Annotated in this window: 52 protein-coding genes (1 of these 52 cut by a window edge); 37 read left to right on the forward strand and 15 right to left on the reverse strand. The window is 64.7% G+C overall.

What is annotated here, in order from left to right; all coding sequences use genetic code 11:
* Window positions 1-122 carry the end of a hypothetical protein gene (locus tag ACODSU_RS11450; RefSeq protein WP_488842397.1) on the forward strand. Its footprint begins 1,114 nt before the window's first position, so 122 of the gene's 1,236 nt are visible here — the last part of the coding sequence; its start codon lies beyond the left edge, outside the window; its stop codon occupies window positions 120-122.
* On the forward strand, window positions 107-2,323 hold the full coding sequence (locus ACODSU_RS11455) for an ATP-binding protein (protein WP_488842398.1): 2,217 nt from the start codon (window positions 107-109) through the stop codon (window positions 2,321-2,323). The genes ACODSU_RS11450 and ACODSU_RS11455 overlap by 16 nt, the downstream gene beginning before the upstream one ends.
* Window positions 2,324-2,437: 114 nt before the next feature.
* Here ACODSU_RS11455 and ACODSU_RS11460 read toward each other — a convergent pair whose 3' ends face one another.
* The gene (locus ACODSU_RS11460) at window positions 2,438-3,331 is read right to left on the reverse strand and encodes a LysR family transcriptional regulator (RefSeq protein WP_488842399.1); all 894 of its coding nucleotides are present in this window, start codon (window positions 3,329-3,331) and stop codon (window positions 2,438-2,440) included.
* Between the two features lie 106 nt (window positions 3,332-3,437).
* On the opposite strand from ACODSU_RS11460, the gene ACODSU_RS11465 reads away from it, so the two are divergent.
* The 3 genes from ACODSU_RS11465 to ACODSU_RS11475 are packed head-to-tail and all read left to right on the forward strand — an operon-like array spanning window position 3,438 to window position 6,218.
* Window positions 3,438-4,802, forward strand: a complete 1,365-nt coding sequence (locus tag ACODSU_RS11465; protein ID WP_488842400.1) for an acyclic terpene utilization AtuA family protein — start codon at window positions 3,438-3,440, stop codon at window positions 4,800-4,802.
* A gap of 14 nt (window positions 4,803-4,816) precedes the next feature.
* On the forward strand, window positions 4,817-5,179 hold the full coding sequence (locus tag ACODSU_RS11470) for an AtuA-related protein (RefSeq protein WP_488842401.1): 363 nt from the start codon (window positions 4,817-4,819) through the stop codon (window positions 5,177-5,179).
* Window positions 5,180-5,225: 46 nt separating this feature from the next.
* A complete protein-coding gene (locus ACODSU_RS11475; RefSeq protein WP_488842402.1) occupies window positions 5,226-6,218 on the forward strand; it encodes a Bug family tripartite tricarboxylate transporter substrate binding protein in 993 nt (330 codons plus the stop codon).
* Between the two features lie 166 nt (window positions 6,219-6,384).
* Here ACODSU_RS11475 and ACODSU_RS11480 read toward each other — a convergent pair whose 3' ends face one another.
* The gene (locus ACODSU_RS11480; RefSeq protein ID WP_488842403.1) at window positions 6,385-7,278 is read right to left on the reverse strand and encodes a LysR family transcriptional regulator; all 894 of its coding nucleotides are present in this window, start codon (window positions 7,276-7,278) and stop codon (window positions 6,385-6,387) included.
* 136 nt (window positions 7,279-7,414) lie between these two features.
* On the opposite strand from ACODSU_RS11480, the gene ACODSU_RS11485 reads away from it, so the two are divergent.
* Genes ACODSU_RS11485 through ACODSU_RS11495 form a run of 3 tightly spaced genes read left to right on the forward strand, consistent with a single transcriptional unit; the run spans window position 7,415 to window position 9,320 of the window.
* On the forward strand, window positions 7,415-8,281 hold the full coding sequence (locus ACODSU_RS11485) for an MBL fold metallo-hydrolase (RefSeq protein ID WP_488842404.1): 867 nt from the start codon (window positions 7,415-7,417) through the stop codon (window positions 8,279-8,281).
* A gap of 46 nt (window positions 8,282-8,327) precedes the next feature.
* A complete protein-coding gene (locus tag ACODSU_RS11490) occupies window positions 8,328-8,660 on the forward strand; it encodes a hypothetical protein (RefSeq protein WP_488842443.1) in 333 nt (110 codons plus the stop codon).
* Window positions 8,661-8,663: 3 nt separating this feature from the next.
* Window positions 8,664-9,320: a DsbA family protein gene (locus ACODSU_RS11495; RefSeq protein ID WP_309824773.1), complete on the forward strand. Its 657-nt coding sequence runs from the start codon at window positions 8,664-8,666 to the stop codon at window positions 9,318-9,320.
* 78 nt (window positions 9,321-9,398) lie between these two features.
* On the opposite strand, the gene ACODSU_RS11500 is transcribed toward ACODSU_RS11495, so the two are convergent.
* The 5 genes from ACODSU_RS11500 to ACODSU_RS11520 all read right to left on the reverse strand — a co-directional run bounded on the left by ACODSU_RS11500 (window position 9,399) and on the right by ACODSU_RS11520 (window position 13,817).
* On the reverse strand, window positions 9,399-9,965 hold the full coding sequence (locus ACODSU_RS11500; RefSeq protein WP_488842405.1) for a P-loop nucleotide/nucleoside kinase family protein: 567 nt from the start codon (window positions 9,963-9,965) through the stop codon (window positions 9,399-9,401).
* A 211-nt stretch (window positions 9,966-10,176) separates the two neighbouring features.
* Complete coding sequence (locus ACODSU_RS11505; protein ID WP_488842406.1) at window positions 10,177-11,190, reverse strand: alpha/beta hydrolase family protein; 1,014 nt, start codon at window positions 11,188-11,190, stop codon at window positions 10,177-10,179.
* Between the two features lie 145 nt (window positions 11,191-11,335).
* A complete protein-coding gene (locus ACODSU_RS11510) occupies window positions 11,336-12,346 on the reverse strand; it encodes an endonuclease/exonuclease/phosphatase family protein (RefSeq protein ID WP_488842407.1) in 1,011 nt (336 codons plus the stop codon).
* A 60-nt stretch (window positions 12,347-12,406) separates the two neighbouring features.
* A complete protein-coding gene (locus tag ACODSU_RS11515) occupies window positions 12,407-13,366 on the reverse strand; it encodes an NAD(P)/FAD-dependent oxidoreductase (RefSeq protein WP_488842408.1) in 960 nt (319 codons plus the stop codon).
* Window positions 13,329-13,817: an Rrf2 family transcriptional regulator gene (locus tag ACODSU_RS11520; protein WP_488842409.1), complete on the reverse strand. Its 489-nt coding sequence runs from the start codon at window positions 13,815-13,817 to the stop codon at window positions 13,329-13,331. Before ACODSU_RS11520 ends, ACODSU_RS11515 begins: the two co-directional genes overlap by 38 nt.
* Window positions 13,818-14,077: 260 nt before the next feature.
* Here ACODSU_RS11520 and ACODSU_RS11525 point away from each other — a divergent pair, with 260 nt between their 5' ends.
* From ACODSU_RS11525 to ACODSU_RS11565, 9 genes are all read left to right on the forward strand, one after another.
* On the forward strand, window positions 14,078-14,800 hold the full coding sequence (locus tag ACODSU_RS11525) for a class I SAM-dependent methyltransferase (RefSeq protein ID WP_488842410.1): 723 nt from the start codon (window positions 14,078-14,080) through the stop codon (window positions 14,798-14,800).
* Between the two features lie 476 nt (window positions 14,801-15,276).
* Window positions 15,277-16,812 carry an AAA family ATPase gene (locus tag ACODSU_RS11530; protein ID WP_488842411.1) on the forward strand — a complete coding sequence of 512 codons (1,536 nt, stop codon included), beginning with the start codon at window positions 15,277-15,279 and terminating at the stop codon, window positions 16,810-16,812.
* On the forward strand, window positions 16,805-17,743 hold the full coding sequence (locus ACODSU_RS11535; protein ID WP_488842412.1) for a DUF4435 domain-containing protein: 939 nt from the start codon (window positions 16,805-16,807) through the stop codon (window positions 17,741-17,743). The genes ACODSU_RS11530 and ACODSU_RS11535 overlap by 8 nt, the downstream gene beginning before the upstream one ends.
* A 152-nt stretch (window positions 17,744-17,895) precedes the next feature.
* Window positions 17,896-19,140, forward strand: a complete 1,245-nt coding sequence (locus ACODSU_RS11540; RefSeq protein ID WP_488842413.1) for an ROK family transcriptional regulator — start codon at window positions 17,896-17,898, stop codon at window positions 19,138-19,140.
* Window positions 19,137-20,627 (forward strand): sugar ABC transporter ATP-binding protein, encoded by a 1,491-nt coding sequence (locus ACODSU_RS11545; protein WP_488842414.1) that lies wholly within the window; start codon window positions 19,137-19,139, stop codon window positions 20,625-20,627. The genes ACODSU_RS11540 and ACODSU_RS11545 overlap by 4 nt, the downstream gene beginning before the upstream one ends.
* The gene (locus ACODSU_RS11550) at window positions 20,608-21,624 is read left to right on the forward strand and encodes an ABC transporter permease (protein ID WP_488842415.1); all 1,017 of its coding nucleotides are present in this window, start codon (window positions 20,608-20,610) and stop codon (window positions 21,622-21,624) included. The genes ACODSU_RS11545 and ACODSU_RS11550 overlap by 20 nt, the downstream gene beginning before the upstream one ends.
* Window positions 21,625-21,835: 211 nt before the next feature.
* The gene (locus ACODSU_RS11555; protein WP_488842416.1) at window positions 21,836-22,819 is read left to right on the forward strand and encodes a substrate-binding domain-containing protein; all 984 of its coding nucleotides are present in this window, start codon (window positions 21,836-21,838) and stop codon (window positions 22,817-22,819) included.
* A 113-nt stretch (window positions 22,820-22,932) separates the two neighbouring features.
* Window positions 22,933-23,943, forward strand: a complete 1,011-nt coding sequence (locus tag ACODSU_RS11560) for a sugar phosphate isomerase/epimerase family protein (protein WP_488842417.1) — start codon at window positions 22,933-22,935, stop codon at window positions 23,941-23,943.
* A 57-nt stretch (window positions 23,944-24,000) separates the two neighbouring features.
* Window positions 24,001-25,164, forward strand: coding sequence for a Gfo/Idh/MocA family protein (locus ACODSU_RS11565; RefSeq protein ID WP_488842418.1), 1,164 nt, complete (start codon window positions 24,001-24,003; stop codon window positions 25,162-25,164).
* A 22-nt stretch (window positions 25,165-25,186) separates the two neighbouring features.
* Here ACODSU_RS11565 and ACODSU_RS11570 read toward each other — a convergent pair whose 3' ends face one another.
* Together ACODSU_RS11570 and ACODSU_RS11575 are read right to left on the reverse strand one after the other, a co-directional pair.
* Window positions 25,187-25,546 (reverse strand): hypothetical protein, encoded by a 360-nt coding sequence (locus ACODSU_RS11570; protein WP_488842419.1) that lies wholly within the window; start codon window positions 25,544-25,546, stop codon window positions 25,187-25,189.
* A gap of 307 nt (window positions 25,547-25,853) precedes the next feature.
* Complete coding sequence (locus tag ACODSU_RS11575; protein ID WP_488842420.1) at window positions 25,854-27,293, reverse strand: aminotransferase-like domain-containing protein; 1,440 nt, start codon at window positions 27,291-27,293, stop codon at window positions 25,854-25,856.
* 141 nt (window positions 27,294-27,434) lie between these two features.
* Between ACODSU_RS11575 and ACODSU_RS11580 the strand changes: the two genes are divergently transcribed.
* The 12 genes from ACODSU_RS11580 (at window position 27,435) to ACODSU_RS11635 (ending at window position 44,168) form a co-directional block, all read left to right on the forward strand.
* Window positions 27,435-28,247 (forward strand): c-type cytochrome, encoded by an 813-nt coding sequence (locus tag ACODSU_RS11580; protein WP_488842421.1) that lies wholly within the window; start codon window positions 27,435-27,437, stop codon window positions 28,245-28,247.
* 14 nt (window positions 28,248-28,261) lie between these two features.
* Window positions 28,262-29,542 (forward strand): c-type cytochrome, encoded by a 1,281-nt coding sequence (locus ACODSU_RS11585; RefSeq protein WP_488842422.1) that lies wholly within the window; start codon window positions 28,262-28,264, stop codon window positions 29,540-29,542.
* Window positions 29,543-29,601: 59 nt separating this feature from the next.
* Complete coding sequence (locus ACODSU_RS11590; protein ID WP_488842423.1) at window positions 29,602-30,003, forward strand: thioredoxin family protein; 402 nt, start codon at window positions 29,602-29,604, stop codon at window positions 30,001-30,003.
* 201 nt (window positions 30,004-30,204) lie between these two features.
* Window positions 30,205-33,555, forward strand: coding sequence for an SNF2-related protein (locus ACODSU_RS11595; protein ID WP_488842444.1), 3,351 nt, complete (start codon window positions 30,205-30,207; stop codon window positions 33,553-33,555).
* 276 nt (window positions 33,556-33,831) lie between these two features.
* A complete protein-coding gene (gene rimP, locus ACODSU_RS11600) occupies window positions 33,832-34,428 on the forward strand; it encodes a ribosome maturation factor RimP (protein ID WP_422847041.1) in 597 nt (198 codons plus the stop codon).
* 80 nt (window positions 34,429-34,508) lie between these two features.
* The gene (gene nusA, locus ACODSU_RS11605) at window positions 34,509-35,993 is read left to right on the forward strand and encodes a transcription termination factor NusA (RefSeq protein ID WP_015014652.1); all 1,485 of its coding nucleotides are present in this window, start codon (window positions 34,509-34,511) and stop codon (window positions 35,991-35,993) included.
* Window positions 35,994-36,017: 24 nt separating this feature from the next.
* Window positions 36,018-38,885 carry a translation initiation factor IF-2 gene (gene infB / locus ACODSU_RS11610; protein WP_488842424.1) on the forward strand — a complete coding sequence of 956 codons (2,868 nt, stop codon included), beginning with the start codon at window positions 36,018-36,020 and terminating at the stop codon, window positions 38,883-38,885.
* A 24-nt stretch (window positions 38,886-38,909) separates the two neighbouring features.
* Window positions 38,910-39,281: a 30S ribosome-binding factor RbfA gene (gene rbfA, locus ACODSU_RS11615; RefSeq protein WP_044400872.1), complete on the forward strand. Its 372-nt coding sequence runs from the start codon at window positions 38,910-38,912 to the stop codon at window positions 39,279-39,281.
* Between the two features lie 3 nt (window positions 39,282-39,284).
* Window positions 39,285-40,277: a tRNA pseudouridine(55) synthase TruB gene (gene truB / locus ACODSU_RS11620; RefSeq protein ID WP_488842425.1), complete on the forward strand. Its 993-nt coding sequence runs from the start codon at window positions 39,285-39,287 to the stop codon at window positions 40,275-40,277.
* Window positions 40,274-42,100, forward strand: coding sequence for a translational GTPase TypA (gene typA / locus ACODSU_RS11625; protein ID WP_015014649.1), 1,827 nt, complete (start codon window positions 40,274-40,276; stop codon window positions 42,098-42,100). Before truB ends, typA begins: the two co-directional genes overlap by 4 nt.
* A gap of 101 nt (window positions 42,101-42,201) precedes the next feature.
* Window positions 42,202-43,077 (forward strand): DMT family transporter, encoded by an 876-nt coding sequence (locus ACODSU_RS11630; RefSeq protein ID WP_291442423.1) that lies wholly within the window; start codon window positions 42,202-42,204, stop codon window positions 43,075-43,077.
* Window positions 43,074-44,168, forward strand: coding sequence for an enoyl-CoA hydratase/isomerase family protein (locus ACODSU_RS11635; RefSeq protein WP_488842426.1), 1,095 nt, complete (start codon window positions 43,074-43,076; stop codon window positions 44,166-44,168). Before ACODSU_RS11630 ends, ACODSU_RS11635 begins: the two co-directional genes overlap by 4 nt.
* Window positions 44,169-44,303: 135 nt before the next feature.
* On the opposite strand, the gene ACODSU_RS11640 is transcribed toward ACODSU_RS11635, so the two are convergent.
* From ACODSU_RS11640 to smpB, 4 genes are all read right to left on the reverse strand, one after another.
* Window positions 44,304-45,212, reverse strand: a complete 909-nt coding sequence (locus ACODSU_RS11640; RefSeq protein WP_488842427.1) for an anti-sigma factor family protein — start codon at window positions 45,210-45,212, stop codon at window positions 44,304-44,306.
* Window positions 45,213-45,234: 22 nt separating this feature from the next.
* On the reverse strand, window positions 45,235-45,786 hold the full coding sequence (locus ACODSU_RS11645) for an RNA polymerase sigma factor (protein ID WP_488842428.1): 552 nt from the start codon (window positions 45,784-45,786) through the stop codon (window positions 45,235-45,237).
* A gap of 34 nt (window positions 45,787-45,820) precedes the next feature.
* Window positions 45,821-46,192 carry a COG4315 family predicted lipoprotein gene (locus tag ACODSU_RS11650; protein ID WP_488842429.1) on the reverse strand — a complete coding sequence of 124 codons (372 nt, stop codon included), beginning with the start codon at window positions 46,190-46,192 and terminating at the stop codon, window positions 45,821-45,823.
* Between the two features lie 144 nt (window positions 46,193-46,336).
* Window positions 46,337-46,810, reverse strand: a complete 474-nt coding sequence (gene smpB / locus ACODSU_RS11655) for an SsrA-binding protein SmpB (RefSeq protein WP_488842430.1) — start codon at window positions 46,808-46,810, stop codon at window positions 46,337-46,339.
* Between the two features lie 129 nt (window positions 46,811-46,939).
* On the opposite strand from smpB, the gene ACODSU_RS11660 reads away from it, so the two are divergent.
* Together ACODSU_RS11660 and ACODSU_RS11665 are read left to right on the forward strand one after the other, a co-directional pair.
* The gene (locus ACODSU_RS11660) at window positions 46,940-47,380 is read left to right on the forward strand and encodes a type II toxin-antitoxin system RatA family toxin (protein ID WP_015014642.1); all 441 of its coding nucleotides are present in this window, start codon (window positions 46,940-46,942) and stop codon (window positions 47,378-47,380) included.
* Window positions 47,373-47,720 carry an RnfH family protein gene (locus ACODSU_RS11665; RefSeq protein ID WP_488842431.1) on the forward strand — a complete coding sequence of 116 codons (348 nt, stop codon included), beginning with the start codon at window positions 47,373-47,375 and terminating at the stop codon, window positions 47,718-47,720. The genes ACODSU_RS11660 and ACODSU_RS11665 overlap by 8 nt, the downstream gene beginning before the upstream one ends.
* Window positions 47,721-47,771: 51 nt before the next feature.
* Here ACODSU_RS11665 and ACODSU_RS11670 read toward each other — a convergent pair whose 3' ends face one another.
* The gene (locus tag ACODSU_RS11670; RefSeq protein WP_488842432.1) at window positions 47,772-48,296 is read right to left on the reverse strand and encodes a DUF4124 domain-containing protein; all 525 of its coding nucleotides are present in this window, start codon (window positions 48,294-48,296) and stop codon (window positions 47,772-47,774) included.
* Window positions 48,297-48,404: 108 nt separating this feature from the next.
* Here ACODSU_RS11670 and guaB point away from each other — a divergent pair, with 108 nt between their 5' ends.
* From guaB to ACODSU_RS11695, 5 genes are all read left to right on the forward strand, one after another.
* Entirely contained in the window at window positions 48,405-49,880 is a 1,476-nt protein-coding gene (gene guaB, locus ACODSU_RS11675; protein ID WP_015014639.1) for an IMP dehydrogenase, read from the forward strand.
* 92 nt (window positions 49,881-49,972) lie between these two features.
* Window positions 49,973-50,230 carry a type II toxin-antitoxin system Phd/YefM family antitoxin gene (locus ACODSU_RS11680; RefSeq protein ID WP_110961258.1) on the forward strand — a complete coding sequence of 86 codons (258 nt, stop codon included), beginning with the start codon at window positions 49,973-49,975 and terminating at the stop codon, window positions 50,228-50,230.
* Entirely contained in the window at window positions 50,227-50,661 is a 435-nt protein-coding gene (locus tag ACODSU_RS11685) for a type II toxin-antitoxin system VapC family toxin (RefSeq protein WP_056063857.1), read from the forward strand. Before ACODSU_RS11680 ends, ACODSU_RS11685 begins: the two co-directional genes overlap by 4 nt.
* Before the next feature lie 12 nt (window positions 50,662-50,673).
* On the forward strand, window positions 50,674-52,290 hold the full coding sequence (gene guaA, locus ACODSU_RS11690) for a glutamine-hydrolyzing GMP synthase (RefSeq protein ID WP_060983846.1): 1,617 nt from the start codon (window positions 50,674-50,676) through the stop codon (window positions 52,288-52,290).
* Between the two features lie 35 nt (window positions 52,291-52,325).
* Window positions 52,326-53,327: an acyltransferase gene (locus ACODSU_RS11695; protein WP_488842433.1), complete on the forward strand. Its 1,002-nt coding sequence runs from the start codon at window positions 52,326-52,328 to the stop codon at window positions 53,325-53,327.
* 54 nt (window positions 53,328-53,381) lie between these two features.
* Here the strand turns inward: ACODSU_RS11695 and ACODSU_RS11700 are convergent, their stop codons facing one another.
* Window positions 53,382-54,272 (reverse strand): hypothetical protein, encoded by an 891-nt coding sequence (locus ACODSU_RS11700; protein ID WP_488842434.1) that lies wholly within the window; start codon window positions 54,270-54,272, stop codon window positions 53,382-53,384.
* Window positions 54,273-54,682: 410 nt separating this feature from the next.
* Here ACODSU_RS11700 and ACODSU_RS11705 point away from each other — a divergent pair, with 410 nt between their 5' ends.
* Entirely contained in the window at window positions 54,683-55,747 is a 1,065-nt protein-coding gene (locus ACODSU_RS11705) for a DUF6352 family protein (protein ID WP_488842435.1), read from the forward strand.
* Window positions 55,748-55,862: the final 115 nt, after the last annotated feature.

Consider the following 55,862-nt stretch of genomic DNA (forward strand, 5'->3'; position numbering starts at 1 on the left):
GCCTCTTCTGGGGCAACCTCATCCTTGCGCGCGGCGTGGGGGACGCGGCGCGGCTGCACTGGCGCAGCCCCACGGTGCGCGAGGCCGGCTGGATGGTGCTGGATTCATGCTCGGCCGACTGACGCCCTGGCTGTCCCGGCCCGTGGTGCGCGCCGTGGTCATTGCGCTGGTCACGCTGTTTGTGGCCAGCGCCGTGTTCACGCCCCAGCACAACCCGGCCACACGGGGCAGGTTCATGGCGGCAATGAACGTCGGGCCGCTGTGGGGAGAGCTGGTGCAGTGGCGTGTGGCGATGGTCAACGCCCGCAACGAGCTGGATGCCTGGCCCACGGACATTCAGAAGTACGCGCCGCCCATTGCCAACCCGCAGCTGCGCGTTACCTCCCCGCGCCCCAATGTGCTGCAGGCCGACATTGCCCACAACCCTGAATTTGGCAAGCTGGCGGGCACGCAGGTGGTGGTGGAGCTGCAGCCCGGCACCCACACCTGGACCTGCCGCCCCGGCAACCCGCCCATCCCGCAGGGCTACCTGCCCATCAACTGCCAGCAAGGCAGCACCGACGATTTCGAGCCCGCCAAGCCCGCGCCAGACGCCGACCCCTTTGGCTGGATGCGCTCGCTCATCACGTGGTGCGGGGTCATTTTTGGCGTGGGTGCAGTGCTGTGGGTGGTGCGCCACCCGCTCATCGGTGCGGGCCAGCTGCGCCCTGCGCGCCTGCGCCGCACACCGCTGGCCCGCCTGCCGCACATCGACCGGCTGCTGCGCTGGCTGCGGCGGCTGGAGCCCACGCTGCAGGCCGCCGACATTCGCCTGGTGGACTGGCGCCGCGCCGTGGCCTGCGCCCAGGCCACGGGCAGCGAGCGCGCCCCGGCCCTGGCCCGCGCGCTGGCCGAACGCGTGTCCGCCCGCTGCCAGCCCAGCACCGACTGGGCGCTGCCCGGTGCGGTGTTTGAATGGTCGTTCCCGCCCGACCTGCCCGTGTCGCTGGACCGCTGCCTCGTCTTTGTGCCCACGCACGGCATCGACGAAGCCACCGTGCTGCGCCAGCTGCGCGCCGTGCAGACCGGCAGCGATGTGCTGCTGATCCTGAGCGAGCACAGCGTGGACACCCCCTGGCCGCTGCTGCACGCCCACGCACAAGACCGCGCCAACCTGCATGTGATGGCCGACAGCGCCAGCCAGACCGAATGGCTGATTGGCGGTGACGCCCTGCAAGTGCTGCTGCGCCTGCTGGCTGCGCAGCTGCGCATCACCCGCATCTCGCCCTACCAGACGCGCGGCGGTGTCACGCGCGAAGGCGCCTTCTTCGGCCGCGCGCAACTGCTGGCCCGCGTCATCAACCGCGAGCCCGCCAACTACCTGGTGGTGGGTGGGCGGCAGCTGGGCAAAAGCAGCTTGCTCAAGGCCGTGCAGCGCCGCATGGCGGGCCACCCCCACACCGTGTGCCACTACGTCTCGCTGCGCGACCACCGCCTGGCGCCACGCATGGCGTTGCAGTTTGGCCTGCCCGCCGACACACCGCTCGAAGCCATCGTGGACCACCTGCAGGCGCAGTACCAGGGCAAGCGCCTGGTGCTGCTCATCGACGAGGCCGACCTGTTCTTCCGTGACGAATCGGCCAATGGCTACGTGCAGCTGTCCACCCTGCGCGCACTCAGCGAAGAGGGCCGCTGCTGGTTCATGCTCGCGGGCTTCTGGGACCTGTACGCCACCGCCGTGCTGGACTACCAAAGCCCGCTGCGCAACTTTGGCGAGGTGCTGACCATCGGCGGCCTGGAGCGCGATGCCTGCCGCGAACTGGCCACCGAGCCACTGCGCAAGCTGCGGCTGGGTTTTGACAACGAGCACCTGGTGAACCGCCTGGTAGATGCCAGCGGCCAGCGCGCCAACCTGGTCGCCATCCTGTGCCAGGAATGCCTGGAGGCCCTGTTGCCCGGCGAACGCGTGATCGAAAAGCGCCATCTCGACCAGGCCCTGGCATCGCAGGCCGTGCAAGACGCCTTGGCCGGCTGGGGCCGCCTGAGCCATGACGAAGCCGCCTGCCGCCTCGACCGCATCGTTGTTTACCACACGGCCCAGGTGGGACAGTCCAGCCTGGTCACGCTGGCCCAGCTGCTGCAAAGCCATGGCATCGCAGGCGACGCACAGGCCCTGCGCTTATCGCTGGCGCGCCTGCAACTGGCCTATGTGCTGCGCAAACACGAGGCGGGCGAATACCGCTTTACCATCCCGCTGCTGCAGGACCAGTTTGAACCGGCGGAGGTGGAACTGCTGTTGCACCAGGAGCTGGCCGTGCTGGCGCGTGACCGTGATCCGGGTTGAGCCACGCAGGGGCACTGCGGAGCCATTGCTGCAAAATTTTGATTCGGATAACCGCTAGGCGCTTATCCAATATGCCCTTCCAGCTATTGAATAGATAGCGAATGGCCGTCTGTCTCAAGGCCGCTGCGCCATCACCAGCGCATACAGCGCCTGCGCCGCCACCGACAAGCTCTCGTCCCGCCGCCGTACCAGATAGATCTGCCGCGTCAGCCCCGGCAGTGACAGCGGCCGCGTCACCAGCCCCGGCTGGTCAAAGTGGAACAGCGTGAGCGCTGGCACCACGCTGATGCCCAGGCCCGCGCGCACCATGCCCATCACGGTGGCGAGCTGCTCCACCTCCATCAGCGTGTGCATGGCCTGCGGGTGCAGGGCGGCCTCCAGGTACTGGCGCACGCTGCTGGTGCGCGCGAGGTGGATGAAGGGCCACGCGGCGAGGTCCTGCGCGGTGATGGCCTTGCGGCGGCGCGCCAGCGGGTGGTCGGCCGGGCACACCAGATAGAAGTTGTCGCTGCAAAACGGCTCGGCTTGCAGCGCGGGCGTGTCAGCGCGGATGGCGGCCAGTGCAAAGTCGGCATGGCTGCTGGCCACGCGGTCGATGCAGGGCTCGGACAGCACATCGGCAATGTCGATCTCGATACCCGGGTGCGCCGCGCTGTACTGCGACAGCACGCCGGGCAGCCAGCCCGCCGCCAGTGACGGCAGCAGCGCCACAGCCACGCGCCCGCGCTGCAGCGTGGCGGCGCTGCGCATGGCCGCCAGGGCGCTGGTGATTTCGGTGCGGATGCGGCGGGCCGACTCCAGAAAATTCTGCCCCTCGGGCGTTAAGTCCACATGCCGCGTGCTGCGGTCAAACAGGCGCAGGCCCAGGTCGTCCTCCAGCGCGCGGATCAGCGCGCTGAACGCGGGCTGCGACAGGTGGCACAACGTAGCGGCGCGTGTGAAGCTGCACTGCTCCGCCAGCGCGAGGAAGGCGTCGAGCTGGCGGCTGGAGAGGTGAGGGGCGCTCATGCGGGGTGGGTGTGATTCATCTGGTTTTCAGATGGATTCATCGTAACAATCGATTTCACAGAATACAGCCATATTCCTACATTCACGGTCAGGAGACAACGGATTCATGCCGAACGATCAAAAAACCAAACTGTTGGTGGGCTGCGCCGCCGGCTTCTCGGGCGACCGCACCGACGCGGCCCTGCCCGTGGTGCAGGCGCTCATCGCCAGCGGCCAGCCTGCGGTGCTCATCTTCGAGACCCTGGCTGAGCGCACGCTGGCCCTGGCCCAGTTGGCGCGCCGCACCGACCCCGATGCTGGGTATGAGCCGCTGCTGATGGACCTGCTGCGCTCCGTGCTGGCACAGTGCCTGGCGCACGGCGTGCGCATCGTCAGCAACTTTGGCGCGGCCAACCCGCACGGTGCCGCGCGCCGCATCCACGCGCTGGCGGCCGAGCTGGGCCTGGCCCGCCCGCGCATTGCCGTGCTGCAGGGCGACGACCTGAGCGGCCCCGAACACCGCGCGCTGCTGCAGGGCGCGCTGGGCAGCGCGATGCCCACCGAGCCCATCGTCAGCGCCAACGCCTACATCGGCGCGCAGGCCATTGCCGACGCGCTGCGCGCAGGCGCCGACATCGTGGTCTGCGGCCGTGTGGCCGACCCTTCGCTGGTGCTGGGCCCCGCGCTGGCGCACTACGGGTGGGCGCTGGACGACTGGGACCGGCTGGCGCGCGCCACCATGGCCGGGCACTTGCTGGAGTGCGGCGCGCAGGTCACAGGTGGCTACTTTGCTGACCCCGGCTACAAGGATGTGGCGGGCCTGGCGCACCTGGGCTACCCCATTGCCGAGATCGACGCCGACGGCCACTGCACCATCACCAAGCCCCCGGGCACGGGCGGCTGCATCACCGACCGCACGGTGAAGGAACAGCTGCTGTACGAGCTGCACGACCCGGCGGCGTACCTCACGCCCGATGTGGTGGCCGACATCACCACCGCCCGCGTGACCACGGTGGGCGCTGACGCGGTGCGGCTGGAGGGTGTGCAGGGCCACGCGCGGCCCGCCACGCTCAAGGTCAACGTGTGTTTTGAATCCGGCTGGTTTGCCGAGGGCGAAATCTCCTACGCCGGCCCGCGCGCCGAAGCCCGCGCGCGGCTGGCGGGCGAGGTGCTTCGCGAGCGCCTGCAGGGCCTGGGCCCGCTGCGCATCGACCTGATCGGCGTGACCAGCATCTTTGGCGACGACACCAGCCGCTGGCTGGATGCCCCCCACAACGATGGCAATGCCCCCCGCGATGTGCGCCTGCGCGTGGCCCTGCAGCACCGCGACCACGCCAGCGCCCAGCGCCTGCTGCGCGAGGTGACCGCGCTGTACACCTGTGGCCCCGCGGGCGGTGGTGGCGTGCGCACCGCCATGCGCCCACGCCTGGGCACGGTGTCGTGCCTGGTGCCGCGCGAGGCCGTGGCCGTGCGTTTTGAGATGGTGGATTGAGGAGTACACACACCATGACAACCACCATCACCGTTCCGCTTTATCGAGTTGCTCATAGCCGCACCGGCGACAAAGGCAACCGCTCCAACATCAGCGTCATCGCCTGGCACCCCGCGCTGTGGGATGTGCTGGTCGAACAGGTCACGGAGGCCGCCGTGGCACAGCAGTTTGCTCAGCGCCGCCCGCGTCAGGTCACGCGCTACCTGCTGCCCCAGCTGCAGGCCATGAACATCGTGCTGGACGACGTGCTCGACGGCGGCGTGAACGATTCGCTCAACCTCGACAGCCACGGCAAGGCACTCAGCTACCTGCTGCTCGATATGTCCGTCACGGTGCCCGCTCACCTGGCTGCGCACTTTGGCGGCCCCACGGCCTAGACCTTTGATTTCGCTTTTTTTATCCATACCAACACCAGGAGACAACATGACCCCTTCATCCCCCCGCCGCGCTCTGCTCGCCACTGCCGCCGTAATGGCGCTCGGCGCACTGCATGCCCCCGCTGCACTGGCCCAGGCGGCCGGTAGCTACCCCGCCAAGGCCATCACCTTCGTCGTGCCGTTTGCCGCAGGCAGCGCCACCGACCAGCTTGCGCGCGCGCTGGGCCAGTCCATCACCAACGATACCAAGCAGCCCGTGGTCATCGACAACAAGGCGGGCGCCAGCGGCATGATCGCGGCGTCGGCCGTGGCCAAGTCAGCGGCCGATGGCTACAGCGTGCTCATCACCACCAACACCACCCACGCCGCCAACGAGCACCTGTACAAAAAGCTCTCGTACGACCCGGTGAAGGACTTTGCCCCCGTCACCGGCCTGGGCAAGGGAGGCCAGGTGCTGGTGGTCAACGCCAGCGCGCCGTACAAGAACGTGGGCGAGTTGCTGGCCTTTGCCAAGAAGAACCCCGGCAAGCTCAGCTTTGGCAGCGGCAGTTCGTCGAGCCGCATGGCGGGCGAAATGCTCAAGCAGCTGGCGGCCGTGGACATCCTGCACGTGCCCTACAAGAGCAACCCGCTGGCCATCACCGACCTGCTGGGTGGGCAGATCGACCTGATGATCACCGACACCTCCACGGGCGTGCCGCAGGTCAAGGCGGGCAAGCTGCGTGCGCTGGGCTACTCCACGCAAAAGCGCAGCGCGCAATTGCCCGATGTGCCCACGCTGGATGAAGCGGGCGTGAAGGGCTACGACATGGGCTACTGGTTTGCGGCCTACGTGCCCGCCAACACACCCGCGCCCGTGGTGGCGCGCCTCAACGAGCTGCTGACGGCCGCCACCAAGAGCGCCGCAGCCAAGAGCTTTTACGACAACGCAGGCTCCGAAGCCTGGACCACCACGCCCGATGAACTCGCCAAGTTCCAGGCCGCCGAGACCCAGAAGTGGGGCAAGGTGATCAAGGCCGCTGGTATCGAGGCGGAGTGAGCTGCGGGCCCAGCATCAGTGGGGCAACCCCTGTTGAACCGGGCCGTGTTCATCCTTTTGTCTGGGGTGGGGAAGATTTCTAGCCAAAGTGGCCGGATGCGCTAGAGGAACATGCCTGAGTAGCTATCAAAAGCGTAGTGGCTGTGTGTGGCCTGGCCAGCCACCCTCACCATGGCACCCCTGCAAACCGCGCCACCAAAAAATCCAGCAACGCCCGCACCGCAGGCGACAAGTGCCGGCGCGACGGGTACAGCGCATAGATCGTCATCACCGGCAAGTCCCAGCCCGGCAACACGGCCTGCAGCTCGCCAGTGTGCAGGTAGGGGTTGACCAGATACGTCGGCTGCATCGCAATGCCGCCGCCCGCCAGCGCGGCGCGCATCAGCGTGGTGGCCTCGTTGGCGCTGAAATGGCCGCTCACGCCTACACGCTCCACCACGTCGCCGCGCGTCAGCTGCCACACGCTCTTGCCAAAGTTGGCGTAGCTCAGGCACCGGTGCTGCGCCAGGTCGGCAGGTTGCTGCGGCACACCGTGGGCGGCCAGGTAGGCGGGCGATGCCACCAGCGCCGAATCACACCGCGCCAGCGGCCGGCCAATCAGCAGCGGGTCGGGCTCGGCGCTGATGCGGATGGCCAGGTCGATGCGCTTTTCCACCAGGTTCAGCGAGCCTTCGCTCGCGTCCAGGTCGATCTTGAGCTGCGGGTGCTGTGCCAGAAAGTCCGCAATCGCCGCGCCCATCTGCGCAAACGCAAACGACACGCTGCAGGTCAGCCGCAGCTGCCCGCGCAGCGCGCCCTCGGTGGTGGTGGCGGTTTCTTCCTCCAGGTCTTGCGACAGTGCCAGCATCTGCTGGCAGCGGCGCAGCGCGTGTTCGCCCGCGTCGGTCAGCGTCACGCTGCGGGTGGTGCGCTGCAGCAGGCGGGCCTGCAGCCACTGCTCCATCTCGCCCACGTAGCGCGTGACCATGGCACGTGACATATCCAGTTTGTCGGCGGTGGCGCTGAAGCTGCCGCTGGTGGCGACTTCGGCAAACACATGCATGGCGGTCAGGCGGTCCATAACGTGAAAGTTTTGGGGTTATTTGATCGATTGGTGAAACAAATATGCGCGAATTATCGGGTTTATTGGATCGATTGGCGCAAATAAACTTCATTTCGTCATCGAACCAACTGCTCAAAGCACCGGAGAAACCACCATGTTCCGCACCACCCTCATCGCCGCCACTCTTGCCGTTGCCTTCACAGGCGCCCAGGCCGCCCAGCCGCTGCAGGTCAAGGTCTACAACGCCGACGGCAACAGCTTCAACGTCAACTCCACGCTGGTCTATGGCGAGAAAGAAGCCATGGTGATCGACGCAGGCTTCACCCGTGCCGATGCGCTGCGCATTGCCGCCAACGTGCTCGACACCGGCAAAGAGTTGAAGACCATCTACGTGAGCCAGGCCGACCCCGACTATTACTTCGGCGTCGAGACGCTGAAAGAAATCTTCCCCCAAGCCGACGTGGTGACCACGCCCGCTGTGCTGGAGAAGATCAACGCCAAGCTGGCCGGCAAGATCGCCTTCTGGGGCCCCAAGATGGGCGCCAACGCACCGCGCACGCCCGTGCTGCCCAAGGCGATTGCTGGCAACACGCTGAGCGTGGACGGCCAGGCGGTCGAGATCCGTGGCACCACCGGCCTGCTGGCGCACCGCCCGTATGCGTGGATTCCGTCCATCAAGGCCGTGGTGGGCACCATCGGCGTGTTTGGCACCAACACCCATGTGTGGACGGCCGACACGCAAACGGTGGCCGAGCGCAGTGCCTGGGTGGCCCAGCTCGACGAAATGGCCGCCTTGCAGCCCACCGTGGTGGTGCCCGGCCACATGCCCGCCGGTGGCGCGCTGGATGCCGCCAACATCAGCTACACCAAGGGCTACCTGCAAGCGTTTGAGAAGAACGCCGCCGCCACCAAGACCAGCGCCGAACTCATCGACGCGATGAAAAAGGCCTACCCCGCAGCGCCCATGGGCCTGTCGCTGGACATCGGTGCCAAGGTCAACAAGGGCGAGATGAAGTGGTGAGATGACGTGCTGAAAGCTGTCAAAGCAGTTTGTTGAAAGGAACCAGATCGTGACCACGCACCCGCTCCAACAAGTCCTGCAGCACCTGCACGCCGGGCGCTGGAACGCGGCGCACGATCTGGTGCAGCACGACGGCTCCATGCTCGCAGCCTGGGCGCACGGCATCCTGCACCTGCAAGAGGGCGACCTGGAAGACGCCGAAAACTGGTACGACCGCGCCGCCCGCCACTTCCGCAGCCGGGGCACGCTGGCCGAAGAAATCGCAGCGTTTGAAGCCGCGCTGGCCGCACGCCTTACCCAGCTTGCCCAGGCTGCACCCGCAGCGGCACCGGCCACCGCCACACCGCCTGATCCTGAAGATTCTGAAGAGAGACCCTGATCCATGTCCTCCACGCCCACCGTCACCGTGACGTACCTGTTCGACCCCCTGTGCGGCTGGTGCTACGCCGCCGCACCCGTGCTGGCCCGCTTGCAAGCCACGCCCGGCGTGCAGGTGGTGCTGGCACCCACGGGCTTGTTTGCAGGCGCAGGCGCCCGGCCCATGGACGCGCAATTTGCCGCCTACGCATGGGCCAACGACCAGCGCATCGCGCAGCTCACCGGCCAGCCGTTCAGCCCGGCCTATCGCGAGCAGGTGCTGGGCCAGCCGGCTGGGCGTTTTGACTCGGGCCCTGCCACGCTGGCCCTCACCGCCGTGGCGCAGACCGAGCCCGCGCGTGAGCTGGAGGCACTGCACGCCTTCCAACGCGCACGGTATGTGGACGGGCGCGACACCACGGCGCCCACCGTGCTGGCCGATGTGCTGAGCGCCCTGGGCCTGCATGCAGCCGCAGAGTTGGTGCGCGAGCCCACCGATGCCCTGCGCGCCGCCATGCTGCAGCGCGTGGCCGCCGCCCGCGCCGACATGCAAGCCCTGGGAGCACAAGGCGTGCCACAACTGGCAGTCGGCGACGCCGCCACCGGCCGCCGCCGTGTGCTGGGCAGCCAGGCCCTGCACGGCAACTTCGACGCATTGCTGCAGCAGGTGGCCCAGGCCTGAGCGCCGCGGTTGGCACGGCGCGGCCCGGGCTGCACCGTTGCCCGCACTGCAAATTGCAGCCAGGCCTGCGCCATGTCTTCAAGCCCCGTGGTCCGCCACGGGCACCCACACCACGGTGTGGTTCGCGCACTCCACTTCGTCCGGCGGCTGCCACAGGTCGCTGGCCAGCTCAAAGATGTGCGGCGGCACCACCATCGAAAACGTGGCGCCCTGTTCGGCGTTGCGCCGCAACACACGCGCGCGCCGCACCTCGCGCGGGGCGTCCAGCACATACACCACCATGGCATCGGCCCATGGCCCCATGCGGGCGTAAAACGCATCGCGCTGGTGCTGCTGGATCAGGCCCACCTCCAGCACCACATCGCTACCCGCGTGCAGCACGGCCTCGGTCGTCTTCCAGATCTGCTCCAAGCAACGCAGCGTGCGTGGCACATACCAGGCCATGACGTCCGAAGTATCGGGTCGGTCGGCTGAAAACAGCGTGGCCATCCAGTCGTCCAGGTTCAGCGGCACTGCGCGGTGCTGCTGCACCAGCTGGCGGGCAAAGGTGGACTTGCCTGCGCCCACGGGGCCGATGACCAGATGGATGCGCGGGGAGGGGGCAGCTGCGCCTGCAGGGGCCGTGTGTGTGGAAGTGGCGTGCATCAAAAAGGGCTCCAGAAATGCAAAAAGCCCTCTCTGCAAGCAGGGAGAGCCTTCAATGCGATGGACAAAAAGAAAAGCCCTCAACGGTGGTGGAGGGCTTTGCGACTCGCTTCCGATCCGAAGATCAAGAAGCACGTGGCGCAGTGTAGGCGGCTGGTGGAGGTTGGGTCAACCCACGGGCCCGGGATGCCCGAAGAACGCCGAGCCGCGCTCAGGGCGCTTTGGCTGCAGCGATGTGCCGCTGAAAGAACGCCACTACCTGCGCATTGAAATCTTTGTGAAATGCAGCCCGGTCAAACCCCGGCGCATCGCGGCAGATATCGGGTGCCACTTCTGCCAGCGCGGGCGAGCAGGGCGCCAGAAAGGCATAGTGCCTTGCATGGGCGGCCACCTGCCAGTCGGGTGCGCGGGGCAAGCCCGTGCGCAACATTTCCACGCTCTGCGGCGTGACGCCATCCCCTCCCAGCGCTGAGGCCCACAGCTGCACGGGCGTGTTCACCTGCCCCAGCCCCTTGGCGTCGAACACGCTCAGCGGGTCCACGATGACCGCCGCCTTGATGCGCGCATCTGGTACTGGCGTGGCGGGAATCTCATTGCGCCGGATCTCGCCACACAGGGGGCGCATGGACAGCGGCGGGCACAGGTCTGGGCGCAGCGTCCAGTCTGGCTTGGCACCGATGGCCACCAGCCCCGTGTAGCCGCCGCGCGAATAGCCAAAAAAGCCCACCTTGTCCGCATCCAGCTGCGCGCGCTGGGGCCAGGCGCTCAGCATGTAGTCCGTCAGCCGCTTCATGTCCACTGGCCGCGTGGCAAAGGCCGACAGGTGGCCCTGGCGGCTCATGTCCTGAAAGTTGTCGCCCGGGTGGTTGATGGCGGCCACCACAAAGCCCGCATCGGCTAGCGCAGCCGCCGTGTCGTGGTGCCCCAGGGCAGAGCCACCCGCGCCGTGCGACATCACCACCAACGGCAAGCCCTGGCCAGCCAGGGCGCAGTCGCGCGTGCCTTGCAGCACCAGCGGCGCCAGGTCGATGCGGCCCGGCGGCGTGTTGCAGGGCGACCACACGGCGCCGCGCAGCGCGGGCCCGTCCTTGTCTGCTGGCACCTCGATGAAAGTGAAGCCCGCCGCCTGGGCCAGGGTGGCGGCGCCGCTGAGCGCAGCGGCCGACAGCCAACGAATGCCTGGGCGTGAACGAGGGCGGTAACGAAGCAGGGATGAAATGGGCATGGCGATGTGTTGGCGCGGATGGGAATTAGTGGCGCACTGCCCGCCGAGTGTGCCGCAGCTTGCGGGATGCGACTTTGCTGATCTTGCGACCTTGCCGTCAGCGCAGGGCCGAGGCTGGAAAGCCGATGGCTGCGTGCCCCTGCGGCTACTGCGCCACCAGCCGCACCACCATCGGCCGGTGGTCAGAACCCAGGTCGGGCCCCGTGTGTGCATCCACCAGCTGCCACCCCGGCGAGGCCAGCACATGGTCCAGCGGCAGCACCGATAGCCAGCCCCAGGCGTTGGGCCAGGTCGGCACGGCAAGGCCTGCGCGGCGCATCTGCGCTTGCTCGGCGCCCCACAAGCCGCGCGCCCAGGGCGTGGTGTTCAGGTCACCCGCCATTACGCTCAGACCACTGGTCTGTGCCAGATGTTGGGTCTCGTCTTGCAGTGCACGGTCACGTGCCTGGGCAAAGGCGCTGCTGATCGGGGGCATGGGGTGCAGCGCGCTCAGTTGTACGGGCCGGCCGCTCCACGTCATCGTCGCGCGCAGGCGCAGGGTGTCATGGTCGGTGCGGGGCTGCAGCACTTGTGTATCGGCGAGCGGGTGGCGCGACAGAATCGCTAGCCCAAACGGGTCGGGCTGCGGCACGGCCAGGCGGTGCGGGTAGCGCGCGGCAAGGGCGGGGTCATCGGCCAGCGCGCGCTGGGCCAGCTCGGTGAACTCCTGCAAGAACACCACATCGGGTGCATCGGCAGACGCCAGCCACTGCCGCAGCGGTGTGAAGTCGGTGGTGGCCAGGTTCAGGTTGGCGGTGCCCACCCTCAGCACCTGCGCGTGGGTGGTGCCGGGTGCCGTCGCATCCGCTGTGGGCAGGGGGCCGGGCTGCCATATTAAGGAGCCTGCAATCATCGACGCAGGCAGGGGCAGCCACGATGCGCTTTGCCGCAGCACTAGTGCCATCACCACGATGGGCGCTGAGGCCACCGCGCCCACCGTGGCATAGGCCCACTGCCAATGCGCGGCCAGCTCCACCAACCATTGCAGCCAGGGCGCATGGCTGGTGGGCAGCACGCGCGACAGCGGTGCTGTGAGCGCGCCCAGGGCGCACAGCCACACCAGCCATTGCGCTCTGATGCAGAAGAATTGAAAGACGGGGGAGCTGCTTGCTGGCATGGCGGCGGGTTGGGTAAACAGCCGCGCATTGTGCGCGCGCTGCTTAGCGCACCACCCTACTCACCCCCCAAACACCAGCGCCTGGTGCGCCCCCACGCCCGCCAGCACGCCTTCGGCCGAGGCCAGCGTGGCGTTGTGCCGCATCAGCGTCACGTCGCCCGCGGCATACACGCCGGGCACGGTGGTCATCTTGTTGGCATCGGTGCGGATGTACGGGCCCATGGGCCCATCGTCAAACGCGCAGCCCAGTTGCTCGGCCAGTGGGCTGGCGGGGCGGGTGGTGGTGGCCACATACAGCGCGTCCAGCGACACCACACGCGCATCGCCGCTGCCGGTGGTCAGCAGGCGTACACCCTGCAGCGCCTGGCCCGGGCCTTCCAGTGCGGCAATGGGGGCGGGCTCGATGGTGATGCCCAGCGCCAACAGCCGCTCGCGTTCGGCGCTCTCCAGCGTGGTGTCGCCGTTCAAAAAGAGCGTGGTCGGGCCCCAGTCGGCAATCAGCTGCGCGTGCATGGCCGAGCCTGCCGAGTGGTACAGCACGCCCAGCCGCTGGCCTGCAAATTCATAGCCGTGGCAATACGGGCAGTGCAACACCGATGCGCCCCAGCGCTCACGCAGGCCTGCAATCTCGGGCAAGCCATCCTGCACGCCAAAGGCCAGCACCAGCTTGTGCGTCTCCATGTGCGTGCCATCGTCCAGCACCACTTCAAACCCGTTCTCTGGTGACCCGGCGCGTTGCTGCGCCATGGCAGACACCACCGTGCCCTGCACAAAAACCACCGTGGGGTAGGCCGCCAGCTTGCGCCGCGCCTGCTCGATCATCGCCAGCGGCGGCTCGCCGTCTTGCCCGAAGAAGCCGTGCGACGCTGCCGCAAACCGGTTGCGCGGCTGACCTGCGTCCACCACGCACACCCGCCGCCGGGCACGTGCCAGCTGCATTGCGGCCGACAGGCCGGCAAAGCTGCCGCCTATCACGATCACCTCATACGCCTCGGTTGTTGCCACTGCTGCCGTCGCCATGCTCAATCTCCTTGTGACCGTGGCACCCGGCCACCATGCGTTCATGAAACTCGGCCGACAGCTGCGCCAGCGTCACCTCGCCCAGCCGCGCCAGCAGCGCCTCTTCGGCCGCCTGGTAGGCGTCGGTCAGCGCGCGGTTCACCGCTTGCTCCACGATGCAGCCGGGGCTCTCCACGCGGTTGCCCACCGCCAGCAGCGTGGGCGCGCCCAGCGCCTCGTAGATGTCGCGCAGCGTGATGTCGGTGAGCGGGCACGACAGCACCCACCCGCCGCCATGCCCCTTGGCCGAGGTGACAAAGCCCGCATACCGCAGCCCCGCCATCAGGCGGCGCACCACCACCGGGTTGGTCCGCATGGCCTGCGCCATCGCCTCAGACGTGGCGGGCCCCTCCATCTCTGCCATGTGCAGCAGCGCGTGGAGAACGTTGGAAAGTCGGCTGTCTCGTTTCATGCAACATTAAAAGTTGCGTGATGCTAGCATGCGAGCACAAGCGACGTGAATAGAAGAACGGTTTACTACTGAATTGATAGCTGCTTGTGATGGATTCACTAGGACAAGTGGCCGATTTGGCTCTATTTTTCAACATGGACTGCACCTTGACCGCCACCCCGCCCGTTCGGGTTGAGCCTGTCGAAACCCTGCGCTGACCTGGCAACTCCGTTGGACAAACTCATCGCACAGCGCAGTACCCGCCGTGCGCACTACACACCATGACCCAACCCACCACGTCCCCCTTCACCGACCCCGCCGCCGTCGCCCGCTACGCCGAAGGCCCCCGCCGCAACGTGCCCGGCTACGACAGCCTGCTGCGCATGTCCCGCATCCTCCTGGCCGAGCGCGTGCGCGCCGATGGCCGCGTGCTGGTGGTGGGCGCGGGCGGCGGGCTGGAACTGGAAGACATGGCGCTGGCGCACCCCGGCTGGCGGTTTGACGGTGTGGACCCGAGCCAGCCCATGCTGGACCTGGCGGCGCAGCGGCTGCAAAGCGGGGGCGTGCCCGGCGACCGCGTGGCGCTGCACCACGGCTATGTGCAGAGCGCACCAGCCGGGCCGTTCGATGGCACCACATGCCTGCTGACTTTGCACTTTGTGCCGCGTGAGGAGCGCGTGCCCATGCTGGTGGAGATCCGGCGGCGGCTCAAGCCCGGGGCGCCGTTGGTGGTGGCGCATCTGAGCGTGGCGGATGGTTCAGGCCCCGGTGGCGAGGGCGGGGCCGGGGAGCGTGATCTGTGGTTGTCGCGCTATGCCGCGTTTCAGGTCGCGTCCGGCGTGCCGCCGGAGCATGCGGCCAGGGCGCGGGACAAGGTGGCCGTGGAGCTGGCGGTGCTGACGCCGGAGGAGGACGAGGCGTTTCTGCGCGAAGCGGGGTTTAGCGATGTGCGGATGTTCTATATGGGGTTTGCGTTTAGGGGGTGGGTGGCAACGGTGTTGTAGCGACTGCTGAACGGAACGGGATCGTGACCCAGTCGCTGGAGCGTGCGGCCCTGGCGGACTGAATTACTGAAGGCGAAGGCAATTGGTCCCTGCCCACCCAGTTCTTGTCCAACGATGCCGGTTGGGTGGAACTGATGCGCTTGTCACCCGGCACGCGGCTGGGCCTGCACCGGCACAAGTGCGAAGCGCACTATGCCGAAGGCCCGCGCTGTATCTCAAACTGGCTGCGAAAGCTGTTGACGGCGCTCATACGACGGTGGACAACAGCCGACCGTTCGCGCAGAGTGTTTTGCTTGGAACCAGTGTCCCAGCATACTTTTTCACTGCACACTTGGGTGCGATGCTGTCCACTCATGTGGGGCGCTGTAGTTGCACTAGCGAAATGGGCGCGGTTCTGTTCCGCCTCGCCGCTCTAATGGCGGAGTTCTTTGGAATTAACGGGCAATTAAATGGAAAACACTGATAACACTGGCCGCATGACAGATTCAATGCATGAGGCCTCTCAGCCGTCAATCGTAGAGCTGTTTTCGATCGACGGGCTATTCGGATATCGATCAGTCACCTTGAGTTCGAAGTACGCGGCGACGGTGCTAATTGCGCGAAATGGGTCGGGAAAAACGACATTGATTGCTGCACTTGACGCGTTTCTACGTGGTCAATTTATACGATTTTCTGCTTTGCAGTTTGATTATATAACTTGTAAATTGCGAAATGTCGCACGACCACTTGTGATTAGTAAGATGCAAGTTGATGGATTAATCGAAGTTGCCTCTCATAGCGAGATTTCGTTACGGGCGAAAACGTGGGAGGTAGAGCCGTTGGCTCTTCTGGAGTTAGTGGAAGGAATTTCGGTTAATAGTAAAATGTCCGAGCTAATGGATGTGCCAACTTTCTATGCTATATATGTAAAGCTAGGATACGATGGAAGAGCTGCAAAAGCACAATGTGAAAAAATAGCCGAGTTCGTCAGGAATGCTCTTCCCGAGTTAAGTGAGGTTCGTGAGGCGATACGCGCGGCGCTGGATGGGGCCGAAATTGTGTATCTTCCCACATATCGGCGTATTGAACTTTCAATACCTAGCTCTGATGCACGTACGGGTCGTAGAAAGAGTATTCTTTCTAGACTCGGGGTAGCTCGAAGTGGTTTGTACACTGCTGATATTCAGTTTGGGCTAGGTGATATTTCCGATAGATTAAAGGCTATATATTCTGAGATGCTCTACTTGGCGAACCAGGGTTACGGGAAAGTCAGTGCAAACGTAATTAATGATTTGATCACGGGCGCTTATAAAGCATCTGGGGAGCCAAAAACGCCGCCATCCAAAGAGTCGTTGGAGATATTTTTTGCGCGCATAAAAGACGCGGAGCGTGAATATAAGAGAATTCCGTATACAAACTTCATGTCAACGCCTGATCTTGATCGCGTATACAAAGATGATGTGTCTGATGAGGCGAGGCCGTTTCTTACATATTTCTTGGATCAGCTTAACTCTGTTATTCAAGAGACTAGCGACAAAGAAGAGTTGGTTGCGTCATTCATAAATAGTTGTAATAAATATTTATCTGGCGACGATGAATCCACGGATTTGTATCTTGATGAGTCTCAGTACTATGATCGAAAACAATTAACATTCAATCGAAGCAATTTGCGTGTTACGGTGAATAGCTCGGTTACTGGGCAAGAGGTTCCGATGGAATCCCTTTCTTCCGGTGAAAAGCAAATGATATCTCTGTTTGCACGTCTATATTTGTATCCGGGGCCCAAGATCGTACTTATAGATGAACCTGAGCTATCTCTATCGCTAGACTGGCAGCGGCAAATTCTTCCGGATGTTTTGACAGCACCGATGTGCAAACAGGTGATTGCAATTACGCATTCTCCATTTATCTTTGATAATGAATTGGAGCCTTTTGCAGGCTCTCTAGCTCTCCGCGTCAACAGAAATGTGGCTCAAGTGAATTTTCAGGAAAGCATTTTTGATGATGACATGGAGGTGGGCCCCGATGAGTGATGCAACTGGGGCATCACATGAAGATGCTTACCTTAACAAATTAAAGAAAGCGCGTTCGTCTAGAACAGTTGTTAAAACCGAGTTTGCAGCGAAAATTTCATGTATCCCAGATGGGATTTTTATATTCGCGTTTGAGGGGGTTGCTGATAAGCTTGCATATTACTACTGGCTCAAATCGGTTGGTTTCCTGATGGCGTACGAGTCCTACACATGCGATGGCAAAATCGGTGTTCTGAAGTTGTATGATAGTTTAGCCAACGATCGGACTGGGTTGGGGGAGAGAGTTTGGTACTTTATCGATAAAGATTTCGATGGGTTGGCTGGAAGGGTGAATAATGGCAGAATATTTATGACGGATAAATATTCTATTGAAAACTATGTTGTTGATTCTCAGTTGCTGAATGACATGCTTTGCGTGGATTTTCATTGTCACGGATTGACTGCTGTCAGGCTGGGCGTCCTGGAGATATTTTTTGGTGTTTATGGGAAATTTCTCCAAATTACTAAAGAGTTGAATTTCAGGATGTATCTGGGAAAGAAGCTTGGGCAAATACGTGGCGATGAATTGCCCAAAGGAATTAACCAACTGGCGCTTGTCGATTTGTGTGAAGTCAGGCCTTTGCCGGATTCGGGCTGCTTGTCTGGTCTTGTCACACTCGCCGAGGAACCAAATTCCACTGATTTGGAAAAATTTCGAGAGCAGTTTGACCTGCTTGTACCGGAAAACGACTACCGGGGAAAATTTGCGCTATTGTTTTTTCTAAAGTGGCTATCACTCCTCCGAGAGGATAGATTGTCTCAAAATCCGAAAATTTTTATAGACATCCCTGCACCTAGCTTTGCTGTGAAAGGCGGATTCTCATTTGAGGGTTTGATCGCCAAAGCAAATCCTCCTGCGGGACTAAAGGATTTTTCGGCATCAGTAAGCTAGCTAATACGAAGCCTGCGCCATTTGACGGGTAAATACATTGGACTGACATTGGTCAAAGTTCAGTCTTGCCCGGCCAAAGTAGACCGCATAGCATCCCTGTCAAGCACCCACCCCCATGAGGTGCTGCACAAAAACATGACAGGAGACAAGCCTTGCCATCCACCCGCTGGAGTCACTGCGGCACTGAAGACCTGAGCGTCTTGCAGACCATCTTCTGGTCCGCCGGCGCGTCGCGCAATGCACTGGCGCAGCGCCTGGCCTATTCCAAGAGCAAGGCCAACGCCATGGTGGCGGCGTTGCTGGACGAAGGCCTGCTCGACGAGGTGGGCCTGCAGGAATCTTCTGGCGGCCGGCGGGCCGAAACCCTGCGTTTGAGCGAAACCCTGGGTGTGGTGATTGGTGCCGACCTGGGCGCCACCAGCATGCAAGTGGCGGTGATGCGGCCCGACATGACGGTGCTGGCGCGGCACCGCGAGCCCATGGATGTGCGCCAGGGGCCGGGCGTGATCCTGGCGCGGGTGCGGGGGCTGATGCGGGAGCTGCTGGCGCGCTGCGGGCTGGCGGCCCATCAGGTGATTGCCATTGGCATGGGCGTGCCGGGGCCGGTGGATTTTGAAAGCGGGCAGCTCGTCAACCCGCCGCTGATGCCCGACTGGGACGGCTTTTCCATCCGCGACTACCTGCGCGAGGCGTTTGCCGCGCCGGTGTTTGTGGACAACGACGTGAACCTGATGGCGCTGGGCGAGATGTACCGGCTGCAGCGCAATCTGCCCAACTTCCTGGTGATCAAGGTGGGCACGGGCATTGGCTGCGGCATCGTGTGCCACGGGCAGGTGTACCGGGGCGCCAATGGCTCGGCGGGCGATGTGGGCCACATCTGTGTGGACCAGCACGGCCCGCGCTGCCATTGCGGCAACCAGGGCTGTGTGGAGGCCATGGCCGCAGCGCCCGCCATGGCGCGCATGGCCATTGAGGCCGCGCAGCGCGGCGAAAGCGCGCTGCTGGCCGAGCGGCTGCAAAGCACGGGCACGCTGACCATTGAAGACGTGGCCCAGGCCAGCCGCACGGGCGATGTGGCGGCCAACGCCATCATCCAGCGCGCGGGCAGCCTGGTGGGGCAGATGCTGTCGTCCATCGTCAACTTCTTCAACCCGTCGCATGTGTTCATTGCGGGGCGGGTAACGGACATGGGGCCGCTGTTCCTCGCGTCGGTGCGGCAAAGCGTGTACCACCGGTCGCTGGCGTTGTCTACGCGGCACCTGGAGATTCAATACGCGCCGCTGGCCGACGATGCCGGTGTGGTGGGCGCGGGTGTGCTGGCGATGCAGGAGAGCCTGTCGCGCGCGGGCTCGATCTCGGGGTCGGCTGCGGGCGTTGGTGTGGGGGCTGTGCGATGAGCGTGGCCGTCGAGTTCCGCAACGTCACCAAAGAGTTTGGCCCCGTGCGCGTGCTGCACGGCGTGGGCTTTGCGCTGCAGCCGGGCCGGGTGTACGGCCTGCTGGGCGAGAACGGCGCGGGCAAGTCCACGCTGATGAAGATTCTGGCGGGGTACGAGAGCCCCACCACCGGCGAGGTGGTGGTGGACGGCGCGGTGCGCGCCCCGGGTGGCGGCTCGCGCGCGGCCGAGGCGCAGGGCATTGTGCTCATCCACCAGGAGTTCAACCTGGCGGACGACCTGACGATTGCGCAGAACATCTTTTTGGGCCATGAGATCAAGAGGGGCCCCTTCCTCGACGACAAGGCGATGCGCGAGAAGACGCGCGCTGCTTTGGCACAGGTGGGTTTGCCGCTGGACCCCGACACGCGGGTGCGCAAGCTCATCGTGGCCGAAAAGCAGCTGGTGGAGATTGCCCGCGCGCTGGCCCGCAATGCGCGCCTGCTCATCATGGACGAGCCCACCGCTACGCTGACCCCGGGCGAGACGGAGCGCCTGTTTGCGCTGATGGCCGGGCTCAAGGCCGCGGGCGTGACCATCATCTACATATCGCACAAGCTCGACGAGGTGGAGCGCACCACCGACGAGGTGGTGGTGATGCGCGACGGCCTGCTGGTGGCGCGCGAGCCCACGGCCAGCGTGACGCGGCGGCAGATGGCCAACCTGATGGTGGGCCGCGAGCTGGCGGATTTGTTCCCGCCCAAGCTGCCTGCGCCTGCAGGTGGAGAGCCCGCCATTAAGGTGCGCGGCCTCACGGTGCCGGGCTGGGCCGAGGACGTGAGTTTTGACGTGCGGCGCGGCGAGATTCTGGGCTTTGCCGGGCTGGTGGGCGCTGGCCGCACGGAGTTGTTCGAAGGCCTGCTGGGCCTGCGCCCGCGCTCGGCCGGCACGGTGGAGCTGGCGGGCAAGCCGGTGAATTTGAAAAGCCCGCGCGATGCGGCGCGCCACGGCCTCACGTATTTGAGCGAAGACCGCAAGGGTAAGGGCCTGCATGTGCACTTTGGCCTGCGGCCCAACTTGACGCTGATGGCGCTGGAGCGCTATGCCAAGCCCTGGCTCGACCCGGCGGCCGAGCAGGCTGCGCTGCGCGATGCGGTGCAGGAGTTCGGCATCCGCACCGGGTCGCTGGAGGTGCGCGCGTCGTCGCTGTCGGGCGGCAACCAGCAAAAGCTGGCGCTGGCCAAGGTGCTGCACCCCGGCCCCAGCGTGGTGGTGCTGGACGAGCCCACGCGCGGCGTGGACGTGGGCGCCAAGCGCGAGATTTATCACCTAGTGCAGCGCCTGGCGGAGCAGGGGCTTGCTGTTGTGGTGATCTCGTCTGAACTGATGGAGCTGATCGGCCTGTGCCACCGCGTGGCGGTGATGCGCGCCGGGCGGCTGCAGACCACGCTGCAAGAGCCAAATTTGACCGAAGAGGAGTTGATTGCACATGCCACAGGTACCCGCTGAAAACGCCACCACTGCAGCGGGTCGCCACGGCGGCGCCACGGCCTGGTGGGGCAAGCTGCACGGGCTGGGCCCGGTCATCGGGCTGGTGCTGTTGTGCATTGCGGGCACGCTGCTCAACAGCAACTTCGCCACCTACGACAACGTGATGAACGTGCTCACGCGCACGGCCTTCATCGGCATCATCGCGGTGGGCATGTGCTTTGTGATCATCTCAGGCGGCATCGACCTGTCGGTGGGGTCGATGGCGGCGCTGATCGCGGGCTCGGTCATCCTGTTCATGAACGCGATGGCACCCGTGCTGGGCTCGCCCATGGCGGCCGTGGTGGTGGGCATGCTGCTGGCGGTGGTGCTGGGCGCGGTGTTCGGGCTGGTGCACGGCCTCTTGATCACCAAGGGCCGCATCGAGCCTTTCATCGTGACGCTGGGCACGCTGGGCATCTTCCGCGCGTACCTCACGTATTTTTCGAACGGCGGCGCCATCACGCTGGAGAACGACCTGTCGGACATCTACAGCCCGGTGTACTACGCCAACTTGCTGGGCGTGCCGATTCCGGTGTGGGTCTTTCTGCTGGTCGCCATCGTGGGCGGCGTCATCCTGAACCGCACGGCCTACGGCCGCTATGTGCAGGCCATCGGCTCCAACGAGCAGGTGGCGCAGTACGCGGCGGTGGACGTGCACAAGATCAAGATCCTCACGTACATGCTGCTCGGGGTGTGCGTGGGCATTGCCACGCTGCTCTACGTGCCGCGCCTGGGCTCCGCATCGCCCACCACGGGCCTGCTGTGGGAGCTGGAGGCGATTGCCGCCGTCATCGTGGGCGGCACGGTATTGAAGGGCGGGGCGGGCAGCATCACCGGCACGGTGGTGGGTGCGATCCTGCTCTCTGTCATCAGCAACATCCTCAACCTCACCAGCATCATCAGCGTGTATTTGAACGCGGCGGTGCAGGGCTTCGTGATCATTGCCGTGGCGTTCATGCAGCGCGGAAAGCGGTGATGGAGTGGCCGGAACAACTCTCCTGGCGTTGTTGCTGTCTGCGCTTGTATATCGCCGTGTCAGTCGCACTGTCTGCGACACAGCGCCTAGCCAGGACCGCTTCGCTGAGTTTCCAGCCACTCTTTGCGCGCATTTGTTTTTCGAGGTGTTCCCCAGCCGGCCAGCTTCCATGGCCATTTTTCAGCAAAGCAACAGCAACAGGAGACAACGCATGAATAGCAAGACAACTTCTTCTTTCACTCGCCGCCTGGCCTTGTCGGCCGTGGGCGCCGCCGCCTTCGCATTGGCCGCCCCCGCCATGGCGCAGGCCAACAAGACGGTGGTGGGCGTGGCCATCCCCTCAGCCACGCACGGCTTCACCGGCGGCATCGTGTACTGGGCCAACCAGGCCAAGAAGGACCTGGAGAAGGCCCACCCCGGCCTGCAGGTCATCGTGAAGACGGCAGGCGGCGCGCCCGAGCAGGCCAACCAGCTGCAAGACCTGGTGACGGTGAACAAGATCAACGCATTGGTCATCTTCCCGTTCGAATCCGCCGCGCTGACCAAGCCCGTGGCCCAGGTCAAGGCCAAGGGCGTGTACGTGACGGTGGTGGACCGGGGCCTGACCGACACCAGCGCGCAGGATGCGTACGTGGCGGGTGACAACACCGCGTTTGGCAAGATTCCGGCCGAGTACATCGCCAAGGCACTGGGTGGCAAGGGCAACGTGGTGGCCCTGCGCGGCATTGCGACCACGCTGGACAACGAGCGCATGGACGCGTTCAACAGCGTGCTGAAGAACCACCCCGGCATCAAGCTGCTGGACGCCAAGTACGCCAACTGGAACCGCGACGATGCCTTCAAGGTGATGCAGGACTACCTGACCCGCTTCCCGCAGATCGACGCGGTGTGGGCCGCCGACGACGACATGGCCGTGGGCGTGCTCAAGGCCATCGAGCAGGCCAAGCGCAAGGACATCAAGCTGGTGTTTGGCGGCGCGGGTGCCAAGGGCATGATCAAGACGCTGATGGATGGCAGCAACCCGCTCATCCAGGCCAATGTGTCGTACAGCCCCAAGTTCATTTATGACTCGATCAAGCTCACGGCCGAGGCGCGGATCAAGGGCGAGAAGCTGCCCGCCAACACCATCATTCCGTCGGTGCTGATCACCAAGGAAACGGCGAAGGACTTCTACTTCCCCGACTCGCCGTTCTGATGGTATTTTGAATCAAATAGGCCTGTAGCGCCTATTCATCAAGCGCAAGCAGCTATAAAAAGAGTAGCTGTTTGCCGCTTCGCATCTGCAACCCAACGCCCCTTGGAGCCACCATGCCAAGACCCGTCACCCTCTTCACCGGCCAGTGGGCCGACCTGCCTTTGGCTAAACTCGCGCCCTTGGCCAAAAGCATGGGCTACGACGGCCTGGAGCTGGCCTGCTGGGGCGACCATTTCAACGTGCAGGAGGTGCTGTCGTCGCCCCAGTACGTCAAAGACAAACACGCACTGCTGGCCCAGCACGGCCTGCAGTGTTTTGCCATCGGCAACCATCTGGTGGGCCAGGCCGTGTGCGATTTGATCGATGAGCGCCACCAGTCCATCCTGCCGCCCCACGTGTGGGGTGATGGCGAGCCCGAGGGCGTGCGCCAGCGCGCAGCGGCCGAGCTAGCCGACACTGCGCGCGCGGCCGCGAAGTTTGGCGTGAAGACGGTGACAGGCTTCACGGGCTCGTCGGTGTGGCACTCGATCTATGCCTTCCCGCCCACCACGCAGGCGTATTGGGACAAAGGCTTTGCCGATTTTGCGAAGCGCTTCGGCCCCATCCTCGATGTGTTCGAGCAGCACGACATCAATTTCGCGCTGGAAGTGCACCCCACCGAGATCGCGTTCGACATCGCCTCGGCCGAGCGCGCGATTGCGGCGGTGGGCGGCAACAAGCGCTTCGGCTTCAACTACGACCCGAGCCACCTGGCCTATCAGGGCGTGGACTACATCAAGTTCATCCGCCAGTTCGCCGACCGCATCTACAACGCCCACATGAAGGACGTGTGGTGGGGCAAGGGCGATGGTACGGTGGGCGTATTTGGCGGGCACACCAGCTTTGGCGACGCGCGGCGGAACTGGGACTTTCGCAGCGTGGGGCGCGGGATGATCGACTTCGAATCCATCATCGTTGCGCTGAACGACATCGGCTACCAGGGCCCGCTCTCGGTGGAGTGGGAGGACAGCCGCATGGACCGTGTGCACGGCGCCACGGAGAGTGCGGCGTTCTGCAAGCGGCTGGATTTCAAGCCCGCCGCCGGTGCGTTCGACGCTGTGTTTGCACGCGACAAGCAGGCCTAGCCGCTGCCCGTTTCTAAAACCCATAACAACAACACACCGCGAGCAAAGGCGTTTAGTATGTCCAGACCTCAAAAGCTCCGCTACGCCATGGTGGGCGGCGGCCACGGCGCGTTCATCGGCGCGGTGCACCGCAAGGCCATGGCGCTTGACGGCCAGTTCGAACTGGTGGCGGGCGCGCTCTCATCCTCGCCCGAGCGCGCCCGTGCATCCGGCGCGGAACTGGACCTGGCCGACGACCGCAACCACGGCACTTGGCAAGACCTGCTGGCCGACGAGCTGCGCCGCCCCGCGCATGAGCGCATCGACCTGGTGAGCATCGTCACCCCCAACCATGTGCACCACCCGGTGGCGCTGGCGTTTGTGCAGGCGGGCTTTCATGTGGTGTGCGACAAGCCGCTGGTGCACACCAGTGCGCAGGCCGACGAACTGGTGGCGGCCGTGAAGAAGGCGGGCACTGTGTTTGGTGTGACCTACAACTACACCGGCTACCCCATGGTGCGCGAGGCACGGCACCTGGTGCAAAGCGGTGCGCTGGGCCAGATCCGCAAGATCACCGTCGAATACAACCAGGGCTGGCTGGCCACGGCGGTGGAAGAGGGCGGCGCCAACAAGCAGGCCGACTGGCGGCTGGACCCGGCGCGCAGCGGCAGCGCGGGCACGCTGGGCGACATCGGGTCGCACGCCGAAAACCTGGCCGCCACCGTCACCGGCCAGCACCCCGCCTCGGTGTGTGCCGACCTCACCACCTTTGGCGCCGGGCGCAGGCTGGACGACGACGCCCAGCTGCTGCTGCGCTACGACAGCGGTGCCCGCGGCTTCATCGTGGCATCGCAAGTGGCTGCGGGGCTGGAGAACGACCTGCGCCTGCAGGTGTCCGGCACGCTGGGCACCATCACCTGGCGGCAGGAAGACCCCAACCTGCTCATCCACTCCCCCGTGGACGGCCCGCGCCGCATCCTCACGCGCGGCTCGCCGTGGCTCAGCCCGGCCGCGCTGCATGCCGGGCGCATTCCAGCGGGCCACCCCGAGGCCTTCATCGAAGCCTTTGCCAACGTCTACCTGGGCGTGGCCGCCGACATCCGCGCACGGCAGGCAGGCACGGCGCCCGCCCCCCTGCACGCCGACTACCCGCGCGTGGAAGACGGCGCACGGGGCGTGCACTTTATCGAGCGGGTGGTGGCCTCTGCGGCCAGTGAGCAGAAGTGGACGGCGGTGGGGTGATCCGGCCCCACGCGAACAGTGCTCAGGGGTAGCCATCGGCCAGCTGAAACCGCTGGTCAAAATTCATCTTGCCCAGCAGGCGCAGCGCCGCGTTGCGGGTGGTGTTGTCCACCTTGCTGATGTCCAGGCTGTAGCGCTTGGCGGTGGAGACCACGTCCACGCATTTATGGCCCCACTGCACGGCCACGAGCAGGGCGGGGCGCTGGCCGGCCTCGGCGCTGCCGACGCACACGCCGCGCTGCTCGGGGCGGAGCATGAACTCCAGATGCGGGGTGCGCACCAGGGTCAGGCGGCTGGCACCCTGAGGCCCGAGCGCAAACGATACGACCCAGTCGTCTTCGTCTTCGACCGTGAGAAACGGGACCGGCTGTGGTGTGGCCATGGATTTGGAAGAAGGAAGGCTGGCGGGCGTTGCGCAGGCGCTGCAGGCCAGCCGATGGTGGGCGGCGGTCAGTATGCCGGGATGGGTCTGTGCGCGGGGCGGTAGGAACCCGCAGTTGGGTGCAACCAACGCAGGCATCTGGTGTCAGTTTCCAGAAAGCTGGGTTTGGTGATGGCCATGGTGCTGCCGCTGGGCGCTTTTTGATACTCTGTGGCCAAAATTTTTGTCAAATTGGGCGCAAGCGCTAGTGCAATATGTCTTGTTTGCTTCATATTTGATAGCGGTTGGCAAGCGGGCCATCGCGTGTTCAGCCAGCCAGCCGCACCGCCAGCTGGCCCACGGTGCGCAGCGCTGGCTCCAGCCGCCCCTGCGCCGGATGCCCGTAGTTGATGCGCACGCAGTGCGCAAACCGCTGGTCGGCCGAGAAGATCTGCCCGGGCGCCAGGCTGATGCCCTGTTGCAGTGCCAGGCGGTGCAGCTCCAGCGCGTTCACCTGGGGCGGCAACTCCACCCACAGAAAGTACCCGCCCTCGGGCCGCGACACGCGCGTGCCGGGCGGGAAGTGCTGGGCCACGGCCGCCAGCGCAATCGCCTGTTGTTGTTCCAGGCTGCGGCGCAGGGCTCGCAGGTGCCGGTCATACCCGCCCTGGGCCAGGTATTCGGACAGCGCCTGCTGCGACGGCGTGGCGGCCGAGAGCGTGGTCATGAGCTTGAGCCGCTGCACCGCCGTTGCATTGCGGCCCGCTGCCACCCAGCCCACGCGGTAGCCGGGCGCCAGGCTTTTGCTGAAAGAGCTGCAGTGCATCACCAGCCCCTCGGTATCAAACGCCTTGGCCGGCGGCGGGCGCTGGGGGCCAAAGTGCAGCTCGCCATACACATCGTCTTCGATCAGTGGCACGCCGTGTCGTGCGAGCAGGGCGACCAGTTCGCGCTTTTTGCTCTCGGGCATCAGGCTGCCCAGCGGGTTCTGAAAGCTGGGCATCAGCCAGCAGGCCTTGATGGGCTGGTGGGGGGGCTGGCGCTGCAGCGCCTCGGCCAGTGCGGCCAGATCGATGCCATCGCGCGGGTGGGTGGCGATTTCCAGCGCCTGCAGGTTCAGCCGCTCCAGTGCCTGCAGCGCGGCGTAGAAGGTGGGCGATTCGACCACCACCACGTCGCCGGGCTGGGTGACGGCCTCCAGGCAGAGGTTGAGGCCTTCCATGGCGCCGTTGGTGATGATGATTTCTTCCACATCCACCGCCGTGCCGTGCACGCCGTAGCGCAGCGCGATCTGCTGGCGCAGGCGTTCGTCGCCGGGCGGCAGGCTTTGCACGATGTTCCAGGGGTCAAGCTTGCGCATGCCGCTGGCAAGGCACCGCGCCAGGCGCTCCAGCGGAAACAGCTCCAGCCCAGGGAAGGCTGAGCCCAGCGGCACCAGGTCGCGGTCGCGCGCCAGGCCGAGCACCTCGAACACCAGGTCGCTGATGGCCACCTCTTTGGAGGTGGCGGCGGGTTGGGAGGGTTGGGGCTCGGCCGGGCGGGCCTCTGCCGTGCCGGGGAGCCGGGCGCTGACGTAGTAGCCCGAGCGCGGGCGCGCGTGGATCAGGCCCTGCGCTTCCAGCAGGTAGTACGCCTCGAACACGGTGGACGGGCTGATGCCCCGCGTGCGGCTGGCCTCGCGCACCGAGGGCACGCGGTCGCCGGGGCGCAGCGCGCCGCTGTGGATGAGCTGGGCGATGGCGTCGGCGTGGCGTTCGTAGCGCTTCATGGGCGGGGCGGGGTTGATGCAGGGCAAACTGATCTGTATTTTTAACTCGAAACTGAATCTGTACTGTTTTTATGGTCGGGCGTAGAGTGGCGGACTGTGTGGGCGCACGCCCAACGACTGTTTCCCCAGAGATGAAAAGCCATGATCGATTGCCTGCGCAGCCTGCTGCGCCCCGTTGTCTGCCTGCCTGCAGCCGCCGCCCTGCTGGCGCTGGCCTTGAGCGCTGACGCTGCGGCCCAGACGGTGCCCCCCAGCTCCGCCCCTGCAAACCCCGTGGCCACCGCATCCACTGCGGCCACGGTGCCCGCGTCGTCCATGGCGTCGCGCGTGCTGGCCTGCACCGCCTGCCATGGCAAGGAGGGTCGCGCCACGCCCGACGGCTACTTTCCGCGCATTGCGGGCAAGCCGGCTGGGTACTTGGCCAACCAACTGCTCAACTTTCGCGACGGGCGGCGCAGCTACCCGCAGATGGGGTACCTGATCGAGCACCTGACGGATGACTACCTGCGCGAGATGGCCGATTACTTTGCCGCGCAGGACTTGCCGTACCCGCCGCCGCTTGCGCCGCAAGTGCCACCCGCCGTGCTGGAGCGCGGGCGCGTGCTGGTGCAGCGGGGCGACGTCGCGCGCAACATCCCGGCCTGCGTGGCCTGCCACGGCCCGGCCATGACGGGGGTGGTGCCGTCCATCCCCGGCCTGCTGGGCCTGCCGCGTGACTACCTCAACAGCCAGCTGGGTGCCTGGAAGACCGGCCAGCGCCGCGCGCATCTGCCCGATTGCATGGCTGACATTGCGCGCCAGCTCACGCCTGACGATGTGAGCGCTGTCTCGGCCTGGCTGGCCGCGCAGCCGGTGGCGGCGGGGGGCAAGCCGGCCCGCACGCTGCCTGCCGCGATGCCTGCCCGCTGCGGCGGTGTGGCAGAAGTGCCCGTGGCCTCTGCGGCTGCGCGCTGAGAAGGGATGCACCGATGAAACGCATCCTTTGGACCCTGTCTTCCGTGCTGGCGGCGCTGGGCATTGTTGCTGCTGCGCTGATCTCCCTGAACCTGCGCGGCGAAGAGCCTCTGCCCGGCACTGAAGCCCTGCAATCCACCCCAGCACTGGTGCAGCGCGGCGAGTACCTGGCCCGCGTCGGCAACTGCATGGCCTGCCACACGACCCCAGGCGGCGCGCCGTTTGCGGGCGGTCGCGGCATCGAGACGCCGTTTGGCGTGGTGCACAGCTCCAACCTCACGCCCGACAGGGCGCTAGGCATTGGCAGCTGGACCTCGGCCGAGTTCTGGCGCGCCATGCACCATGGCCGCAGCAAGGACGGGCGGCTGTTGTACCCGGCGTTTCCGTACCCCAACTACACGCAGGTGACGCGCGAGGATTCGGACGCCATCTTTGCCTATCTGCAAAGCCTGCCCGCTGCGGCAGATGCCAACCGCGCCCATGCGCTGCGTTTTCCGTACAACACGCAGGCGGCATTGGCGGTATGGCGTGCGCTGTTCTTTGCACCCGGAGCGCCCGCCGCCGAACCCACGCAGACGGCCGAATACAACCGGGGCGCCTATCTGGTCAACGGCCTGGGCCACTGCACCGCCTGCCACACGCCGCGCAATGCACTGGGTGCCACATCGGACGCCAAGGCCTTCACTGGCGGCCTGATCCCCGTGCAGAACTGGTATGCCCCCGCTCTCAATGCGGCGCACGAGGCGGGCGTGAAGGAGTGGCGCACCGATGATGTGGTGGCCTTGCTGAAAACTGGCGTGGCCCCGCAGGGCTCGGTGCTGGGCCCCATGGCCGAGGTGGTGTTCCGCAGCACGCAGTACCTGAGCGACGCCGACGCGCGCGCCATGGCTGTGTACCTGCAAGCCCTGCCGCAGCAGGATCACAAGGCGCCCGCCACCGTAGCCCCGCCGCCTGCCAGCGCAATGGCACGGGGCGGCAAGGTGTACGAGCAGCAGTGCGCCCAGTGCCACGGCGACCGGGGGCAGGGCGAGCCCGGCGCGTTCCCGGCGCTGGCGGGCAACCGAGCCGTCACGCTGGCCGACCCGACCAACCTGGTGCGTGTGGTGCTGCAGGGCGGCTACCTGCCCGCCACAGCCGGCAACCCGCGTCCGCATGGCATGCCGCCGTTTCAGCAGACCCTGTCGGACGAAGAAGTGGCGGCGGTGACCACCTTTGTGCGCAACAGCTGGGGCAACCAGGCGCCGGGTGTGGGTACCATCGAGGTCTATCGCGCGCGCGAGCGGCGCGGCATGTAGCGCCAGGCCCCGGGGCCAGCGCCCGCCGCCCCGCAGCGCGGCCCTCCAGGAGCCTTTTGATGTCCAGTCCCGCCCCACTGCCCGAACCCACCCCCACGAGCCAGGGGGGCGCCACGCCCAGTGGCTGGTGGGCCGTGTGTCTGTGCGCGGCGTGGTGTGGCACCTGCGGCATTTACCGCCCCTTGTTCGACGAATTGGCCCGTACGCACCCGGACGTGCGGTTTGAATGGGTGGACATTGAAGACGAGTCCGATCTGGTCGGCGACCTGGACGTGGAAACCTTTCCCACCCTGCTGATTGCCGACGGCGAGCGGGCCCTGTTCCTGGGCCCGTTGTTGCCGCAGGCGCCGGTGCTGACACGGTTGTTGACCAGCCTGCAGGGGGCGGCGCCCGGTGGTGCTGGCGTTGGGGGCGACGCCCAAGGCGTTTTTGACAGGGTGCGTGCTGCACGCGGCGGCTAGTGGGCAGTCTTGCGGCCTGGTAGCGGTCGTTGCCGTAACTCCGCTCATTGTCTGAATGCTCTTTATTTGATAGCTGATAGCGCATGATCCACTAGCGCTACAGCCACTTTTTGCTCGAAATCCGTGTCCACACCCCGCCCACCCTGGTTCCCGCTCAATTCACTGCAGGCCCAGTGCGACAAGGGCGCGTGGGAGCGGGGCATGGAGCTGTACCGCCAGGCCGACGTGGTGCGCGTGGGTATTCGGCAACCAGCCGAGGGGCGCTGGGCCCTGGCGGGGGAAGTGCAGGGCAGCTTGCCCCACCCGTATGAGGTGTCTGTGCAACTGGTGCTTGCACCCAACGGCCAGGTCAAGCAATGGTCGGGCGATTGCAGTTGTCCCGTGGGGGCGGACTGCAAACACGCCGTGGCCCTGACCCTGGAGGCCGCGCACCGTGATCCTGCGCAAGGCCCGTCGTCCACGCGGGCTGCCGATGCGCTCAAGGCCATGCGGGAGCGCAAAGAGGCCCTGGCCCGCGCCGAGGCCGAGGCCCGCCTTCTTCACTGGCTGCAGGAGTGGGACCGTGCTCTGGGCGTTGCTGTGCCGCAAGAGCCGGTTGCACGGCCGGGGCGGCCCGAGTGTTATCTCTACCTGGTCTCCACCGTAGGGCGGGCGCGCACCAGCGTGCCGCAGCTGCAGCTGGAGGCCGTGGTGTCGTACCCCAAGCTCACGGGCGGCTGGGCCAAGCCGCAGCAGATCCGCACCCAGCCGGCTCCTGGCCAGGCCGTGTACGACCGCGCCAGCGATGCCGACCGCCAGGTGCTGCAGCTGCTACGCGCCATGCCGCGCAGCGTGGGCTACTACTCGGCCTACAGCGTCGCGCCCATCGGGGTGCTGGAGGGCGCGGTGGGCCTGCTGGCGCTGGAGCAGGCAGCGGCCACGGGCCGCCTGTTTGTGGATGCGGGTGGGTCCACCGTCGGTGCGCCTTTGCGATGGGGCGACTCGTTGCCGATCACGTGGGCATGGCAGGCGTCCACGCCTGCGCAAGGCGGCGAGGCTGTCTGGGGGCTGCAGGCACGGCTGCCGGGCGACACCGCCATGCTGTGCGACAACCACCCGCCGCTGTATCTGGACGCCGTCCAGGGTGTTTGCGGCCCGGTGCATGCCGAGGGCCTGAGCCCTGCGCAGGTGGCCATGCTGTTCAAGGCGCCCGCGCTTGCTGCCGCCGCCCTGCAAAAGCACCATGCCGAGGTGGTGCGCCGCATTGGCGGCGTGTTGCTGTTGCCTCCGGCGCTGGGTCCGCTCACGCAGGTGCGGGGGGTAAAGCCCGTGGCGCGCTTGCATTTGGCCCCGTCGCCTGCCAACAGGGTGGCCGAAATGGGGCTCATCACCGCGCAATTGCGGTTTGACTACCAGGGCCATGTGGGCTGGTGGGCAGGGCAGGATATGGCGGTGCTGGTACCCGGTGCCGACGGCAGTCAGGTGCTGCTGCAACGCGATGCCGTGGCTGAACGCCACGCCGTCGAGCGCCTGGAGGGGCTGGGCCTCCTGGCCACGGACGACGGCCTGTTCGGCATCCCTGGCGAGCGCCCGCAGGACGACTGGATGCACTGGGCGGACGATGGCTTTGCAGCGCTGCGCGACGCGGGGTTGGATGTCACTCTGGACCCGGCACTGCATGGCTGGGTGCAGCACGCCGACCGTCTGGATGTGGTGCTGCAGCCTGCGGGTGACGATGCGGCCACATCGCCCTGGTTTGCGCTGTCACTGGGCATGGAGATCAATGGCGTGCGCCACAACATCCTGCGCTGGCTGCCCGACTTGATTGCCGCGGCGGCAGCCCAGCCGCTGGACCCTGCCACGGGCCTGCCCCAGCTGCCAGCGCATGTCTACATGGCCTCGTTGACCGGCCCTGGTTTTGTGCGCCTGCCCACCGACGCGCTGCGGCCCTGGATGGCCGCGCTGCTCGATCTGGCGGGCGACCGCGCGCGCGACTTCAACGCCGACAGCCTGAAGCTCTCGCGCCTGGATGCCCTGCGCACCAGCGCTGCGCTGGGCGAGGGCGCGGTGTGGCGGGGCGCCGCTGCCTTGCACGACATGGTGGCCCAGCTGCGCGGCGCCAGCGCCTTGCCCGAGGTGCCGCTGCCCGCCAGCGTGCGCGCCACGCTGCGCCCGTACCAGCAGCAAGGGCTGAACTGGCTGCAGTTTTTGCGGGCCCACGGCCTGGCCGGTGTGCTGGCCGACGACATGGGCCTGGGCAAGACGCTGCAGACCTTGGCGCACATCCAGGTCGAAAAAGACGCGGGGCGGCTGACTGCCCCCGCCCTGGTGATCGCCCCTGTGAGCCTGATGGGCAACTGGCAGCGCGAGGCCGCCCGCTTTTGCCCGGGCCTGCGGTGCCTGGTGCTGCATGGCGCGGGTCGGCACGAAGTGGCCGATGAAGTCACCTTGCACGACCTGGTCATCGCCCCGTATTCCCTGCTGCAACGCGACCGCGAACGCTGGCTGGCACACCATTGGCACCTGGTGGTGCTGGACGAGGCCCAGAACATCAAGAACGCCAGCAGCCAGGCCGCGCAGGTGGTGAGCGAGCTGCAGGCGCGCCACCGGCTGTGCCTTTCGGGCACGCCCATGGAAAACCACCTGGGCGAGATCTGGAGCCTGTTCCACTTCTTGATGCCGGGGTTTCTGGGCAGTCAAACGCGCTTCAAGGAAGTGTTTCGCACGCCCATTGAAAAGCAGGGCGATAGCGCGCGCATGGCGCAACTGCGGGCGCGCATCACGCCCTTCATGCTGCGGCGCACCAAGGCCCTGGTGGCGGGGGAGCTGCCGCCCAAGGTGGAATCGGTCATGCCTGTGGAGCTGACGGGCGCGCAGGCCGACCTGTACGAAACCATCCGTCTGGGCATGGAAAAGACCGTGCGCGAGGCGTTGCAGTCCAAGGGGCTGGCGCAATCGCAGATCACGATCCTGGACGCGCTGCTCAAGCTGCGGCAGGTGTGCTGCCACCCGCAGCTGGTGCCGCTGGAGGCTGCTGCCAAGGTCAAGACGTCGGCCAAGCTGGACCACTTGATGGCAATGCTGCCCGAAATGCTGGCCGAGGGGCGGCGCGTTTTGGTGTTCTCGCAGTTCACCAGCATGCTCACCCTGATCGAGGCCGAGCTGAAGGCGCGCAACCTGCCTTGGGTCAAGCTCACGGGGCAGAGTGTCAAGCGCGACGCGATCATCGAGCAGTTCACCAGCGGGCGGGTGCCCCTGTTCCTCATCAGCCTCAAGGCGGGCGGAGTGGGTCTGAACCTGCCGCAGGCCGACACCGTGATCCATTTCGACCCCTGGTGGAACCCGGCAGTAGAGGACCAGGCCACCGATCGCGCCCACCGCATCGGCCAGACGCAAAGCCTGTGGGTGGTCAAGCTGGTGGCGCAGGGCACGATTGAAGAAAAGATTCTGGCGCTGCAGGAGCGCAAGGCCGAGCTGGCAGACAGCCTGTACAGCGGCGCGGCCGCCCGCAAGGAGCCGCTCTTCACCGAAACCGATCTGGCAGAGCTGTTGCAGCCGCTATCAGTGTCATAGCTGGTAGCGCTTGTGGGGCAAGCGCAAGACGCTAATTTGGTACGCTGCGGCCCCGCAGGCCGCATGAACACTGGCTGGGGCCGGTTGACAACAGTTTTCCGAACCCGTGCCTTTGCAAATCAACAGTTTGCGCGCTACAATACGACTCTCACGACCAAACGGGCGGGTACCAACCGCCCGTTTTTTTTGGTCGAACGCTTTTGGAGCTCGAAGCTGTCGGGGAAGAGTCTCCGGGGGTTATCGGGTTTTTTGTTTTTCCGGGATTGAACTGAGCACGTGGCACTACAGCAAGTCGTTGAACAAATTGTGACGGGACTGGGATATGACCTGGTGGAGATCGAGCGCTCTGCCGGCGGCCTGTTGCGCGTCACCATCGACTTGCCCTGGGAGCAGCCAGCCGCTGATGCCCCCCAGCCCGTGATCGAGCAGTTCGTGACGGTCGAGGATTGCGAGAAGGTCACCCGCCAGCTGCAGTTTGCGCTGGAGGTCGATGGCGTCGAGTACAAGCGCCTCGAAGTGTCATCCCCCGGTATCGACCGGCCCCTGCGCCACGAGCAAGACTTCGTGCGCTTCGAAGGTTCGGTCATCGACATCACCCTGAAGGCGCCCATTGGCGCCGCAGCAGCGGGAGGGCAAGTCAATGCCACCCGCAAGAAATTTCGCGGCACGCTGGAGCGGGCCGAGGCTGGTGGCTGGCAGATCGTCTGGAGCGACGAGCCGCCGGTCAAGCCAGGTCAAAGAGTCAGCAAGAAACGCGTGCCCGCCCCTTTGCAGGCCATGGGCTTCACCCTGGATGAATGCCGGGATGTACGCCTGGCGCCCATCGTGGACTTCAAGGGGCGTGCAGGCAAGGCCGGGGCAGCACCTGCCTGATTTGCTGCAGAAAATTGTGGGGTGGGTGGTCGCTGCGCGCAGCCCCCGCCCTCGGGTGATTGAAATAGGAGAGTCGTCGCATGAATCGCGAATTGTTGATGTTGGTTGAGGCCATTTCGCGCGAGAAGAACGTGGAGCGGGATGTGGTCTTGGGCGCCGTGGAGTCGGCCCTGGCCCAGGCTACCAAGAAGCTGTACCAGGGCGAGGTGGACATTCGCGTGTCGATTGATCGCGACAGCGGCAATTACGAGACTTTCCGCCGCTGGCTAGTGGTGCCCGACGACGCCGGTCTGCAGAACCCCGAAGCCGAAGAGTTGCTGATGGATGCCAAAGAGCGCATCCCGGACATCGAGGTGGGCGAATACATCGAAGAGGGCGTGGAGTCCGTGCCCATCGGCCGCATCGGCGCTATGGCTGCCAAGCAGGTTATCCTGCAGAAGATCCGCGACGCTGAGCGCGAAATGTTGCTCAACGACTTCATGTCGCGCGGCGAAAAGATCTTCACCGGCACCGTCAAGCGTATGGACAAGGGCGACATCATTGTCGAATCCGGCCGTGTAGAAGGCCGGCTGCGCCGCAGCGAAATGATCCCCAAGGAAAACCTGCGCAGCGGCGACCGCGTGCGGGCCATGATCATGGAAGTGGATCTGACCCTGCGTGGCGCGCCCATCATCCTGTCGCGCTCGGCACCCGAGTTCATGATCGAACTCTTCCGCAATGAAGTGCCCGAGATCGAGCAAGGTCTGCTGGAGATCAAGTCCTGCGCCCGTGACCCCGGCTCGCGCGCAAAGATCGCCGTGCTTAGCCACGACAAGCGTGTGGACCCCATCGGCACCTGCGTCGGCGTACGCGGCACCCGCGTGAACGCGGTGACCAACGAACTCGCTGGCGAGCGCGTGGACATCGTGCTGTGGTCTGAAGACCCGGCCCAGTTCGTGATTGGCGCACTGGCCCCGGCCAATGTGTCCTCCATCGTGGTCGATGAAGAAAAGCATGCCATGGACGTGGTCGTGGACGAGGAAAACCTTGCCATCGCCATCGGCCGTGGTGGTCAGAACGTGCGCTTGGCGTCCGACCTGACCGGCTGGAAGATCAACATCATGGACGCCGCCGAAAGCGCGCAAAAGCAGGCCAACGAGACCGACACGGCGCGCAAGCTGTTCATGGAAAAGCTGGATGTGGACGAGGAAATCGCCGACATCCTGATCTCCGAAGGCTTCAACAGCCTGGAAGAAGTGGCCTATGTGCCGCTGCAGGAAATGCTGGAGATCGAAAGCTTCGACGAAGACACCGTGAACGAGCTGCGCGCCCGCGCCAAGGATGCGCTGCTCACCATGGAAATCGCCCGTGAGGAAAGCGTGGAAGAGGTCTCCCAGGACCTGCGCGATCTCGAAGGCCTCACCCCCGAGCTGATTGCCAAGTTGGCTGAGGGCGGTGTGCACACACGTGACGACCTGGCCGACCTGGCCATTGATGAACTGACCGACCTGACCGGACAGTCTGCAGAAGAAGCCAAAGCCTTGATCATGAAGGCGCGCGAACACTGGTTCGCGGGGCAAGAGTAAAGGTCAGGGAGGCACGAACCACATATGTCCAGTAACACTGTCGCCGAGTTCGCCACCGAACTCAAAAAATCGCCTGAAACCCTGCTCGATCAGCTCAAGGCTGCGGGCGTGGGTAAGGCTGCCCCCTCCGACGCATTGACCGAGTCGGACAAGCAAAAACTGCTGGCTTACCTGCAGGCCAGCCACGGTACGGCTTCGGCCGACCGCAAGAAGATCACGCTGGTCAAGAAGTCCACCAGCGAGATCAAGCAGGCCGATGCAACGGGCAAGGCCCGCACCATCCAGGTGGAAGTGCGCAAGAAGCGCACGTTCATCCAGCGCGACGAAGGCGCAGAGGCCACGGCCGAGTCCCAGGCTGCGGCTGCGGTGGAAGAGCCCGCCGTGTCGAGCGAAGACCTCGAACTTTCCCGCCGCGAGGAAGAAGCCCGCCGCCAGGCCGAGCTGATCCGTCGCCAGGAAGCGGAGTTGGCCGAGAAGCGCGCAGAGCGCGAAGCCCGCGAAAAGCGCGAGCGCGAAGCCGAAGAGCGCGCTGCCGCCTACGCCGCCCAAGAAGCCGAAAAGAAGGCCCAGGCCTCTGCCGTGAAGCAGGAAGCCACGCGTGAGCAGGCGGCTGAAGCTGCTGCGCGCGCCGCCGCCCAGACGGAAGCCCGCGAAAAGGCCCAGGCAGAAGCCAAGGCCCGCGCGGACGAAGAGTCTGCCCGTGCCCGCGATCTGGAAGAGCGCCGTCGCAAGGCCCTGGCCGAGGCAGAAGCCATTCGCGCCATGATGGCCACGCCCAAGAAGGCGGTCATGGTGGCCAAGAAGCCCGAGGAACCCAAGCCAGCGGCCAAGCCTGCTGCCGTGGGCGACGCCAAGAAGGGCACGCTGCACAAGCCCGCCGTTGGTACCGGTGGTGCGCGTACGGCAGCGGCAGCCCCTGCCACTGCAGGCGCTCCCGGCGCTGGCAAGGAAGTCAAGTCGGCCAAGCTGTCGTCCAGCTGGGCCAACGACACCGCCAAGAAGAAAGAAATCAAGACCCGCGGCGACAGCAGCGGTGGTGTGGGTCGTAACAACTGGCGTGGTGGCCCCCGTGGCCGTCGTGGTGACAACCGCGACCAGCGCGATGACCACCAGAACGCAGCCCCGGCAGAAGCCCGCATCATTGAAGTGCATGTGCCTGAAACCATCACGGTGGCAGAGCTGGCACACAAGATGTCGATCAAGGCCTCTGAAGTCATCAAGGCCCTGATGAAGATGGGCCAGATGGTCACCATCAACCAGCCGCTGGACCAGGACACCGCCATGATCGTGGTGGAGGAAATGGGCCACAAGGCCGTGGTGGCTGCGCTGGACGATCCAGAAGCTTTCACCGACGACGATGCAGGTCAAAAAGACGCCGAGCTGCTGCCACGCGCTCCGGTGGTTACCGTCATGGGCCACGTGGACCACGGCAAGACCTCGCTGCTGGACTACATCCGCCGCGCCAAGGTGGCTGCAGGTGAAGCCGGCGGCATCACGCAGCACATTGGTGCCTACCACGTGGAAACGCCACGCGGCATGGTGTCGTTCCTCGATACCCCTGGTCACGAGGCCTTCACGGCCATGCGTGCCCGTGGTGCCCAGGCTACCGACATCGTGATTCTGGTGGTGGCTGCCGACGACGGTGTCATGCCCCAGACCAAGGAAGCCATCAAGCACGCCAAGGCTGCCAAGGTGCCAATCGTGGTGGCCATCACCAAGGCGGACAAGCCCGATGCCAACCCCGACCGTGTCAAGCAAGAGCTGGTGGTGGAAGAGGTGGTGCCTGAAGAGTACGGCGGCGATTCGCCCTTTGTGGCCGTGTCGTCCAAGACCGGCATGGGCATCGACGACCTGCTGGAGCAGGTCCTGCTGCAGGCCGAAGTGCTGGAACTGAAGGCGCCGGTCGAAGCCATGGCCAAGGGCCTGGTGATCGAAGCCCAGCTGGACAAGGGCCGCGGCCCGGTGGCCACGGTCCTGGTGCAGTCCGGTACGCTGAAGGTGGGCGATGTGGTGCTGGCTGGCCAGACCTCCGGCCGCGTGCGCGCCATGCTGGACGAAAACGGCAAGCCCGCCAAGACGGCTGGTCCGTCGATCCCGGTGGAAATCCAGGGTCTGTCGGATGTCCCGCAGGCCGGTGACGAGTTCATGGTGCTGTCCGACGAGCGCCGTGCGCGCGAAATCGCGACCTATCGTGCTGGCAAGTTCCGCAACACCAAGCTGGCCAAGCAACAGGCCGCCAAGCTGGAGAACGTGTTCAACGAGATGACTGCGGGCGAGGTTCAGACCCTGCCCATCATCATCAAGGCGGACGTGCAGGGCTCGCAGGAAGCGCTGGCAGCCTCGCTGCTCAAGCTGTCCACCGACGAAATCCGCGTGCAGCTGGTCTACGCCGGCGTGGGCGGTATCAGCGAGTCCGACGTGAACCTGGCGATTGCTTCCAAGGCCATCGTGATCGGCTTCAACGTGCGTGCCGATGCCGGTGCGCGCAAGCTGGCCGAGTCGAGTGATGTGAACCTGCATTACTACAACATCATTTACGACGCCGTGGATGAGTTGAAGGCCGCCATGTCCGGCATGCTGGCACCCGAGCAGCGCGAAGAGGCCCTGGGTACCGCCGAGATCCGTACGGTGTTCGTGGCTTCCAAGATCGGTACGGTGGCGGGTTCGTACGTCACCTCCGGCCAAGTCACGCGCAATTGCAAGTTCCGCCTGCTGCGCGACAACGTGGTTATTTACACCGGCGAAGTCGAGTCTGTGCGCCGCCTCAAGGACGATGTCAAGGAAGTCAAGGAAGGCTTCGAGTGCGGTATCAAGCTGCGCAACTACAACGACATCAAAGAGGGCGACCAGTTGGAGTTCTTCGAGATCAAGGAAATCGCGCGGACGCTGTAAGGCGAACGGGATACCAGCGACAACATGGCTGCGAAGAAATCATCCGCCCCCAACCGCGCCTTCAAGGTGGCCGATCAGATCCAGCGCGATCTGACGGAACTGATCGCGCGCGAGTTGAAAGACCCGCGCGTGGGCATGGTGACGCTGCAGGGCGTGGAAGTCACTCCCGACTACGCCCACGCCAAGGTGTTCTTCAGCCTGTTGACGGGTGACCCGGTGGAAACCCAGGCAGCCCTCAACCAGGCTGCCGGGTTCCTGCGCAACGGCTTGTTCAAGCGTTTGCACATCCACACCGTGCCTACGCTGCATTTTGTGTTCGACCGCACCTCCGAGCGTGCGGCCGACATGAACGCCTTGATTGCCAAGGCGGTGTCTTCGCGCGCGAAAGAGGACTAGTCCATGCACGCGCCACGCACCAGGGTGCAGCGGCGCCCTGTGCATGGGGTGTTGCTGCTCGACAAACCGCTCGGCCTTTCGAGCAATGACGCCTTGCAAAAGGCGAAATGGCTGCTGCGTGCCGAGAAAGCGGGCCATACCGGCACGCTCGATCCGCTCGCCACGGGCGTATTGCCGCTGTGTTTTGGCGCGGCCACCAAGTTCAGCCAGCTGCAGCTGGATGCTCCCAAGACCTATGAAGCGATTGCGCTGCTGGGGGCCACCACGACCACCGGCGATGCCGAGGGCGATGTGGTCGAGCGGCGCGAGGTGCTGCCCGAGCAGGTGACGCCAGAGCGCCTGGCTGCCGTCCAGCAGCAGTTCACCGGCCCCATTCGCCAGGTGCCGCCGATGCACAGCGCGCTCAAGAAAGACGGCAAGGCGCTGTACGAATACGCACGCGCCGGTGTCACGGTGGAGCGTGAAGCGCGCGATGTGGTGATCCACGCACTCAAGCTCACGCTGGTGCAGACAGATCAAGCGCAGCCAGCTATCAAAATAATAGTGACCTGCAGCAAGGGCACCTACATCCGCACGCTGGGTGAAGACATCGGCGCCGCACTGGGTTGCGGTGCGCACCTCACCTTTCTGCGCCGCATCGACACCGGCGGGCTGGGGGTGGAGCGCTGCGTCACGCTGGCGCAGCTGGAGGCCATGCCCGAGGCTGAGCGCCTGGCCGCCCTGGAGGCGCCCGAGTCGTTGCTGGCACAACACATGCGTGTCACGCTGGACGGTGAGAATGCAGCCCGATTCCTGTCGGGTGTGCGTCGCCGTGGCAACTGGCCCGATGCCAGTGCCGTGGCGGTGTTTGGCGAGAATCCTCCGGCGCTGCTGGGGGTGGGCCACATCGTGGGCGGGGAGCTGGTGCCGGACAGGCTCCTGAGTCCGCTGGAAATTCAACAAATTTTGGAAGGCATGCCGCACCCTCAAGCCAGCGGCACATTGGAAAAACTATGACGACGAAACAAATCCGCAACATCGCGATCATCGCCCACGTTGACCACGGCAAAACCACCATGGTCGACCAGCTGCTGCGCCAGTCCGGCACCTTCGCCGACCACGAAAAGGTCGTCGACACCGTGATGGACAACAACGCGATCGAAAAAGAGCGCGGCATCACCATCCTGGCCAAGAACTGCGCCGTGAGCTGGAAGGGTACGCACATCAACATCGTGGACACTCCCGGCCACGCGGACTTCGGCGGCGAAGTGGAACGTGCCCTGTCCATGGTCGACAGCGTGGTGCTGCTGATCGACGCGCAAGAAGGCCCCATGCCCCAGACGCGTTTCGTGACCAAGAAGGCCCTGGCCCTGGGCCTGCGCCCCATCCTGGTGGTGAACAAGGTGGACAAGCCCGGTGCCAACCCCGACAAGGTCGTGAACGCTGCGTTCGACCTGTTCGACAAGCTGGGTGCTACCGACGAGCAGCTCGACTTCCCTGTCGTGTACGCCTCGGGCATCAATGGCTGGTCGTCGCTGGAAGAAGGCGCCCCGGGCGAGCAGTGGGGCCCCGACATGTCGGCCCTGTTCGACACCATCCTCAAGCACGTGCCACCGAACTCCGGCAACCCTGACGCCCCCCTGCAGCTGCAGATCTCGGCACTGGACTTCTCCAGCTTCGTGGGCCGCATCGGTGTGGGCCGCATCAGCCAAGGCACGCTCAAGCCCGCACAGGACGTGCTGGTCATGGAAGGCCCCGATGGCAAGACCACGAAGGGCCGCGTGAACCAGGTGCTGACCTTCCAGGGTCTGGACCGCATGCAGACTCCCCTGGCAGGCCCGGGCGACATCGTGCTGATCAACGGCATTGAAGACATCGGCATCGGCGTGACCGTGACCGACCCTGCCAACCCTGCGCCGCTGCCCATGCTGAAGGTGGACGAGCCTACGTTGACCATGAACTTCTGCGTGAACACCTCGCCCCTGGCCGGCCGTGAAGGCAAGTTCGTGACCAGCCGCCAGATCTGGGACCGCCTGCAAAAGGAACTGCAGCACAACGTGGCACTGCGCGTGAAGGAAACCGACGAAGAAGGCGTGTTCGAAGTGATGGGCCGCGGCGAACTGCACCTGACCATCCTGCTGGAAAACATGCGCCGTGAAGGCTACGAACTGGCCGTGTCCAAGCCCCGCGTGGTGTTCAAGGACATCGACGGCGTCAAGCACGAGCCTATCGAGCTGGTAACGGCCGACATCGAAGAAGGCCACCAGGGCGGTGTGATGCAAGCCCTGGGCGAGCGCAAGGGCGAGCTGGTGAACATGGAGTCCGACGGCCGTGGCCGCGTGCGCCTGGAATACCGCATCCCGGCCCGTGGCCTGATCGGTTTCACCAACGAATTCCTGAACCTGACGCGCGGTTCGGGCCTCATCAGCAACATCTTCGACAGCTACGAGCCGCACAAGGGCGACATCGGCGGCCGCAAGAACGGCGTGCTGATCTCCATGGACGACGGTGAAATCTTCACCTACGCCCTCGGCAAGCTGGACGACCGTGGCCGCATGTTCGTGAAGGCCAACGACCCCGTGTACGAAGGCATGATCGTTGGCATCCACAGCCGCGACAACGACCTGGTGGTGAACGCCACGCGCACCAAGCAGCTGACCAACTTCCGTGTGTCCGGCAAGGAAGACGCGATCAAGATCACGCCCCCGATCGACCTGACGCTCGAATACGGCGTGGAGTTCATCGAGGACGACGAACTGGTCGAGATCACGCCCAAGTCCGTGCGCCTGCGCAAGCGCCACCTGACGGAAAACGAGCGCAAGCGCGCTGCCCGTTCCTGATGGATCGGCGGGGCGGTCCATCGATGGATCGATAGACTGACCGTTTCCGACAAGGGCCACTGCAGCGCAGTGGCCTTTTTTCCGTCTGCAAGTTGGAACCCATGTTGAAACTCACACATTCCCGTGCCGTGGTGCTGATGGTGGCCGTGACCCTGATGTGGTCCATCGCCGGTGTGGTCACACGCCACCTGGAGCATGCGGCGAGCTTTGAGGTGACCTTCTGGCGCAGCTTCTTCACGCTGCTGGCGCTGCTGGTCATCCTGCCCGTGCTGCAGGGCAGGGCGGTGTTTGCCTCGATGCGCCATGGCGGGCGGGCGCTGTGGATCTCGGGCGTGTGCTGGAGCGTGATGTTCACGGCCTTCATGGTGGCGCTGGTGCTGATGCCGGTGGCCAATGTGCTGGTGACCATGTCGGTGGGCCCCTTGCTCACGGCGCTGTTGGCACGGGTGTTCATCGGCCACCACATCGCTCCCCGCACCTGGGCAGCTATTGCGGTGGCAGGGCTGGGCATTGGCTGGATGTACGGTTCGCAAATGGCGGGCCTGCCGCTGCTGGGCACCCTGGTGGCCCTGTGCGTGCCGGTGGCGGCGGCGGTGAACTGGACGGTGGTGCAGCACTCGCAGCGCCATGGCCATGCGGTGGATCTGGTGCCCGCGGTGCTGGTGGGTGCGGTGATCTCGGTGGTGGCCACCCTGCCGCTGGCGTTGCCGTTTCAGGCATCTTTTTACGACCTGGGGCTGCTGGCCCTGCTGGGCGTGGTGCAATTGGCGATTCCCTGCGTGCTGGCGGTGCGCTGCGGCAGGGTGCTCAAGGCGCCCGAAATGGCGCTGCTGGGTTTGCTGGAAGTGATTTTCGGCATCCTGCTGGCATGGCTGGGTGCGGGCGAGAAACCTGCGCCTGCCGTACTGACCGGAGGCGCACTGGTCATCGGTGCGCTGGTTTTCAATGAACTGTTGGGTTGGAAGGAACAAAAATGACGGAGACGGTTGTGTCTGAAGTGTTGAGCGAAGTGCGGGGCCAGGTGGGCTTCATCACCCTGAATCGCCCACGGGCGCTCAATGCCCTGTCGCTGGGCATGGTGCGTGACCTGATGGGCATCCTGCTGGCATGGCAGAACGATGCGCGGGTGCTGGCGGTGGCGATTCGTGGCAGCAACAAGGAAGGCCCGTTTGGGGCTTTCTGCGCGGGCGGCGATATCCGCTTTCTGCACCAGGCAGGCAGCCAGGGCAACCCGCTGATCGAGGATTTCTTCACCGAGGAATACGCGCTCAACCACCTGATCCACAACTACGCCAAGCCCTACATCGCCTTCATGGACGGCATCGTGATGGGGGGCGGCATGGGCATCAGCCAGGGCGCCGCCCTGCGCGTGGTGACCGAACGCACCAAGATGGCCATGCCCGAAACCGCGATTGGCCTGTTCCCGGACGTGGGTGGTGGGTACTTTCTGAGCCGTTGCCCCGGCCGGGTGGGCGAGTGGCTGGCCCTGACGGGCGACACCATCGGCGCAGGCGATGCCATTGCCTACCAGCTGGCCGATGGCTGCATGCCGTCAGACCGGCAGGCGGCGGTGTGGGACGCCCTGGCCACACAAAGCTTTGCAGATGGCGCGGCTATCAAGGCCTATGTTGCTTCTCAATTTGTAGCAGCTCAGGCAAGCGGTTCTGGCGCTCGGACCGATATTGACCAATATTTTGCGCTGCCGACCGTTGGCGAGATCGTGCAGGGGCTTGAAGCGGCTGACAGCGACTGGGCGCGTGCCACGGCCGCCACGCTGCGCAAGCGTTCGCCACTGATGCTGCATGTGGTGCTGGAACAAATCCGCCGCGCCCGCACTATGGGCCTGGCCGACGACCTGCGCATGGAGCGCGACATGGTGCGCCACTGCTTCTTCCTGCGCCCGGGGCAAAGCGAGACGGTCGAAGGCATCCGTGCCCTGGCCGTGGACAAGGACCATGCGCCCCGCTGGAATCCAGGCCGCATTGAGGACGTGACGCCGGACATGGTCACTCCTTTCTTTGCCAGCCCCTGGCCTGTACACGCCCATCCGCTGACCCATCTGGCCTGACCGGCGACGGCTTTAGTCGGGCGTTTGGGTTGCGCCCCAGGCGCCTGTTCAAGACCTCCTAGGGCGCACGCATCGGTGATCGCGGGCCGGGAGGCCTGCGATCTGCCTGCCATGACGGCTGCGATGTTCCAGCTTTTATGGGTTCAATTGCTGGTACACGGCAGTGGCCAGGGCCAGCAGATCGGGCCGCGAGAGCTGCCCGCTCAGCGCATAGCCAAAGCCCCCATCTGTCCAGTAAAAGCCGGGCACAGGGCCTTCCTGCGTGAACTGGAACGCGGTAGTGGGGGGCGCCGCCAGTGTCGTTTCCTTGCTTTGTGGCGCGCCGCCTTTGTTTTCGCCCGCAGGGCGGGGCGAGGACGGCGCCAGAGCGCCCAGATACAGCGTGATGCGCTGACCGGCGCCATTCTGGTACATGAACTGCGCGCGCACGCCTGTGTCGCCAGGCAGCAAGCGGCCACCCACCAGTTCATAGCCTTGCGCACCGAGCGCAGGGACTTTGAGGGGACGGTCTAGGCGCTTGGACAGCCATTGCACCAGGTGGTCTTGCTGGGCGGCAGTGACCTCTACCGGGTGCCGTACCTCGGGTTGGTACACCGCGTGGGCCACCGAGGCCTGTTGTGCAAAGCGCTGTGCCGGTTCGGCGGCCACCAGCGTGGTGCCCTGGCCCGCAGCAATGGTTTGACCGGACATCCCGGCGGGCCAATAGCTGCGCCCCGTCCAGCCCAGCACAAAGGTCAGCAACACGGATGCAGCCATTCCACCCCAGCGCCACCATTGCGCGTATTGCTCGCGTCGGTCGGTGGCACGCTGCGCTGCGGCCAGCAGGGCGTCGGGCACGGGGGCGTGGAGCAGGTCCTGGTGCAGGGCCTGCAGCCGCTGCCGCTGCGTCTGCCAGTAGGCCAGCGTGGCCTGGGCCTCCTCATCGTCCCGCAGTTGCTCGCGCAGCGCCTGGGCCTGCGCAGGAGTCAACTGGCCGTCCACAAGGGCGTGCCAGGCGCTGGTTTCTTCAGCGCGCGGTGGAGGGGCAGGGTGCTTGGGGTCCATGGCGGGGGATCGGGGCTAGGGGCTATTTGAGGCGACGCAGCACCGGCGCGGTAATGCCCGCAGCCGTCAAGGGGCCAGGCTGGGTGGCAGCTGTAGGGTCTGACGCGGGTTCACGGTCCATGAGCACCCGCAGGCGCGTGCGGGCCCGCGACAGGCGTGACATGACGGTGCCCACCGGAATGCCCAGGATGCGTGCCGTGTCTTCGTAGCCCATGTCCTCCATCGCCACCAACAGCAGCACGGCCCGCTGGTCGGCGGGCAGGCGCTGGAGACAGCGCTCCAGGTCCAGCGCATCGTCCGACCGGGACGGAGTGCCGGGCAGCTGATCTTGAACTTCGTCGATGTCCAGGGTTTGCAGCGGGGGCAATGCGCGGCGCTGGTTGAGGTACAGGTTGTGCATCAGGGTGAACAACCACGCGCGCAGGTCGCTTCCGGTGCGCCACAGCAGCCATTTGCTGCAGGCACGCTCCAGTGTGTCCTGCACCAGGTCATCGGCCGCCCAGGCATCGCCTGTCAGCACCCGCGCGTAGCGGCGCAGCGCGGGCAGCTGTTCGATGACCTGGGAGCGGTTCATTCCGCGCGAAGCCTGGGGTGCGCTGACCGGTTTGTTATGGCCGCGCGGTGCGCCAGACCTGGTTCACTCCGTCGCCCGTCTTGTCCCCGGGCTTGGTGTCCTTGGCCCAGTAATACAGCGGTTTGCCCTTGTAGGCCAGCTGGGTCTTGCCATCGTCGCGGGTGATCACGCTGTAGTCAGCGCCCGGGGCCTTGCTGGCCATCAGTGGCGGCCAGTTGGTGGCGCAGGGGCCGTTGCACACCGATTTGCCGCTGCCGGCCACATCGCGGTCAAACGTGTAAAGGGTCATGCCGTTTGTGCCGACCAACACGCCGTCCATGGTCTTCACGGGCGAGGTGTCCATGGCGGCGCAGCCAGCCAGAGCAACGGCTGCGACGAGGGTGGTCATCGAGATCAGTTTCTTCATGGGTTTCTCCAGAGGGTGGTGCAGGCAAAGGCGAATGCTGCCTTGCACCGGGACAAACACATGGACGCTGCGGTTTATTCCACAGCGTCGCAAAAAAATCTCAAGGGCGGTCCGTGTACGCAGAGACCGCACCGTGCACCGGCCTCAGCGGCTGCGGCTTTTCATGGCGCGTTCCACCTCGCGCTTGCCTTCACGGTCCTTGATGGTGTCGCGCTTGTCGTGCTCGGCCTTGCCCTTGGCCAGTGCGATTTCGCACTTCACGAAGCCGTTCTTCCAGTGCAGATTGACGGGCACCAGGGTGTAGCCCTTTTGCTCGACCTTGCCAATCAGGCGCTTGATGTCGTCCTTCTTGAGCAGCAGCTTTTTGGTGCGCGCCGATTCCGGGTTGACGTGGGTGGACGCTGTCTTGAGCGGGTGGATCAGGCAGCCGAGCAGATACAGTTCGCCATCGCGGATCAGCACATAGCCATCGGTCAGCTGCACCTTGCCCTCGCGCAGCGCCTTGACCTCCCAGCCGTGCAGCACCATGCCCGCCTCGTGGCGCTCCTCAAAGAAGTAGTTGTAGGCCGCTTTCTTGTTGTCGGCAATGCGGGATGTGGGATCGGGTTTTTTGGCCATGTAGTTCAGATGCGGCGCCCTGCGGGAGATAAAAGGTCTCCCTACATACAATTGTGGCCGTTCAGAGACCCGTGATTCTAGTTTCCCCGGCCGCCTTTCCCTTTTGAAAGCCGCGCGCCCATTGCCTGCATGAAAACCGTCCACAAGTCAGTCCTCATTTGGTACAGCCCCGAAGAGATGTTTTCCCTGGTCACCGGGGTGGAGCATTACCCGCAGTTCCTGCCCTGGTGCGACCACGCTGCGGTGCTGGAGCAGACCAGCGAGGGCATGACCGCTGAGGTGGGCATTGCGTTCAGCGGCATTCGCCAGACCTTCGTCACGCGCAACACGCACGAGGCGGGCAAGCGTGTGCAGATGCATCTGGTGAAAGGTCCGTTTTCACGGCTGGACGGGGACTGGCACTTTCATCCCGTGGGAGACGGCACGCAGCGTGCGTGCAAGGTGGAGCTGCTGCTGAACTACGGGTTTGACAGCGCCGCATTGGCCGCGCTGGTGGGGCCGGTGTTTGACCGCATCGCGGGCAGCATGGTGGATGCCTTCGTCAAGCGCGCGGAACAGGTCTATGGCTGAGAAAGGGCCCGGCGCCCCGGCGACCCTCGCCATCACCGTGGTTGCCTGCTTGGCGCCGCGCGAGGTGCGCGAATGGGTGCTGGATCTGCCGGTGGGCGCTACCGTGGCAGATGCCCTGCGCGCCAGCTGTGGGGTGGAGGCGGGTGATGAGCCGTCGGTTGGCATCTGGGGCCGTGCCGCCAACCTGGATGCAGTGCTGCAGCCCCTGGACCGTGTGGAAATCTACCGCCCGTTGAAGGTGGACCCCAAGGTGGCGCGCCGGGAGCGTTTTGCCCGCCAAGGCGCTCGCACCACCGGGCTGTTTGCGCGGCGCCGGCCCGGGGGCAAGTCGGGCTACTGAATCTCACGTGCTGGTCGGCGGGGGAGGTCGAAGCAGCACGTCCCTCACAACTCAGCGTACACAGTCGCTTGCGACGATCTCGTCGATGCGCTTGGCCTCTGCTGCACGGGCGGGGCCGTCCAGGAAGATTTTTTCGCCCTGGGCATTGGCTTGGGTGATGGGCTTGCCTGCGTCGAACGCTGCTTTTGCCGCACGGGCGCGGGTGCAGTTTTCGGCCTTGGCCTTGGCGATCTTTTCGTCTTCGGCCTTTTTCTTGGCGGCTTCTGCGGCCTCGGCCTGGGCCTTCTTTTCTTCCAGCTCCTTGTCCTTGCCCGCGCCTGCAGCGCTGGCTGCGGCTTTGGGCGCTGCTGCCACGGCAGGGGCTGCATCGGAGGCTGCGGGTGCGGCAGGGGGCGCTGTACGTGCCGGACGGTTGCCGCCTGGCTGCTTCAGGATGCTTTTTTCAGGAATGTCGGGTGGCGGGGGGCGGTCGCTGAAGACCTTGCGACCGTCTTTGTCTGTCCACTGCCATTGCGCCGCCGCGCCCATGGCCCAGGTGCAGGCCACGGCCAGCAGGAGAAGCTTGTGCATTTTCATGCGGACAAGTTTATCCATGTGATTCCCCCCCCGCCAGTGCGTTGGAGATGGGTGGGCGCGTTTTCGCCACATGCGGCGCGGGTACAATCCATTTTTTGGAGCTTTCTCATGCGCCTTCTTGGAAAAGCGCTCACCTTCGACGATGTGTTGCTGGTGCCAGCGTACTCCCAGGTCCTGCCCAAGGACACGTCCCTCGCGACGAAACTCTCCCGCAATATCCAACTGAACCTGCCGCTCGTGTCCGCCGCCATGGACACCGTGACCGAGGCGCGCCTGGCCATTGCCATTGCGCAGGAGGGCGGCATCGGCATCGTGCACAAGAATCTCACGGCGCAAGAGCAGGCTGCCCATGTGGCCAAGGTCAAGCGTTACGAGTCCGGCGTGCTCCGCGACCCCGTGGTCATCACCCCCGAGCACACGGTGCTGCAAGTGCTGCAGCTGTCCGAGCAACTGGGCATCTCGGGCTTCCCCGTGTGCGACGGTGGCAAGGTGGTCGGTATCGTCACGGGCCGCGACCTTCGCTTCGAGACCCGCTACGACGTTAAGGTCCACCAGATCATGACCCCGCGTGAGAAGCTCATCACGGTCAATGAAAAAGAGGGCACCACGCCTGCACAGGCCAAGGCGCTGCTCAACAAGCACAAGCTCGAACGCATCCTGGTCGTGAACGACGCCTTTGAACTCAAGGGCCTGATCACGGTGAAGGACATCACCAAACAGACCAGCTTCCCCAATGCGGCGCGCGACGCCGCTGGCCGCCTGCGTGTGGGCGCTGCGGTGGGCGTGGGCGAGGGCACCGAAGAGCGCGTGGAGGCACTGGTCAAGGCCGGTGTGGACGCCATCGTGGTGGACACGGCCCACGGTCACAGCAAGGGTGTGATCGACCGCGTGCGCTGGGTCAAGCAGAACTATCCCCAAGTGGACGTGATCGGCGGCAACATCGCCACCGGCGCCGCTGCGCTGGCACTGGTTGAGGCCGGTGCGGATGCCGTCAAGGTCGGTATCGGCCCCGGCTCCATCTGCACCACCCGCATCGTGGCCGGCGTGGGCGTGCCCCAGATCATGGCCATCGATAACGTGGCTACGGCGCTCAAGGGCACAGGCGTGCCGCTGATTGCCGACGGCGGCATCCGCTACAGCGGCGACATCGCCAAGGCCCTGGCCGCTGGCGCAGGCACCGTGATGATGGGCGGCATGTTTGCGGGTACTGAAGAAGCACCTGGCGAGGTGATCCTGTTCCAGGGCCGCAGCTACAAGAGCTACCGCGGCATGGGCTCCATTGGCGCCATGCAGCAGGGCAGCGCGGACCGCTACTTCCAGGAATCGAGCACGGGCAACCCCAACGCTGACAAGCTCGTGCCTGAAGGCATTGAAGGCCGTGTGCCCTACAAGGGCTCCATGGTCAGCATCGTCTACCAGATGGCGGGTGGCGTGCGGGCATCCATGGGCTACTGCGGTTGCGCCACCATTGAAGAGATGAACAACAAGGCCGAGTTCGTCGAGATCACGACCGCCGGTATCCGCGAAAGCCATGTGCACGATGTGCAGATCACCAAGGAAGCGCCGAACTACCGCGCTGACTGATCGTTGTAAGCCGATCTGGCCTGATTGAAAAAATCTGGTCAGACTGATATAGTCTGGTCTGAATTCACCATTCAGGCCAGACTTTTTTATTTATGCAGTCCGTTGGCATCTACGAAGCCAAAAGCAGGTTCTCTGCCTTGATCGAACTGGTCGAGCAGGGCGAGGAAGTGCGCATCACCCGTCACGGCAAAGAGGTAGTACGCATGCTGCCGGTGCGCCGCCGCCCAGTGATTTCTGACGAACAGATTGCGCGCGAACTGGGCCAGATGGACGCGTTGCATGCCAGCATTCAACCCGCAGGGGCAACGACGGTGGACGGCTTGCGCCGTGCAGGGCGGAGCACTGCATGACCGCTTTCGTGCTTGATGCCTCGGTCACTGCCGCCTGGTTGTTGCCGGACGCGGCCAGCGAACACACCCGCCGCCTGTACGCCCTGATCCGCCGCGATGAGGTCGAGCCGCAGGCGCCCAACCTCTGGCACTGGGAGTGCCACAACATACTGGCCACCGGTGTGAACAGCGGGCGCATTCCAGCCGCTTCCGTCGAAGGCCTGTGGGGCGTGCTCGAAGCAATTCGGCACCGCGTTGAATTGCACGAACTGGCCCCTGCCCAGCACAAGGCCGTGCTCGACGTGGCATTGGAAACCGGTCTGCCCACCTTTGATGCTGCGTACCTGTGGCTGGCCCGTTCGCTGCGCCTGCCTTTGGCCACCTTTGATTCTCACCAGATCGCTGCCGCCCAGCGCAGCGGCGTCCCGCTTCTTGATCTCTCCAGCCTCTGACGGACCACCACCATGCAACACCAGAAAATCCTCATCCTCGATTTCGGCTCGCAAGTCACCCAGCTCATCGCCCGCCGCGTGCGCGAGGCCCATGTGTACTGCGAAGTGCACCCCTGCGACGTGACCGACGAATGGATCCGTGACTACGCCAAGGACGGCTCGCTCAAGGGCGTGATCCTGTCGGGCAGCCACGCCAGCGTGTACGAGGTGGACGACAAGGCACCCAATGCAGTGTTCGAGCTGGGCATCCCTGTGCTGGGCATCTGCTACGGCATGCAGACCATGGCCCAGCAGCTGGGCGGCAAGGTTGAAGGCTCCAACACCCGCGAATTTGGCTACGCCGAAGTGCGCGCGCACGGCCACACCGAGCTGCTCAAGGGCATTGAAGACTTCGCCACCCCCGAAGGCCACGGCATGCTCAAGGTGTGGATGAGCCACGGCGACAAGGTCACGGCGCTGCCGCCGGGTTTCAAGGTGATGTGTTCCACACCGTCGTGCCCCATTGCCGGCATGGCTGACGAAAGCCGCCATTACTATGCCGTGCAGTTCCACCCCGAAGTCACGCACACCGTGCAGGGCCGCGCCTTGCTGGAGCGTTTTGTGCTGGGTATCTGCGGCACCCGTGCCGATTGGGTCATGGGCGACTACATCGAAGAAGCTGTGCAGAAGATCCGCGAACAGGTGGGCGATGAGGAAGTGATCCTCGGCCTGTCGGGTGGTGTGGACTCGTCCGTCGCGGCAGCTCTGATCCACCGCGCCATTGGCGACCAGCTCACCTGCGTGTTTGTGGACCACGGCCTGCTGCGCCTGAACGAGGGCGACATGGTCATGGACATGTTCGAAGGCAAGCTGCACGCCAAGGTCATCCGCGTGGACGCGAGCGATTTGTTCCTGGGCAAGCTCGCCGGAGTGAGCGAACCCGAACAAAAGCGCAAGATCATCGGCGGTCTGTTTGTGGATGTGTTCAAGGCCGAAGCAGCCAAGCTCAAGGCCGGCACCGGCGGCCATAAGGGTGCCACCTTTTTGGCCCAGGGCACGATCTACCCTGACGTCATCGAAAGCGGCGGCGCCAAGAGCAAGAAGGCCGTCACCATCAAGAGTCACCACAACGTGGGCGGCCTGCCCGAGCAGCTGGGCCTGAAGCTCCTGGAGCCCCTGCGCGATTTGTTCAAGGACGAAGTGCGTGAACTGGGCGTGGCCCTGGGCCTGCCGCCCGACATGGTCTACCGCCACCCCTTCCCCGGCCCCGGCCTGGGCGTGCGTATCCTGGGGGAGGTGAAGAAGGAATACGCCGACCTGCTGCGCCGTGCCGACGCGATCTTCATCGAAGAGCTGCGCAACTTTGTGGACGAAGCCACCGGCAAGACCTGGTACGACCTCACCAGCCAGGCCTTCACCGTGTTCCTGCCCGTCAAGAGCGTGGGCGTGATGGGCGACGGCCGCACCTACGACTACGTGGTGGCCCTGCGCGCCGTGCAGACCAGCGACTTCATGACCGCCGACTGGGCCGAGCTGCCTTACGCGCTGCTCAAGAAGGTGTCGGGCCGCATCATCAACGAAGTGCGTGGCATCAACCGCGTGACGTATGACGTGAGCAGCAAGCCACCAGCGACGATTGAGTGGGAGTGAACGAGCAAATGCCGTACCCCAAGTGAATCGGGACCATGATCTGGCTTGACGCAGCACGGGTGGCCGCAATCGTGGCCGTTGTTCTTTTACATGTGTCTGCCAGTGTGGTGACGCAGGCCCCGCTGGGGTCTACGGTCTGGTGGGTGGGTAACGGGTACGACGCCCTAGTGCGGTGGTGTGTCCCTGTGTTCGTGATGGTGAGCGGCGCATTGCTGCTGGATGCGCGCAAAACAGAAAGCCTAGCGACGTTCTACCGCAAGCGCGCGGCCCGGATTGCGCTGCCGCTGTTGTTCTGGAGTGTTGTGTACGTCCTCTGGAACTACCGCCACGCGTGGGACCAGCTGCGCCCGGCGGACGTGCTTCATAGCGTGGCGCGTGGGTGGCCGCATTACCACCTGTGGTTTCTCTACATGCTGCTGTGTCTATACTTGTTCACGCCGTTTTTGCGCATAGTGGCGTGGCACACCTCGCGGCGCGACTTGTGGTGGCTGGTAGGGGCCCTATTTGTTCTTGCGGGCGTGAACGAGTGGCACCGGGTTGCCACTGGCGGTGGCGCAGGGCTGTTTATCAACTGGTTCTTGTCGTACTTACCGTACTTCTTTTGCGGCTACCTTCTCCGGACGGCGCACCGGGAGGTGCCTTTGCCCTGGCTGGTGGCGGTCTTCGCGTTTTCGGTGACCGCCACGGCGGTTGGGTGCTTCTGGGTGGGGCGTACCCACGGGCTGGACAAGGGCCTTTACTTCTACGGGTACCTGAGTGCCACTGTCATTCCGATGTCGCTGAGTGCGATGCTGATGTTCAAGCGCTGCGCTTGGGAGGGCGCATGTGCGCGGAGAGCACAGCGGCTCTCGCAGCTGACGTTGGGGGCCTATCTGGTGCATCCTATCCTGCTGGAGGTGCTGCGTAGTGTCGGCCTTCAGCCGGAACAAGGGGGCGTGCTGTGGTCAGTGCCTGGGCTGGCTGCGGTGGTGTTTGCGGGTTCCCTGGGCGTGGCTTGGATGTTCCAGCGCATGCCGCTGCTCAACCGCATGATCTAGCGCAGTGTTGGCCGGCGGAGTTGGCATTTGCAGTGCCGGTCGACGCTTTCCTCGTCAGGCCCTGGCCTCACCGGTCACGGGGTCGTAAGCGATGCCATCATGGTCGATGATGCTGTTGGTGGTCGCGTCGTAGGTGGTTCTGCGATAGGTATCGGCGCCTTTGCCATCCAGGCCGATATAAGGGGCATGGGCGAAGACGGTGCGATTGTCCTGGGCCACGATGCCGTTGGCAGTCCACTTGTTGCTCATCAGCCAGTTTGAGGGATTGGCGCCTTCAGGGATCTCCACTGTTCCTTCCATCCGCATTTTGGCGAGGGTGGGGTCCATGTTGAAACCCTCGGCTGCCAGTAGTTCGGCGGTATGTCCCTTGTAGTACGCCGCAGTTTCCGTGGGCATTGTGGACAGGTCGCTTTTGACCAGTGTTGAACCATCCGTGGGGAATTTCGACAATTCGCCGCTGCGAATCGCTGCGTAGTCGGCGGCGAACTCCGGGTTGTTCTTGAAGAACATGTAGCGGCTGACAACCGCCTCATCTCCTCCTCCGAGTGAGGTCGAAATCATCCGGACGTAGTCCGGGACCTGGTAGTCCTCTGCCAACGTGTCACCCAGGCCCTTTTCCCAGGCCCTGAATTCGGTGAGGTTGTTGAAAGGGGCCTTGGCGGTTGCTTCGGCGGCTCCGTTCGTCTCCGTGCCCGTGCTGTACAGGGCCGAGGTGGATTGATACGGTTTGGTGGATGCCACCGTGGTCGGCGCGGCTCTTGTCACGTCGCTCCCGGCAGTGTCGGAGGTGGAGAACTCTTTCAAGGTGGCTTGCAATTCCTTGAGGAACGCAAGAGCATCCGTGCCCTCCTGGTTTTGTGCCGCTCGCTCGGCCACTTTGGCCGCCAGCGTACTGGAAACACCCAGGGAGGTCAGCATGTTGGTGGCTTTTGAGATATCGAGCATGGTGAGACTCCTTCCGAGGGCTATCCATTCACCGGCGGGCGCGGTGCCCGGGTGGTGTGGTGGTGATTGCCCCTATGGTCGCCTGGCTGATGTTTGTTGTCTTTTGAGTAAGCACCGTAAAACCGGCGCTTTTGAGCCTTTTGGAACGGGGGGCTGTTCAGCGCTGCCGGGGATTGAATGGCGGGCCCTGTCGGCAGGGCTTTCACATTGCTGTTCGCACCTCCCGGAGACATGGGCAAAATGGTGCGCTAAATAAGTGATGTATTTAGTCTCGCTGACGCTGACAGAGGTCTTGGCGCTGAACGCGCTCCGTGCCCTCGTCCCTGAACTTTGTCCTCCGCGTCTCGGCGCGTCATTCCAGCCTCGTCAATGCCGCTATGCCGTATGCGGATGTTCCTTACATGACCTTGATGCCCACTGATTTCTGGCCTGCATGCGATTTTTCTGCCTTGTCGCGCAACACGCGCGGATGGCTGGTAGCCACGGATGACTACTTGCGGCGGGTGTTGGCCCGACCAGAGCTGGCCCTGGTGCCAGGGTCGTGCACTGCTGAGATCGCACTGCATGAATCGCTGAAGGTGTCGCCCGCGCGGGCGGTCACCTCTGCGGAGCAGGTTGCATTGCAGGACGACGACGCGCGCGAGAACTACACCGTGTTCCTGCGCTTCCGCGATGGCCTGCTGGCCACCGGCACGCTGGAGGCTTATTACCTGCAGCTCATGCGCAGTGGCGCGGTGAACGTGCCCGCCGTGTTTATCGACGCCGTGGTGCAGGCCCTGTTGCGCAATGTGCTGGATGACTGCAACGATGCCTTTGAAGCCCGCGCCGCCGAGATGCTGTTTCGGCCCCAGCGCATCACCTTGCAAGACGGGCAAATGCTGGCAGGCGACCGGGAAACGCTCGACATGCTTAATGAGACGGCAGGTCTGGGCGAGGTGGGGCGCTTGCTGCTGCAAAGCGGCGCGCTGCAGCCCACGGCGCAGGTCAAGGTGCTGTCGGCCGACAATGCGGGGCAGTATTGGCAGGAGAGCGATCGCCACCACTTTCTGCTTGACCTGACCCATGAGCTGACGCAGGACCTGAGCCATGGCCTGACCTTCAAGATGACCCGTGCGCGCTCGGGCCTGAAAGCCCTGGCCCGCGTGCTGGAGCGCTGGGTGGCGCATTTGCTGGGCGTGCAGGTGCAGATCGAGCCTGTGCACCAGGTCACCGACAGCGCGTGGCGCTGGCATGTGGGGCTGGATGTGGAGTCCACCGCCATCCTGAACGACCTGTACCAGGACCGCCCGGTGGAGGCCGAGCGCATGCAGCGCCTGGTGAGCCTGTTCACGCTGACCTTCGCCAACCCGGCCGAGATGCGGGCCGACGTGGCGGGCAAGCCGGTGTACTTGGGGCTGGCGACCAACGCCGAGGGCGTGGTGCGCATCAAGCCGCAGAACCTGTTGCTCAATCTGCCGTTGGCATCGGCATCTTGATCGCTATTGAATCTATAGCTGCTAGCGCATGATTAACAGGCGCTAGCAGCCCATTTGATTGGCGGTTTCAACAACGAAGTGCGCCAGTCCCCAGTGTAAGTGGGGTCACTTTGTA

This window comes from Acidovorax sp. FG48 (genome assembly GCF_057809085.1).

Coding starts and splice junctions, on each gene's coding strand:
- ACODSU_RS11455 (WP_488842398.1), top strand. CDS start 107: ATGCTCGGCCGACTGACGCCCTGGCTGTCCCGGCCCGTGGTGCGCGCC.
- ACODSU_RS11460 (WP_488842399.1), bottom strand. CDS start 3,331: ATGAGCGCCCCTCACCTCTCCAGCCGCCAGCTCGACGCCTTCCTCGCG.
- ACODSU_RS11465 (WP_488842400.1), top strand. CDS start 3,438: ATGCCGAACGATCAAAAAACCAAACTGTTGGTGGGCTGCGCCGCCGGC.
- ACODSU_RS11470 (WP_488842401.1), top strand. CDS start 4,817: ATGACAACCACCATCACCGTTCCGCTTTATCGAGTTGCTCATAGCCGC.
- ACODSU_RS11475 (WP_488842402.1), top strand. CDS start 5,226: ATGACCCCTTCATCCCCCCGCCGCGCTCTGCTCGCCACTGCCGCCGTA.
- ACODSU_RS11480 (WP_488842403.1), bottom strand. CDS start 7,278: ATGGACCGCCTGACCGCCATGCATGTGTTTGCCGAAGTCGCCACCAGC.
- ACODSU_RS11485 (WP_488842404.1), top strand. CDS start 7,415: ATGTTCCGCACCACCCTCATCGCCGCCACTCTTGCCGTTGCCTTCACA.
- ACODSU_RS11495 (WP_309824773.1), top strand. CDS start 8,664: ATGTCCTCCACGCCCACCGTCACCGTGACGTACCTGTTCGACCCCCTG.
- ACODSU_RS11500 (WP_488842405.1), bottom strand. CDS start 9,965: ATGCACGCCACTTCCACACACACGGCCCCTGCAGGCGCAGCTGCCCCC.
- ACODSU_RS11505 (WP_488842406.1), bottom strand. CDS start 11,190: ATGCCCATTTCATCCCTGCTTCGTTACCGCCCTCGTTCACGCCCAGGC.
- ACODSU_RS11510 (WP_488842407.1), bottom strand. CDS start 12,346: ATGCCAGCAAGCAGCTCCCCCGTCTTTCAATTCTTCTGCATCAGAGCG.
- ACODSU_RS11515 (WP_488842408.1), bottom strand. CDS start 13,366: ATGGCGACGGCAGCAGTGGCAACAACCGAGGCGTATGAGGTGATCGTG.
- ACODSU_RS11520 (WP_488842409.1), bottom strand. CDS start 13,817: ATGAAACGAGACAGCCGACTTTCCAACGTTCTCCACGCGCTGCTGCAC.
- ACODSU_RS11525 (WP_488842410.1), top strand. CDS start 14,078: ATGACCCAACCCACCACGTCCCCCTTCACCGACCCCGCCGCCGTCGCC.
- ACODSU_RS11530 (WP_488842411.1), top strand. CDS start 15,277: ATGACAGATTCAATGCATGAGGCCTCTCAGCCGTCAATCGTAGAGCTG.
- ACODSU_RS11535 (WP_488842412.1), top strand. CDS start 16,805: ATGAGTGATGCAACTGGGGCATCACATGAAGATGCTTACCTTAACAAA.
- ACODSU_RS11545 (WP_488842414.1), top strand. CDS start 19,137: ATGAGCGTGGCCGTCGAGTTCCGCAACGTCACCAAAGAGTTTGGCCCC.
- ACODSU_RS11550 (WP_488842415.1), top strand. CDS start 20,608: ATGCCACAGGTACCCGCTGAAAACGCCACCACTGCAGCGGGTCGCCAC.
- ACODSU_RS11555 (WP_488842416.1), top strand. CDS start 21,836: ATGAATAGCAAGACAACTTCTTCTTTCACTCGCCGCCTGGCCTTGTCG.
- ACODSU_RS11560 (WP_488842417.1), top strand. CDS start 22,933: ATGCCAAGACCCGTCACCCTCTTCACCGGCCAGTGGGCCGACCTGCCT.
- ACODSU_RS11565 (WP_488842418.1), top strand. CDS start 24,001: ATGTCCAGACCTCAAAAGCTCCGCTACGCCATGGTGGGCGGCGGCCAC.
- ACODSU_RS11570 (WP_488842419.1), bottom strand. CDS start 25,546: ATGGCCACACCACAGCCGGTCCCGTTTCTCACGGTCGAAGACGAAGAC.
- ACODSU_RS11575 (WP_488842420.1), bottom strand. CDS start 27,293: ATGAAGCGCTACGAACGCCACGCCGACGCCATCGCCCAGCTCATCCAC.
- ACODSU_RS11580 (WP_488842421.1), top strand. CDS start 27,435: ATGATCGATTGCCTGCGCAGCCTGCTGCGCCCCGTTGTCTGCCTGCCT.
- ACODSU_RS11585 (WP_488842422.1), top strand. CDS start 28,262: ATGAAACGCATCCTTTGGACCCTGTCTTCCGTGCTGGCGGCGCTGGGC.
- ACODSU_RS11590 (WP_488842423.1), top strand. CDS start 29,602: ATGTCCAGTCCCGCCCCACTGCCCGAACCCACCCCCACGAGCCAGGGG.
- ACODSU_RS11595 (WP_488842444.1), top strand. CDS start 30,205: ATGGAGCTGTACCGCCAGGCCGACGTGGTGCGCGTGGGTATTCGGCAA.
- nusA (WP_015014652.1), top strand. CDS start 34,509: ATGAATCGCGAATTGTTGATGTTGGTTGAGGCCATTTCGCGCGAGAAG.
- infB (WP_488842424.1), top strand. CDS start 36,018: ATGTCCAGTAACACTGTCGCCGAGTTCGCCACCGAACTCAAAAAATCG.
- rbfA (WP_044400872.1), top strand. CDS start 38,910: ATGGCTGCGAAGAAATCATCCGCCCCCAACCGCGCCTTCAAGGTGGCC.
- truB (WP_488842425.1), top strand. CDS start 39,285: ATGCACGCGCCACGCACCAGGGTGCAGCGGCGCCCTGTGCATGGGGTG.
- typA (WP_015014649.1), top strand. CDS start 40,274: ATGACGACGAAACAAATCCGCAACATCGCGATCATCGCCCACGTTGAC.
- ACODSU_RS11630 (WP_291442423.1), top strand. CDS start 42,202: ATGTTGAAACTCACACATTCCCGTGCCGTGGTGCTGATGGTGGCCGTG.
- ACODSU_RS11635 (WP_488842426.1), top strand. CDS start 43,074: ATGACGGAGACGGTTGTGTCTGAAGTGTTGAGCGAAGTGCGGGGCCAG.
- ACODSU_RS11640 (WP_488842427.1), bottom strand. CDS start 45,212: ATGGACCCCAAGCACCCTGCCCCTCCACCGCGCGCTGAAGAAACCAGC.
- ACODSU_RS11645 (WP_488842428.1), bottom strand. CDS start 45,786: ATGAACCGCTCCCAGGTCATCGAACAGCTGCCCGCGCTGCGCCGCTAC.
- ACODSU_RS11650 (WP_488842429.1), bottom strand. CDS start 46,192: ATGAAGAAACTGATCTCGATGACCACCCTCGTCGCAGCCGTTGCTCTG.
- smpB (WP_488842430.1), bottom strand. CDS start 46,810: ATGGCCAAAAAACCCGATCCCACATCCCGCATTGCCGACAACAAGAAA.
- ACODSU_RS11660 (WP_015014642.1), top strand. CDS start 46,940: ATGAAAACCGTCCACAAGTCAGTCCTCATTTGGTACAGCCCCGAAGAG.
- ACODSU_RS11665 (WP_488842431.1), top strand. CDS start 47,373: ATGGCTGAGAAAGGGCCCGGCGCCCCGGCGACCCTCGCCATCACCGTG.
- ACODSU_RS11670 (WP_488842432.1), bottom strand. CDS start 48,296: ATGAAAATGCACAAGCTTCTCCTGCTGGCCGTGGCCTGCACCTGGGCC.
- guaB (WP_015014639.1), top strand. CDS start 48,405: ATGCGCCTTCTTGGAAAAGCGCTCACCTTCGACGATGTGTTGCTGGTG.
- ACODSU_RS11680 (WP_110961258.1), top strand. CDS start 49,973: ATGCAGTCCGTTGGCATCTACGAAGCCAAAAGCAGGTTCTCTGCCTTG.
- ACODSU_RS11685 (WP_056063857.1), top strand. CDS start 50,227: ATGACCGCTTTCGTGCTTGATGCCTCGGTCACTGCCGCCTGGTTGTTG.
- guaA (WP_060983846.1), top strand. CDS start 50,674: ATGCAACACCAGAAAATCCTCATCCTCGATTTCGGCTCGCAAGTCACC.
- ACODSU_RS11695 (WP_488842433.1), top strand. CDS start 52,326: ATGATCTGGCTTGACGCAGCACGGGTGGCCGCAATCGTGGCCGTTGTT.
- ACODSU_RS11700 (WP_488842434.1), bottom strand. CDS start 54,272: ATGCTCGATATCTCAAAAGCCACCAACATGCTGACCTCCCTGGGTGTT.
- ACODSU_RS11705 (WP_488842435.1), top strand. CDS start 54,683: ATGCCCACTGATTTCTGGCCTGCATGCGATTTTTCTGCCTTGTCGCGC.